Annotated in this window: 43 protein-coding genes; 8 read left to right on the top strand and 35 right to left on the bottom strand. The window is 32.7% G+C overall.

The window, feature by feature from the left end:
• The 14 genes from rpmB to ANASTE_RS03290 all read right to left on the bottom strand — a co-directional run.
• Positions 1–138: 50S ribosomal protein L28 (gene rpmB, locus ANASTE_RS03355; protein ID WP_039944857.1), on the bottom strand; the 138-nt coding region annotated here is incomplete at its 3' end.
• Between the two features lie 117 nt (positions 139–255).
• Positions 256–888, bottom strand: a complete 633-nt coding sequence (locus ANASTE_RS03350; RefSeq protein WP_007049523.1) for a thiamine diphosphokinase — start codon at positions 886–888, stop codon at positions 256–258.
• Complete coding sequence (gene rsgA, locus ANASTE_RS03345) at positions 888–1766, bottom strand: ribosome small subunit-dependent GTPase A (protein ID WP_007049522.1); 879 nt, start codon at positions 1764–1766, stop codon at positions 888–890. The genes ANASTE_RS03350 and rsgA overlap by 1 nt, the downstream gene beginning before the upstream one ends.
• A 1-nt stretch (position 1767) precedes the next feature.
• A complete protein-coding gene (gene pknB, locus ANASTE_RS03340; RefSeq protein ID WP_007049521.1) occupies positions 1768–3714 on the bottom strand; it encodes a Stk1 family PASTA domain-containing Ser/Thr kinase in 1947 nt (648 codons plus the stop codon).
• Positions 3714–4445 carry a Stp1/IreP family PP2C-type Ser/Thr phosphatase gene (locus ANASTE_RS03335; protein ID WP_007049520.1) on the bottom strand — a complete coding sequence of 244 codons (732 nt, stop codon included), beginning with the start codon at positions 4443–4445 and terminating at the stop codon, positions 3714–3716. The genes pknB and ANASTE_RS03335 overlap by 1 nt, the downstream gene beginning before the upstream one ends.
• Positions 4446–4447: 2 nt before the next feature.
• Positions 4448–5476 (bottom strand): dual-specificity RNA methyltransferase RlmN, encoded by a 1029-nt coding sequence (gene rlmN, locus ANASTE_RS03330; RefSeq protein WP_007049519.1) that lies wholly within the window; start codon positions 5474–5476, stop codon positions 4448–4450.
• Between the two features lie 28 nt (positions 5477–5504).
• Positions 5505–6857: a 16S rRNA (cytosine(967)-C(5))-methyltransferase RsmB gene (gene rsmB, locus ANASTE_RS03325; RefSeq protein WP_007049518.1), complete on the bottom strand. Its 1353-nt coding sequence runs from the start codon at positions 6855–6857 to the stop codon at positions 5505–5507.
• 36 nt (positions 6858–6893) lie between these two features.
• Positions 6894–7574 (bottom strand): zinc metallopeptidase, encoded by a 681-nt coding sequence (locus ANASTE_RS03320; RefSeq protein ID WP_007049517.1) that lies wholly within the window; start codon positions 7572–7574, stop codon positions 6894–6896.
• Between the two features lie 12 nt (positions 7575–7586).
• Entirely contained in the window at positions 7587–8525 is a 939-nt protein-coding gene (fmt, locus tag ANASTE_RS03315) for a methionyl-tRNA formyltransferase (protein WP_007049516.1), read from the bottom strand.
• Positions 8525–9049: a peptide deformylase gene (gene def / locus ANASTE_RS03310; RefSeq protein WP_007049515.1), complete on the bottom strand. Its 525-nt coding sequence runs from the start codon at positions 9047–9049 to the stop codon at positions 8525–8527. Before def ends, fmt begins: the two co-directional genes overlap by 1 nt.
• A 9-nt stretch (positions 9050–9058) precedes the next feature.
• Positions 9059–11488, bottom strand: coding sequence for a primosomal protein N' (gene priA, locus ANASTE_RS03305; protein WP_007049514.1), 2430 nt, complete (start codon positions 11486–11488; stop codon positions 9059–9061).
• A gap of 19 nt (positions 11489–11507) precedes the next feature.
• Positions 11508–11777, bottom strand: a complete 270-nt coding sequence (rpoZ, locus tag ANASTE_RS03300; RefSeq protein WP_007049513.1) for a DNA-directed RNA polymerase subunit omega — start codon at positions 11775–11777, stop codon at positions 11508–11510.
• 70 nt (positions 11778–11847) lie between these two features.
• Entirely contained in the window at positions 11848–12993 is a 1146-nt protein-coding gene (locus ANASTE_RS03295; protein WP_007049512.1) for an AI-2E family transporter, read from the bottom strand.
• Between the two features lie 539 nt (positions 12994–13532).
• Positions 13533–14732, bottom strand: coding sequence for an ATP-binding protein (locus ANASTE_RS03290; protein WP_007049511.1), 1200 nt, complete (start codon positions 14730–14732; stop codon positions 13533–13535).
• A 155-nt stretch (positions 14733–14887) separates the two neighbouring features.
• Here ANASTE_RS03290 and ilvA point away from each other — a divergent pair, with 155 nt between their 5' ends.
• Positions 14888–16093: a threonine ammonia-lyase gene (gene ilvA / locus ANASTE_RS03285; RefSeq protein WP_007049510.1), complete on the top strand. Its 1206-nt coding sequence runs from the start codon at positions 14888–14890 to the stop codon at positions 16091–16093.
• Positions 16094–16114: 21 nt separating this feature from the next.
• Here ilvA and ANASTE_RS03280 read toward each other — a convergent pair whose 3' ends face one another.
• The gene (locus ANASTE_RS03280) at positions 16115–16486 is read right to left on the bottom strand and encodes a hypothetical protein (protein ID WP_007049509.1); all 372 of its coding nucleotides are present in this window, start codon (positions 16484–16486) and stop codon (positions 16115–16117) included.
• 400 nt (positions 16487–16886) lie between these two features.
• Complete coding sequence (locus ANASTE_RS03275) at positions 16887–18218, bottom strand: RuBisCO large subunit C-terminal-like domain-containing protein (protein WP_007049508.1); 1332 nt, start codon at positions 18216–18218, stop codon at positions 16887–16889.
• Between the two features lie 304 nt (positions 18219–18522).
• Here ANASTE_RS03275 and ANASTE_RS03270 point away from each other — a divergent pair, with 304 nt between their 5' ends.
• Positions 18523–19494, top strand: coding sequence for a sugar-binding transcriptional regulator (locus tag ANASTE_RS03270; protein WP_007049507.1), 972 nt, complete (start codon positions 18523–18525; stop codon positions 19492–19494).
• A 147-nt stretch (positions 19495–19641) separates the two neighbouring features.
• Here the strand turns inward: ANASTE_RS03270 and ANASTE_RS03265 are convergent, their stop codons facing one another.
• The 7 genes from ANASTE_RS03265 to ANASTE_RS03235 form a co-directional block, all read right to left on the bottom strand.
• Positions 19642–20415 (bottom strand): phosphatase, encoded by a 774-nt coding sequence (locus tag ANASTE_RS03265; RefSeq protein ID WP_007049506.1) that lies wholly within the window; start codon positions 20413–20415, stop codon positions 19642–19644.
• Positions 20416–20744: 329 nt separating this feature from the next.
• Positions 20745–23150 carry a leucine--tRNA ligase gene (gene leuS / locus ANASTE_RS03260; RefSeq protein ID WP_007049505.1) on the bottom strand — a complete coding sequence of 802 codons (2406 nt, stop codon included), beginning with the start codon at positions 23148–23150 and terminating at the stop codon, positions 20745–20747.
• 584 nt (positions 23151–23734) lie between these two features.
• The gene (locus ANASTE_RS03255; protein WP_007049504.1) at positions 23735–23956 is read right to left on the bottom strand and encodes a PspC domain-containing protein; all 222 of its coding nucleotides are present in this window, start codon (positions 23954–23956) and stop codon (positions 23735–23737) included.
• A gap of 14 nt (positions 23957–23970) precedes the next feature.
• Entirely contained in the window at positions 23971–24192 is a 222-nt protein-coding gene (locus tag ANASTE_RS03250) for a PspC domain-containing protein (protein WP_117532478.1), read from the bottom strand.
• A 153-nt stretch (positions 24193–24345) separates the two neighbouring features.
• A complete protein-coding gene (locus ANASTE_RS03245) occupies positions 24346–24975 on the bottom strand; it encodes a CatA-like O-acetyltransferase (RefSeq protein WP_007049502.1) in 630 nt (209 codons plus the stop codon).
• A 100-nt stretch (positions 24976–25075) separates the two neighbouring features.
• The gene (locus tag ANASTE_RS03240) at positions 25076–26266 is read right to left on the bottom strand and encodes a M24 family metallopeptidase (protein ID WP_007049501.1); all 1191 of its coding nucleotides are present in this window, start codon (positions 26264–26266) and stop codon (positions 25076–25078) included.
• Between the two features lie 150 nt (positions 26267–26416).
• Positions 26417–26644, bottom strand: a complete 228-nt coding sequence (locus tag ANASTE_RS03235) for an Asp-tRNA(Asn)/Glu-tRNA(Gln) amidotransferase subunit GatB (RefSeq protein WP_007049500.1) — start codon at positions 26642–26644, stop codon at positions 26417–26419.
• Positions 26645–26852: 208 nt separating this feature from the next.
• On the opposite strand from ANASTE_RS03235, the gene ANASTE_RS03230 reads away from it, so the two are divergent.
• A complete protein-coding gene (locus ANASTE_RS03230; protein ID WP_007049499.1) occupies positions 26853–27242 on the top strand; it encodes a helix-turn-helix domain-containing protein in 390 nt (129 codons plus the stop codon).
• A 192-nt stretch (positions 27243–27434) separates the two neighbouring features.
• On the opposite strand, the gene hydF is transcribed toward ANASTE_RS03230, so the two are convergent.
• The 10 genes from hydF to ANASTE_RS03180 form a co-directional block, all read right to left on the bottom strand.
• Entirely contained in the window at positions 27435–28619 is a 1185-nt protein-coding gene (hydF, locus tag ANASTE_RS03225; RefSeq protein ID WP_007049498.1) for a [FeFe] hydrogenase H-cluster maturation GTPase HydF, read from the bottom strand.
• Between the two features lie 9 nt (positions 28620–28628).
• On the bottom strand, positions 28629–30056 hold the full coding sequence (gene hydG / locus ANASTE_RS03220; protein ID WP_007049497.1) for a [FeFe] hydrogenase H-cluster radical SAM maturase HydG: 1428 nt from the start codon (positions 30054–30056) through the stop codon (positions 28629–28631).
• A gap of 233 nt (positions 30057–30289) precedes the next feature.
• Positions 30290–31336: a [FeFe] hydrogenase H-cluster radical SAM maturase HydE gene (gene hydE, locus ANASTE_RS03215; protein WP_007049496.1), complete on the bottom strand. Its 1047-nt coding sequence runs from the start codon at positions 31334–31336 to the stop codon at positions 30290–30292.
• Between the two features lie 273 nt (positions 31337–31609).
• Complete coding sequence (locus ANASTE_RS03210) at positions 31610–32137, bottom strand: hypothetical protein (RefSeq protein WP_007049495.1); 528 nt, start codon at positions 32135–32137, stop codon at positions 31610–31612.
• A gap of 2 nt (positions 32138–32139) precedes the next feature.
• Positions 32140–33051, bottom strand: a complete 912-nt coding sequence (locus tag ANASTE_RS03205; RefSeq protein WP_007049494.1) for a glycyl-radical enzyme activating protein — start codon at positions 33049–33051, stop codon at positions 32140–32142.
• Between the two features lie 5 nt (positions 33052–33056).
• A complete protein-coding gene (locus tag ANASTE_RS03200; protein WP_007049493.1) occupies positions 33057–34292 on the bottom strand; it encodes a DUF362 domain-containing protein in 1236 nt (411 codons plus the stop codon).
• A gap of 123 nt (positions 34293–34415) precedes the next feature.
• Positions 34416–35717 (bottom strand): PTS ascorbate transporter subunit IIC, encoded by a 1302-nt coding sequence (locus tag ANASTE_RS03195; RefSeq protein WP_007049492.1) that lies wholly within the window; start codon positions 35715–35717, stop codon positions 34416–34418.
• Between the two features lie 20 nt (positions 35718–35737).
• Positions 35738–36028, bottom strand: a complete 291-nt coding sequence (locus tag ANASTE_RS03190; RefSeq protein ID WP_007049491.1) for a PTS sugar transporter subunit IIB — start codon at positions 36026–36028, stop codon at positions 35738–35740.
• A 12-nt stretch (positions 36029–36040) separates the two neighbouring features.
• Positions 36041–38425: a glycyl radical protein gene (locus ANASTE_RS03185; protein ID WP_039944849.1), complete on the bottom strand. Its 2385-nt coding sequence runs from the start codon at positions 38423–38425 to the stop codon at positions 36041–36043.
• A complete protein-coding gene (locus ANASTE_RS03180; RefSeq protein WP_007049489.1) occupies positions 38418–40580 on the bottom strand; it encodes a BglG family transcription antiterminator in 2163 nt (720 codons plus the stop codon). The genes ANASTE_RS03185 and ANASTE_RS03180 overlap by 8 nt, the downstream gene beginning before the upstream one ends.
• A 310-nt stretch (positions 40581–40890) precedes the next feature.
• Here ANASTE_RS03180 and ANASTE_RS03175 point away from each other — a divergent pair, with 310 nt between their 5' ends.
• From ANASTE_RS03175 to ANASTE_RS03160, 4 genes are all read left to right on the top strand, one after another.
• Positions 40891–42186, top strand: coding sequence for a lactate racemase domain-containing protein (locus tag ANASTE_RS03175; protein WP_007049488.1), 1296 nt, complete (start codon positions 40891–40893; stop codon positions 42184–42186).
• A 117-nt stretch (positions 42187–42303) separates the two neighbouring features.
• Positions 42304–42777, top strand: coding sequence for a GNAT family N-acetyltransferase (locus ANASTE_RS03170; RefSeq protein WP_007049487.1), 474 nt, complete (start codon positions 42304–42306; stop codon positions 42775–42777).
• An 18-nt stretch (positions 42778–42795) separates the two neighbouring features.
• Positions 42796–43281, top strand: coding sequence for a prolyl-tRNA synthetase associated domain-containing protein (locus ANASTE_RS03165; protein ID WP_007049486.1), 486 nt, complete (start codon positions 42796–42798; stop codon positions 43279–43281).
• Positions 43266–44063, top strand: a complete 798-nt coding sequence (locus ANASTE_RS03160) for an EFR1 family ferrodoxin (RefSeq protein ID WP_007049485.1) — start codon at positions 43266–43268, stop codon at positions 44061–44063. Before ANASTE_RS03165 ends, ANASTE_RS03160 begins: the two co-directional genes overlap by 16 nt.
• 31 nt (positions 44064–44094) lie before the next feature.
• Here the strand turns inward: ANASTE_RS03160 and ANASTE_RS11255 are convergent, their stop codons facing one another.
• Together ANASTE_RS11255 and ANASTE_RS03150 are read right to left on the bottom strand one after the other, a co-directional pair.
• Entirely contained in the window at positions 44095–44475 is a 381-nt protein-coding gene (locus ANASTE_RS11255; protein ID WP_007049484.1) for a helix-turn-helix domain-containing protein, read from the bottom strand.
• A 103-nt stretch (positions 44476–44578) separates the two neighbouring features.
• Positions 44579–44941, bottom strand: coding sequence for a hypothetical protein (locus ANASTE_RS03150; RefSeq protein ID WP_007049483.1), 363 nt, complete (start codon positions 44939–44941; stop codon positions 44579–44581).
• Between the two features lie 190 nt (positions 44942–45131).
• On the opposite strand from ANASTE_RS03150, the gene deoC reads away from it, so the two are divergent.
• Positions 45132–45824 (top strand): deoxyribose-phosphate aldolase, encoded by a 693-nt coding sequence (deoC, locus tag ANASTE_RS03145; protein ID WP_007049482.1) that lies wholly within the window; start codon positions 45132–45134, stop codon positions 45822–45824.
• The last annotated feature ends 90 nt before the right edge of the window (positions 45825–45914 follow it).

The following is a 45914-nucleotide window of genomic DNA, read 5'->3' as shown; positions in this document are numbered from 1 at the left end:
ATTTTTTGCTGTATTATTTTCAACGATTCTAACCTTTTTTAAGTTAGGTTTCCAAGTTCTTTTTGTGTGAATATTTGAATGACTAACTTGGTGACCGCTAGTTATTTTCTTTCCACATACATAACATTCTTTAGGCATTTCGATTCCTCCTATATCTAAAACATTATTTCTTACTTCTTCACAGTACACATTATTATAGCAAAGTTTTATATCAATTGCAAACTTATTTACATATTTTTTAAAAAATTTACCTATTTATTTATCCTTTGCTATTACAGAAAGCACATTTCCACCTCTGAATAATACCTCTGCTCTTTCTTTTTCCACTTTATTGCTTATGGCAATAGGGTCATATTTATTTAATCTATATTCATTTAAAGGATAATGAAATCCTTTTAAAGTAATAATAACATCTTCATCCATAGCGAAAAAAGATGTGGTTGAGCCTATCATATTTTCAAAAATAAAACTTTTAGAATGAAGTTCTATCTCATTTTGCTCATTTATCAATTTACATTTTATGTTACTATTCAATGCTCTTTTTAGAATGAGAACATTTCCGAGAGTATGGTCAAACCTTGAACCTACAGAAGCATAAATCCTTATTTCATCAGCATTATTCTTTATTGCATAATCCAAAGCAACCGCAGTATCGGTATCGTCTTTTTCGACTTTTAATTTAAGTATCTTATCTTTATACATTGCCTTTAAATCATCGCTTATACTATCGAGGTCGCCTATCAATAAATCTGCTTTTATGCCTATTTTATTTAAATGATCAGCACCCCTGTCTACAGCGATAATAAAGTCCGGCTCATATTTTTCAACTTCACTTTTTAAAAACTTATAATCCTCTACTTCCGCTCCGCTTATAAGTAAATATTTCATCAATACTTATTTTCCTTTGATTTTATTTCTTCGTATATTTGTTTATATGTATCATATCTCAGTTTGCTAATGTTACCTTCTTTGACAGCGTCTTTAACACCGCATACAGGTTCGTTTATATGTACACAGTTTGGAAATTTGCAGTTTATATAAGGAATAAACTCATTATAATAATGATATAGATCTTCCTTTTCAACATCAAAAACTTCCAAAGACGAAAATCCCGGTGTATCTGCAATAAAAGTATTCTCATCTTCCATGAACAGCTCACTGTGTCTGGTCGTATGTCTTCCTCTTTTGATTTTCCTGCTTACATGAGAAGTTTCTAAATTATACCCTTCAAACAAAGAATTGATAAGTGAAGATTTACCCGCACCGGATACGCCCATAAATACACTGCTTTTATCTTTTAATAAAGACTTGACTTCATCTATCCCCTCTCCGGTAACATTGCTTGTAAAAATCAAATTGAAACCGGAATTTTTATATTCTTCCTTTAAATAATCTTTAAAAGTATCATCAGCCAAATCGCATTTATTAAAACATATAGTCAAATCTGCATTTTTTATACCGGCATTGATTATCATCTTATCCAATAAAAAAAAGCTTATATCAGGTTCCTTAACTGCACAGACAATAATTATATTATCCACATTCGATATGCTCGGTCTGATCAAAAGGCTCTTTCTTTCAATTATCTCTTCTATGCTTCCCTCATCGGTATTTACCGCAGTAAATAAAACCTCATCGCCGACAGTGGGTGTTATCTTTTGCTTTCTGAAAATCCCTCTTGCTTTAAGAGTATATTCCTTTTTATCTTCATAGGAGTAGACAGTATAAAAACTGCCTACCCCTTTTAATATTTTTCCCTTTAACATATTAGAAAGTAACTATTCCTCCATTACCTTTTTCAGAACCGTCTATATAAACCTTATAGTAACCTACTCCGTAACCTTCAAAGGTCACATTTACTATATCTGTATCCTTGACCCTTCCGCTGTATGCAGTAGAGGTTCCTCCGTCAGGGTCAACGTATACTATTTCAACTTTAACTCTTTTTCCTGTACTGTTGGAATAATCGCCTATATCTATAGACATACTTTTCTTTTGAAGTTTACCTTTGCTTACGGTTAAATCTACGCTGGAACCGACTGTCACTTCTTCATATTGTTCCGGTGAAGAACTTATAACGACATCTTTTGAATATCTGCTGCTTGTTTCATATGATATTTCACCGACGCTTAGACCAAGCTTTTTGATCCTAGCCTTAGCATCGCTCAAAGACATACCCGTCAAACTTTCCATGGTAACTTTATTTTCGCCTTTGCTTACATATATCGTTACAGTATTTCCTTGTTTGACTTCTTCTCCGGCACTTGGTTCCTGTTTGAAAACTTCACCTTTTTTAACGTCGTCTCTGTATTCACTGACAACTTTAACTACAAGCTCTGTATTTGTGATCTTACTTTCCGCTTCTACCTGCTGTAAACCTATAACATCCGGCACTTTTACATCTGCGGGACCGCTGGAAACAACTATTTCTACTTTCTGATAAGTTTTTATCTTTATTCCTTGTTTTGGTGACTGAGAAATTATCTTTCCTTCATCGACATCAACGGAATTCTTCATCTTAGGACTTGCCGCTTTTAAACCTACCTTTGCCAGTTCTGCGGTGGCCTGTTCCACAGTCATATTTGTTATATTAGGCACTGTAACTTCTTTTGCAAATATCCTCGTTCCCGCAAATACTCCGCCTGCTACAAGCATTACGGCAAGGACAACTGCTAAGATTTTCATCTTTAAAGGTAAATTTTTAAATCCTTTTTTCTTACCTTTGTCTTTATTTTTTTTCTTTTTGTCTTTTTCTCTTAACTCATCGTAATTATCGTTATTTTCCAAAGGAACTCTTTTTGGTACCTGTTCTATTTCTTCATCCCTTATAATTGGGATTTTTTCCGTAGGAGAAGTATCTTCCGCCCCTATCCTATTTATATGTGCATTAAAATCAGCTCTTACTTTTTTCAAGTCTTCAATCAACTCCAAAGTATCCTGATATCTGTCATTCGGAGACTTCGCAGTAAGATTTTGAATAATGACTTCAAGACCTCTCGGAGCATCCGGGTCTATTTCACGAAGAGGTACTATATCTTCCTGTATCTGCATCAAAGCAACGGCAACGGGAGAATCGGAATCGAAAGGAAGTTTTCCCGTAACCATTTCGTATAGAAGTATACCGAGAGAATATAAATCAGACCTTGCATCAAGATATCCGCCTCTTGCCTGTTCGGGTGATAAGTAATGTACACTTCCCATGGTTTCGTCTACCATTGTCATAGTAGAAGATGTAATAGCTCTGGCAATACCGAAATCCGCTACTTTAGGAAGCCTTTTCGCTCTTGTAAGTAAAATATTCTGAGGCTTAACATCTCTGTGGATTATATTATTTTTATGTGCCTGACCGAGCGCGGACGCAATAGCCAAAGCATAATTTATACTTTCTCTGTAACTTAATTTACCTTTTGCGTTTATATAATCTTTAAGTGTACCGCCGTCAACATATTCCATTACGATATAATATATATCATGGTCATTTCCCGTATCATAAATATTTACGATATGAGGGTGAGAAAGTTTTCCGGCAGCCTGAGCTTCTCTTTTAAATTTATTTAGAAACTGTTCATTATCGTTAAATTCTTCCTGAAGAATTTTTATGGCAACATCTCTGTTTAAAACTTTATCAAAGCCTAAATAAACTTTTGCCATACCGCCTTGACCGACAAACTGAACAACTTCATACCTGTCGTTTAAAACTCTTCCGATCATCATTATTCTATTCCTCCGTCGAACAATACTACCGTTACATTATCTGTTCCGCCGTTTTCATTGGCTTTATCTATAAGTAAATGTTTAGCTTCATCTAAATCATTGTTGTTTACTATTTCCATGATTTCTTCATTAGTAACATGTTCACTGAGTCCGTCCGAACATATAAGGACTATATCCCCTTTTTCAAGTTCAAGATCATAAGTATCAATAAAGAATTCTTCCTGAGTACCGAGAGCATTAGTGATTATATTTCTGTTTGGATGATGTTCGGCTTCTTCTTTTGTTATTTCTCCGCTTGCAACCATATGCGAAACCAAAGAATGATCAACCGTTATCTGCTTGATTTCTTCTTTATTTATTTTATAACATCTTGAGTCGCCTATATGAACGACATAACCTATACCGTCATGATATATACATAAAGTAAGGGTCGTACCCATTCCCTGAGCTTCTTCGTTTTCATTTGCAAAATCAAGAATCCTCTTATTTGCATACTCTATGATACCTTTTACTTCATTTTTCATATCCTGGTATTCTTTATTTGATATATTAAAATATTCTCTTAATATATCCATACAAAGAGCACTGGCAAGTTCTCCGGCATTATGACCGCCCAGTCCGTCCGCAACACCGAAAGCTATTATATTTTTCTCTTTATTCTCAAGCATTAAGAAACTATCCTGATTGATATCTCTAACCATACCAACATCACTGGTTCCAACTAATTTCATATTTATACCTCTTCGTTTAAATATCTGCTTTTTAATTGTCCGCAGGCGGCATTTATACTGCTGCCGAGTCTGCGTCTTATTGTAACATTTATTCCCTTATTTCTAAGTTTATCCACAAAAGCATGTATATATTTATCATTTACTCTTTTTTTGGAGCTATCGTTCACTCCTATGACATTTATAAGAGAATCCGTCCCCTTAAATAAGTCATAAAGTTTATCTATACATTCTATTGTATCATTTTTTCCCTCTATTAAGCAATATTCATACGTAATTCTTCTGCCTGTCTTACTTCGATAATAAAAAGTCGCATCCAAAACTTCTTCAATATTATTAGCCTTTTCTATAGGCATCATACTTTCCCGCATTTCATGGAAAGGTGCATGCAAAGATAATGCTAAATTTATGTCGAGTCCGCTGTCTGCCAGAGAATATATCTTATCTTTTATACCGCATGTAGAAAGAGTTATGCTTCTTTTAGACATATTCAGTGTATTTACATCAGTTACTAACTTCAAAAAACCGACAACTTCGTCATAATTATCCAAAGGCTCTCCGCTTCCCATTAACACAATGTTGGAAATCCTTATATCCTCTATCTCGCTTACAAGGTAGATTTCATTTAAAATTTCTCCCTTTGTGAGGTTTCTTATAAGTCCGCACTTTCCCGATTCACAGAACACGCATCCCATCCTGCATCCCGCCTGTGTGGAAACGCAAAGGGTTGCCCCCGCTTCGTATCTTAAAAGGACACATTCAATCAATATATCATCTTCGGTCTTTAGAAGAAATTTTGTTGTGCTGCTCTTTTCTTCTTTAAACTTTTTTTCAAGTTTTAAGTGGTTTATATAGTACTCTTCCTTTAATTTTTCCCTTAAGCTCAAAGAAAGGTTTGTCATCTCATCTATACTTTTTACATAAGAATCATATAACCATTTAAATATCTGTTTAGCTCTGAATTTCGGTTCTTTATATTCTTCGACTATTATTTTTTCTATTTCTTCTAAATTTAATCCAAATAAGTTAGTCATACGACCTCCGTATAATTATATAATACCTTTAAATTTTAGTCAATTTTGCTATAAAGAAGCTATCTATATTGTTCTTATCTCCGCTAATATTAAGTATACCCTCTTTTGCTTTAGCTTTATCATAATCAAATTCAAAAGGAAGATTTATTTCATTCAACTTAATATCTTCATGCTCTTTTAATATGCTGTAAACTATATCTTCGTTTTCTTCTTTATTTATGGTACAAGTGGAATAAATAAGCACTCCGCCTTTTTTAAGATACCTTATTCCATTTTCTAAAATTTGACGCTGAACCTTCTTTAATTCTTCAATCTTTTCATTTGAATAATAAATAAGTATTTCAGGTTTTCTTCTTATAACACCTAAACCCGAACATGGAACGTCACATATTATCCTGTCAAATGTATTCATATAGCATTCATTAAAAATCGTTCCGTCCAATTTTTTAGTCATGATATTATTTATACCAAGCTGTTTCATTCTAAAATTCATTATTTCAAGCTTTTTAGTATATATATCACAGGAGACGATATCCCCGCTGTTATTCATAAGTTCCGAAGTATGCATACTTTTTCCTCCCGGAGCCGCACACATATCGAGGACTTTCATATCTTCCTTAACATCTAAAGAATGGGCTACCACCATTCCCGCACAGTCCTGAATAGAGAATAAACCTTTTTTATATTCTTCGAGTAATGTTACATTCAAATGAGATAACACTTCTATCCCCTCGGGAACAAAGGTGTCCCTAACTTCAAAACCTTTTTCTTTAAATCTATTTTTAAGCTCTTCTCGGTTAGTCTTGAGTTTATTTACCCTTAGAGTAACGTTTGGAGGAAGGATCGAATATTTGGCATATTCAATCAATTCTTCTTTACTATATGACAATAAGAGCTTTTCACTCAAAGCTCTTTTAAATCCATATTCATAATACATTATATCAAAGAAATCACTGAACTCTATTTCTTTCAGTTCATGTTTCTTCCTAAGTGCATTTCTAAGAATGCCGTTCACAAATCCCGAAGCCTTCTTTCCGACAAACATTTTTACCAAATTTACACTGTCATTTACAATAGCATATTCCGGGATCTTATTAAGATATATTATTTGATAAAGTCCAATATATAGACTTATCTTCACTCTTTCATCCAATTCGTTAACAGGAGTATTTGAAAGAGTAGATAAAACATATTCAAGCTTATTTATCTTCTTTATAACTCCGTGAACTATGTTGGTACAAAGGCGTCTGTCCGCCTCTATTTTTATGGAAGCAAGATGTTTCGTTAGAGCGATATTGCTGTAAGCTCCGGTCATCAATACTTCACTGAGTACTTTATAAGCACTTACTCTCGATGGAGAGATTTTAATGTTCTTCGCCATTTAATCAGTTCCTCGTTTACTTTGTTTTATATTAAATTAATTGTCTCTTGATATCAGTATAAGTCTTAATAATTGTAAAATACTCGTAAGAGCTGCTGCCACATAAGTAAGAGCTGCCGCACTTAATACTTTTTTAGCCGCTTTCTCTTCTCCTCCGTAAACTATTCCCATATCGGAAATAATCCTAAGAGCCCTGCTGCTTGCATTGAACTCTACGGGAAGAGTGATAAGCTGGAATACTACCGTTGCGGCAAAGAATATTATACCTACCGTTATAAGGTTTGAAAAACTAAAGAATAATCCAAGTAAAATCAATACCCAAGAAAAGCTTGAAGCCAAGCTTACAGCAGGTACGATCGTATTTCTGATTATAAGAGGTTTATAACTCTGCTGGTGCTGTATAGCATGACCGCATTCATGAGCCGCAACGCTTACAGCCGCAATGGAATCCACATTAAAAACAGTATCAGATAATCTGAGAACCCTGCTTCTCGGATCGTAATGATCTGTCATACTTCCTTCGACCCTTTGAATTTCAACATCGCTGAGTCCGTTGGAATCAAGGATTTTTCTTGCACAGTCATAACCTGTCATCCCTCTTGAATTTTCTACTTTGGAATATTTTCTGAATGTAGAATTTACTTTAAAACTGGCATAAAGTGTCAGTAAGATAGCCGGAAGTAAAATCCAGTATTCACCGTAATAATAATAAAACATTTTTTTCTCCTTTTAATTAAATACTTTTCCTATGATATCCCTGTTTCCGTTATAGAAACTGGCTGCATCCATTTTTTTCTTACCCTGCATTTTCAGTTCTTTTATCCCTATAATTCCGTCTTTAGCGGCTACGAGCAGGGCTTTATCTTTCTTATTATATGAGAGAATTGTACCACATTTCTCATTTGATAATTCATTTTTAATGATACTTTCATAAATTTTAATGTTTTTTTCATCTAAGTTCACATAACTCAAAGGAAATGGGTTTAATCCTCTTATCTTGTTATATATATCTTTTACATTTTCACTGAAATCTATGTGACAATCTTCTTTTGTTATTTTATTTGCATAAGTAGATAAATTATCATCCTGCTTCTTTGGATTTATTTCACCTTTTTCAAGCTTATTCAAAGTTTCGACTATAAGCTTGCTTCCTATGATCTCCATTTTATCATGAAGTTCACCTACAGTCATATCATCACCGATTTCAATTTCTTCTTTTAAAAGCATATCCCCGGTATCGAGCCCTTCATTCATCTGCATTGTCGTGACACCGGTCACTTTATCACCGTTTATAATGGACCTGTGTATCGGGGCAGCTCCCCTTAAATGAGGAAGAAGTGACGCATGTATATTGATACATCCGAACTTCACTAAATTGAGTATATTTGATTTGACGATTTGTCCGTAAGCACAAACAACGATAACATCGGGCTTCAACGATTTTATATATTCATAACTTTCATCATCACTTACTCTGTTTGGCTGAAAAACCTCTATTTCATTATCCAAAGCACATTGTTTAACGGGAGAGTATACTATTTTATTTCCTCTTCTGGAATTTTTTTTGTCAGGCTGTGACACTACAAGTTTTACTTCATGTCCGCTTTCAATGATAGATTTTAAAGGTCCTACCGCAAAATCGGGTGTTCCCATGTAAACGACTTTCATTATAATTCCTCATCCTCTTCCATTTGTTTTTGTTCGAGTTCTCTTTGTTTAATTATTTCATCTATTTGTTCTTTTGTAGGTGTTACGGTTTTGTCCGTATATAAAATCCCATCTAAATGTTCAAGTTCATGACAAATAGCCTTTGAAAAGAATCTGTCCTTACTTTCGATTATTCTCTCATTTCCATCTCTGTCCAAAGCTTTAACACGTACCTCTTCGGGTCTATAAGTATATCCCTGTTCTCCCGGAACACTTAAACACCCTTCAGCTTCCAAATATTCCTCTTCACTTTTATAAATTATTTCTGGGTTTATTAAAACGACGGGACCGTCTCCTACATCTATAGTTACTATCCTTCTGAGCACACCGACTTGTACAGCGGCTAAACCGACACCTTGAGCATCATACATTGTTTCAAACATATCATCAATGAGTTCCAAAGTCCTTGGTGTGATTTTTTTTACCTCTTTACTTGTTTTTCTTAGTATTTCATCTCCTGTAATCCTAATTGTTCTAAGTGCCATTTATTCCTCCTATAATAGAGTAACCGGATTAACTTCCGCAAAAACGTTAGAATCCACTTCTCTTTTTATATCATTAAAAATATTTCTTATTTCTTTTTTTATTTCATCATCTTTATTATACCTTAAAAGTATATGCATAATATATTTATTTTTAAGTTTATGTATAAAAGCGTCCATCGGCTGATATAATTTTACATCTTCTCTGTTTTTTTCTTTTAAAAGCTCTTCTATTCTTTTGTATACATGATTTATATGCTCCACACTTTTATTTTCATCTTCATTTGCAACAAATATCCCAAGAATTTCCGTAAAAGGCGGATAGTTCATCTTCATTCTATACTCTATGTCATAAGCATAGAAGCTTTTATAATCGTGCATAGATGAATATACCAGTGTCTTGTTATTCGGCATATAAGTCTGCATTACGACTTCTCCCTCTTTGCTGGCTCTTCCCGCTCTTCCCGAAGCCTGAGTACAAAGCTGAAAAGTTCGCTGAGGAGAGTTTATATCCGGAAAATTCAGTGCGGTATCCGCAAGAAGTATACCTACCAGAGTTACATTCGCAAAGTCATGACCTTTTACCACCATTTGTGTTCCAATCAGTATATCCGCCTTTTCTTCTCTGAAATCGGAAAGTATCTTTTCCATACTCCCCGCTTTTCTTGTCGTATCAAAATCCATCCTCAGTATTTTAGCATCTGGGAAAAGTTCTCTTACCGCAGCTTCGACTTTCTGAGTCCCCGTTCCCGCTCTTTTTATTTTGTCACTCCCGCAGCTCGGACATACTTCTGGAGCCCTCTTTTCATACCCGCAGTAATGACACCTCAGTGAATTTGTATTTGCATGATAGGTAAGGGAAACATCACAGTTGGGACATTCCTCTATATATCCGCATTTTCTGCAGAATACATAAGTGGAAAATCCTCTTCTGTTCATAAAGAGAATTATCTGCTCTTTTCTATCGAGTCTTTCCCTTATTTTCTTTGAAAGAGTCCTGCTAATCGAACTTCTGTTACCGCTTCTCATTTCATCGGTCATATCTACAATTTGAACTTCGGGGAAATCTTTCCCGTTAGCTCTGTTTTCCATTTCAAGCAGCCTATATTCACCCTTAAAGGCTTTATAATAACTCTCTACGCTCGGAGTCGCACTGCCTAAAACTAATTTTGCACCTATTCCGTCACAAATAAAATTGGCGAGTTCTATCGTTTCATACCTGGGTGTTTGAGAAGATTTGTAAGTATTTTCATGTTCTTCATCTATTACAATAAGACCTAAATCTTTAAAAGGCATAAATAAAGCGCTTCTTGCCCCAAGTACTATTTTAGCCTTACCGCTCCTCACCTTGTCCCATTCCTTGATCCTCTTCGCCATGGTAAGTTTAGAATGCATTATGGCAACGTCCCCGTCAAATTTATAATATATATTTCTCATCATCTGAGGAGTAAGAGCGATTTCAGGAACGAGAAATAAGCACTGCTTACCTTTATTTATCTGTTCTTTAAACATTTTTATATATACTTCTGTCTTTCCGCTTCCGGTAACTCCGTGAAGCAGAAATTTATTGGTGTTTTCTTCATTTAAATAAATGTTTAATACTTTCTTTTGTTCATCATTTAATTCAACTTCTTTATCTTCTTCGGGGATACTTAAATCAAGTTCATCATTTTTTTCTCTGAATTCGGATTTGATTAACTCCAGATCCTCAAGCTTCGTTATGATACCTCTGTTTGCTTCGGTTTTATGAATAAGTGTTTCATATAACAAAGGTCCCTTTTCCAGTGATTTAATAACTGAAACTTGCTTCGTAGCATTTTTTCTGATACAAGACAAATACTCCTCTATGGTTTCATATTTACCGCTTAAAGAAATGATTTCATTCATTTTTTCTTCTTTTACATGATAAATAACTTCTTTTTTTATGATATTTCTTTTACTTAGATAATAAATATGCTCTTTCAACTCTTCTTTTGAAATTTTAAGCTTGGTTTTTATATAATCAAAACTTGCTTCGCCTTTTCTTTTTATTATCAAATCAAGTATATATTTATATTCATCCTTTATTTCTTTATCATTTTCTATATAAGTATATATTTCTTTTCTCTTTACCTGTTCAAGAGAGGGGATTACACATCTTAAAGCGTCGACATATGTACAAAAATAATTGTCCCTCATATATTTGATCATATCTATCAAATAACTTTGAACAATCACTTCATCGTCTAAAATTTCATTTATTTCTTTTAATTTATCATTATCGTAATCGCTTGTTTCGCTTAAACCTATAACAAGTGCAGGAACTAAATTACTTCCTCTACCAAAATAGACAAGAACCCTCTTGCCTATTTCTGTTTCGTCTATTAAGTTTTCCGGTATTTTATAATCGTATATTTTATCGCCTATAGCACCTAATGTATCTATTAAAACATTTGCTATCATTATTTTATAACAGAAAAAATTATAAAGAACTGTTTAACATTTCATTTAAATCTACGCTCTTATGAACTTTATATTTTCTGTCTCCTTCTTCAATTAAATAATAACCTATTCTGTCTTCGTATACTTCTTCAACCGCTGTAGTTATAAGATTAACGAAATATTCATCAACCATAGGTTCATCACCGTCAAATAACTCTCTGGAACGCTTTGCGACTAACATTGCAAGTACATATTTATTATCAACCTTTTCAAGTAATTCATTAATAGGGGGATTAATCATAGTAAACATATTAAGTATCTCCTTTGTCTTTATCTAAATAAATATTTTATAACTTTTAACACACCTTTGTCAAGGTATATTATATTTTTGTAATATTCTTTTTCTTTAAATTCTTGTATGCTTTTTCTTTTAGTAAGGTATAACATACCGCAAAAGTCGGAACTCCCAAAATCATTCCGAGAAGACCGAAGAGACCTCCGCCAACGATAATCGAAAAAGTAACAAATAATGCACCGAGACCAACTGAATTACCTACTACATGAGGATATATGATATTTCCATCCACTTGCTGAAGAACAATAACAAAAACTATAAATATCAAAGCATAAAAAGGTCTTACCATAAATAATATCAAAACCGAAGGTATCGAACCTATCCACGGACCAAAATACGGAATGATATTCGTAAATCCTACTATCGTACCTATTAATAAAGCATAAGGTATCTTAAGCACCGCCAAACCGATTGAACATAAAACCCCTATTATTATAGCATCTATGATCTGTCCGCCTATAAAATCCGAAAATGTTTTTGCTGTCAAATCAGAAACTTCAAGTATCCTTTTAGCTTTCTTTTCACTGAAGAATGCTTTTATAATAAGTCTGTACTGATAAATCAAATGGTCTTTATCAATAAGAAGATAAATAGATACGATAACGGCAATAGCAATATTTATTACGTTTGATGCAAAGTTAGATACAAATGATACTATTGCTGGTACGGCTCCGGAAAGGACGGTTTTCATAGTGGATATAATTGTCGTACTTGCCTTTTGTATCGTATCAAGCATTGTTTCGTTGATTATAAATTTATCCACCACATTATCTATCATATCAAACAAATTCTTGGAATACTGAGGTATATAATCCACAAGTCCGGATATACTCGTTACAAGCTGAGGGATAACAAAAGATGAAAGTATTACAAGTAAAAGTGCAACGAGGACATATACTATGAGTATTGCAAGTCCCGACCTAAGACCTACTCTTTCTTTCTTCTTTTTCTTATCTATAAGTACTTTAAGGGCTTTATCCCTAAAAAATACAAAAGGTTTATTTAATATAAAAGCAAGTGCAAAACCTATAATGAAAGGAGATAAAATCCCGAAAGCCGTTCCGACGACTCCAAGCACTTTATTTAAATTTGTTACTACATAATAAAATACGATTGCATAACTTATCAGCAGTATATATTTTTTAAATTCTTTTTTCTCTAAATTATCCATATTAACCTCTTTGATGATTGTTAACTAATACTAATATATAAAAGTTTAAAAGTCAATATTTGCCTTTTTAGATTATACCCGTAAAAGTCAATTTTAATCTTATTTTAATAATAAAAAACGATGCTAATGCATCGTTTTATTTATTAACTCAATCTTTAGCATTAATCCAATTTTCGTATGGATTCATATGTTTATGGTTATTGATAATAGGATAAAATGTAAGCATTTTGACCTTTTTAGCAAGTTTGGAATTATCAATTTTCTTTTCATTATTAAAAGGTAATTCATACTTTCTAAAGTATTGTCCAAAATAATAAAGAGAATTTTCTTTTGGATTTATACTTTCATAAATATTAGTAACAATTGAACTGGTCCATCTATGATGTTTATGATGATTTTCTTCTCCTTTAGGACTATGTGTTACTATTTTATTTCATTTTTTGAGTATAAATTTATATAAATATATTTTTTATAATATTAAATTATACTAATAATATTTTTTAATAAAAATAACATGTAAACTATAATTTACTTTAAATTCATATACCTATTTTTAATAGCTCAACAAACTGCTTTGCAGTCCTTGCACTTCTTCCGTTGTTTCTTATGGCAAAAGCTTCTGCCTTTGTAAATAAGTCTTTTTCATCGATTTCTACTTCATATTGTTTTGCGAGATTTTTTACTATATTTAAATATTCATCTTTGCTCGGTTTTTGGAATGTGATAGTAAGCCCAAACCTTGCAGCCAGACTCATTGTTTCCTGAAGCGTATCATTTAAATGAAGCTCATCACCCGTTCTTTCCGACATGGTTTCCTTGACCAAATGACGTCTATTACTCGTAGCGTAAATAACCACATTACTTCCGAGAGCGGCTACACCGCCCTCCAAGATCGCCTTTAACGCGGAGAAATTATCATCATTTCCCGTAAAACTCAAATCATCTATAAAAATTACAAATTTAAGAGGATTTGCGGATAGTTCATCTACAATGTTAGGTATCTTATATAATTGATTTTTCTTTATCTCCAAAAGTCTTAATCCGTCATTTTTAAAATGATTACAAACAGCCTTTACGCTTGAACTCTTTCCTGTTCCCGCGTCTCCGTATAAAAGCATATTGCTTGCACCGCTTCCGTCAATCAAAGCTTTCGTATTCCTTATGATCAAGTTTCTCTCTCTTTCATATCCGTATAAATCATCAAGACTTTGTCTGTCCGGATACTTAACGGGAACGATTTTATCATTTTTTAGTACAAAGGCATTATATTTCGCATATATACCATATCCCGTAACGGAAAGAGAATTTATTTTCCTTTGATATTCCTCTTTTAAGTTGAGCATGGTATTTTCCCACGCGGGAAGAAATCCGTCATAATCCATATATTCATTTATTTCAAGAGGTGTAAGTTTGCTTAAATCATCAAGTATATTTAATTCTTCATCTACACATTTTTCAATCAAATCCGGTATATCTCTGCCTGCGGCTTTTGCCTTAACGTAAAAATTTTCATCATTTAAAATGAAATTATATATGTATCTCGAAAAGTCAAAATCATGTTTATATAAACATGAAACGAATTCGCCGTAAGTGTATACTGCTTTATCCTCCGAGAGTTCGTCCTTTAACAGTAAATCGAGTAAGCGTCGTAAGCTTTTTATAATATCGGTATTTAGGATATTTCTAAATACTGCAAGTGAATCTAATTTTTCATTTAATCCTTTTAATGTATGTTGCATTTTAATTTCTCCTTATATTTGGATTTAATAAAAAGTATATCACTACTAATGTTCATTTTCAATTATCACCAATAAAATTAACAATAATTATTTGCAATATTCAGAAAATAGGAATATAATAAAATTTAATAAGTTTCAACTATAAGGAGGGCAATATGTTAACATTAGACAAAGTATATCACGCAGCGTTTACGCTTAAAGACGCAATAAGGAAGACGGATTTGATTGTGGCTCCGCCTCTTAGTAATAAGAACAAGATATATTTAAAAACAGAAAATCTGCAAACCACCGGTAGTTTCAAAATCAGAGGTGCGTATTATAAAATAAGTCAATTAAATGACGAAGAAAAAAAGAAAGGTATCATTGCCTGCAGTGCCGGTAATCATGCACAGGGTGTGGCATTAGCCAGCGAAAAAAATAAAATTCCCTGCATTATCTGTATGCCTGACGGTGCCCCTATAAGTAAGGTAGAAGCCACCAAAAGTTACGGTGCGGAAGTATGCTTGGTAAGTGATACTTACGACGATGCATATGATAAAGCAATAGAACTGCAAAAGGAAGAAGGATACACTTTCATTCATCCTTTCAATGACGAAGATGTAATCGCAGGTCAAGGAACGATAGGTCTTGAAATATTGGATCAACTATCCGATGTCGACGCTGTTGTGGTACCAATCGGCGGAGGCGGGCTCATAAGCGGAGTTGCATATGCAATCAAACATTTAAAACCAACATGCAAGGTTTATGGAGTTCAGGCAGCAGGCGCACCAAGTATGTATAAATCCATGAAGGAACATAACAGAGTTGCTACCGAAACGGTAAATACATTTGCAGACGGTATCGCAGTAAAAGAGCCGGGAGATTTGACATATGAACTAGTGAAAGAATATGTAGACGAAGTAATTACGGTTACTGAAGACGAAATAGCTGCGGCTATACTAATACTTATGGAAAAACAAAAACTTGTTGCAGAAGGTGCGGGAGCGGTTTCTGTTGCAGCGGCAATGTTTGATAAAATACCTCTTAAAAATAAAAACATCGTATGTATAGTTAGCGGCGGGAATATAGATGTTAACATTTTAAACAGAGTAATAGACAGAGGTCTGGTTATGAGCGGAAGAAAAACCTCACTTACGATAGCTCTAACCGATAAACCGGGACAGCTCGTAGCCGTAAGTTCCGTAATAAGCAAATGCGGAGCAAATGTCGTAGAGGTACAATACGATAACGGAGACCCGGAAATGCCTATAAACAGCTGTTTCATAAAGATTACAATGGAAACAAAAGACAGCAAGCAAGCTAAAGAAATAGAACGAACCCTCATTGAAAACGGATTTAGCATAGTAAGCGAAAGAGTTTAAAAAAACGCCATAAGGCGTTTTTTATTTTATATACTTCTTTAATTCTTCTTCGTTTTTAAATTCATATTCCATCCCTACGGAATAATCCTTTATTATACCTTTTATCTCTTTGTTATCATCAAAAACCATAACTCTTATTAAATACGACAAATTAATTGTCATATTTATAATCTCGGATATAGAATAATATTTGTTTTTTATATTATAATTTAATTCATTATATAATCTTTTTAGCTTTGATATCAAATCATCCACACCGTTGAATTCTATGTAATTTGCTATATAACAATTAAAGATCCTGCCTCTGTTAGTATCTTCAACAATATCTATGTACATTAAATTTTTATCCCATGTATCATAAGAAAATCCGGTTCCAACCGTTTTAATATCCATACATTTACCTCTTTCATTAAAATCAAGTTAAAATATATATACATATATCCAGTTACGATAATTACACTTTTTGTGACAATTATGATATTATAAAATATAAATAAAATGTTACATATTTATACACAATAATATATTTTTCTGTGTTTTTTCTTACATAAAGTGACAGATTACAAATTATATTATAATGTTACAAAAAGTGTACTTTTTTTGACAAATTAATATATATATAAAAATTAAAATACTATTCTTTATCATACTTTTTAAGTCATTGTAACTCTTCCTTGACAATATATAAATTTATAAAAATAAACTTATATAAAATTAAGTTAAAAAAAGAAGATAATAAAAAGAACCTCACAAATGTGAGGTTCTTTAGGTAAACATTATAAGTCAATGATTTTTATTCTTTTAAATCAAAAATACCATGTTTTTCTTCTTCATATAATCCAAATGCATCAAGTGCAGCTTTAAGTTCAGGATATTGTTTTACGGTTTCTTCATCATTTAAGTGTCCACCGTTCAGAACTATATCGATACCTTGTCTGAATGCTTTACCGCCTGCAACTGCTCCGTCAGGATGACCGATTACAGCTCCGCCTGCTGCGATTACTACATCCGTACCGAATTTAGTCATAACTTCTTCGATGTGACCTTGAGTCGTTCCGCCGCCAGGCATTGGAAGTGAACGTTTGATGTTATGATATGGAGCCAAGTGAGTCATACAAACTTGTTGGAATTTATCTTCTATCATTGGGAATTTTCCGTATGGGCTAAGTACAATACCCATATCGAAACCTGCAAGTCTAGGTAATTTAGCTTGAATCAATTCTGTAGATAAACCATAATCATGAGATACATACAATGAACCTGTCAAGTCCGGATGGAATAAGAACGGTACATCGAATTCTTTAATGATGTCTCTGCAAGCATCAAGTCCTAATGTCCAGCAGTTGAGCATTAAACCGTTAGCTCCCGCTTTTATTGCTTTTTCTGCATTTCTCTTAGCTTGGTCAGGTGTATCTGTGATATTGAATGTATAGATAGTTTTTTCACCTTTTTTATCATCAGCTCTTTTTAATGCGTCCATTACTGCACTTACTCTGTCTTCGATCTTTGAATATGCAGCGTTTGCGATAAGTTCATCGTCTTTAATTAAGTCAACACCGCCAAGAGCAACTTCATAAGCGATATCAGCTGTTACTTCCGGAGTAAGACCACAGCAAGGTTTGATCATGTTGTTAACTAAAGGTCTTTCTTTTACGCCAAGGAGTTCTCTTACACCTTCAACACCGTATTTAGGTCCGTCAAATGCTTCAAGCCAGCATTTAGGGAATGAAATGTCTACAAGTTTAAGTTTACCGCCCCCGGAAATGTTACCTACAGTTGCTGTAAGCAACATAGCGAATTGAACTGAGAAGTTTGCAACAGGGAATCCGATTTGGATTATCCATGCTCTTTCCTTTGTATCATCAGGTATACACCAAGAATGATTAGGAACTTCATATATTCCGCAAACTCTGGCTACGTGTTCTTTTCTTACTTCCGGAGTTTCTTCGGGTACAGGAAGCCATGTTCCGGTTGATTGCTCTACTGCAAGAGCGAATGATTGTTTAAGTGCGTTTGTTGTTGTTTTTCCTTGATAAGCATATGTAGCGATAATAAAGTTATCTCTATCGATGTTATCAGATAATTCGAACATTGTTGGGTCATAAGTCATTTTTACATTTGACATAATTTTGTTCCTCCTAAAATTACATATCTTTTCTATGACTATAGTATATTATCCTTTTTTTAATATCACAATATAGAAAATTTTTGCAGTAGAGTGAAAATTTTTGCACTAAGAAAGTAAGTATGATAAGGTACATATTATTAGTAATTATGCTTTATTTACAGGATTTTTAAATACTTTTGATAAAATACGTTATTTACAGATTTTTTCAAAATAATAAAAAGAATATTTTTGCACTTGCTTTATTGAAATATTATTTAATAGATTTATAATAATATATATAAAGATTATTTAAGGAGCGTATATGGATCCAAAAGTATACAGACAGTCAAATTCTCTTATGATGAGGACTACATATTTATATTATGAAATGGGTTACTCTCAAAGTAAAATAGCAAAAAAGTTCAATATTTCCGTTTCAACGGTTTCAAGGCTTTTAAACAATGCAAAGAAAGAAAAAATGGTTTCATTTGTAGTTGATGAAAGAGTACTGGAAGTTTCTGACCTTGAAGATATTATTAAAGAAAAATACAAACTCAAAGAAGTAATAATAGCAAGGTGGATGGAAGAAAGGTACGAACCGAATAAGGACGATATAAAACAGCTCGTAGCCTTTGAAGGTGCTCAGTACATACAAAGGGTGATTAAAGATAACGATATACTTGGTATCACATTCGGAAGGACAATGTATCATATGATCAATTTTTTCAATCCCTGCAAAAAAACAGATACTCAGTTTGTAACTCTTCACGGAAGCCTTTCACAGATACATAGAGACTTTAACGTTGACACTCTTACAAGAAGGATGGCAATGTCTTTCGGAGGCAAAAACTATTGCATTAAGGCTCCGGGACACGCAAAGACAGAATATGAGGCGGATATGCTGATACACAGAGTCGACAACAGCGAAGTATTCGATAAATTCAAGCACGTGAATATTGCAGTTTCGGGAATAGGTTCATTCTATCCAAATAAAGACTCTTACCTATGCAGTGAAAATTATTTTACAGAAGATGAACTTAAAGAATTTGATGAGCATGAAGTATATGCGGATGTCGGGCTAAGACTTATAAATAAAAAAGGAGAAGAATGCAGTACGAGTCTTAAAAACAGGACAATAGGGATATCTTATGAAGATTTTAAAAATATACCAACCAAAGTCATAATGGTAAGCGGTGAATATAAAAAATACAGTGTAAAAGCTGCACTTGACGGAAATTTGGCTGATGTCCTTGTTATTGACTATGAACTCGCAAAAGGACTGTTAAATATTTAAAGTAAATAAAATACGGGGCACTACGCCTCACTGCGTGAGATTCCGCGCCCATCATTAATATCACATATTAAATTACAAAAAAAGAACCTTATTAAAAGGTTCTTTTTTACCTCATTTTTATATACCACCTAATTTATCATACTTTATTTAATCCAAAGCATTAAATTCTCCGCTTTCCTTGGCTTTTTCTATTTCACCCAAAATATCGAGACCTTTTTTCCTCATGAAATATTTTTGAAGATTTTCAGGACTTGCATTAATTATAAGTTCTTCAGGAAAATCCGATGCTTCAATAATTCCTTTAGCCCTATCTATTTTACCAACACCAAGACAGAAATGTGCATCGGAATTAACTGAAATAGGTACATCATACTTTTTACAAAGTTTAGCTATTTCGAGACAGTTTTCTTTACTTCCTTTTCTTGCATAGAAAGAATTATTGTTTACTTCGACTACTTTATCGTATTCGTTACATTTTGAAATCAAAGTTTCATAATCAAATTTAAATATAGGAGCCCCCAAATGTCCCAAAATATCTATTCTTGGATTTTCTAGAACCTTTAACATTATTTCAGTTATCCTATCAGGATCTCTTTCAAGGAATGTTTCATTATGAATAGAAGCTACAACATAATCCAAAGTATCTAAAACATGATCGGGAATATCAAGCCTTCCGTCAGGCTGTAAAATATTAGCTTCGGCACCTCTTAAAACATATACCCCTTCCAAAATCCTTGGGATAAACATTTCCAAAGACTGGAAGTGCCACTGATGAGCACCGTCCTGAAGAGCCGGACCGTGGTCTGTCGTTCCCAAAGCTATATGCCCCGCTTTTTTTGCACCTTTACACATTTCAACGATGGTAGAATAAGCATGATGAGATACGCTTGTATGTGTATGTAAATCCGCTACTATATTCATTTTTATCACCCTACTTTCTTAACGTTTATTTATATGTTAATTATAATACTAATTCATATTTTTCTCAATAAAAGAATTATTCTATTAATGTAAAATATAAAATCAGCCTTATACATTTATAAGTATAATAATTTTATTGTGTAAATTTTATATTATAATTTTATTACATTATTTTAAAAAGGAGGGGTAGCTTCTATTTCACGAAACGAGGGTAACGTTTCGTAGAAAATTTAGAAGCGTAAAAAGCCCCGCGCTTAGCGGAGCCCTTTATTTCCAATATTTGGGCGAGCAAATATTGGGTGGGTTATAGGGTAAAGCCCTATATGATATTATTTAACAACAATATTATAAATTCTTCCTTTAACGTAAATTTCTTTTAATATTTTCTTATCTTCAGGAATATTTAATACCGCATTTTGTTTATGAACGATATCCTTAACTTCTTCTTCGCTTGCTTCCTTACCTACAGAAACTTTTCCTTTAAATTTGCCGTTGATTTGAATAGGGATTTCTATTTCATCAGCAACGGTTTTCGCTTCATCGTATTTTGGCCAATCTGCATCGTGAAGATATCCTTCAAAACCGGCTCTTTGCCATAACTCTTCTGTCAAATGAGGAGCTACAGGGTTTAGTAAAATAAGGAAAGTTCTAAATTCAGCTCTGTTTATTTTGCCGTTATCGTAAACTTGGTTTGTAAGTTTCATCAACTGTGCTATGGCTGTATTAAATTTAAGAGTTTCAAAATCTTCGCTTACTTTCTTTATTGTTTGGTGCATTAAGGTAGTAAGTTCTTTTGAATACTCTACACCGTCAACAATCATATCTTCCATTTTGGAAACTCTGTCTAAAAATCTCTTGCAGCCTTTAACTCCGTTTTCACTCCATGGAGCAACTTTTTCAAAGTCTCCTATAAACATTTCATAAGTCCTTAAGGTATCTGCGCCAAATTCATCTATGACTTCATCCGGATTTACAACATTACCTTTTGACTTAGACATTTTTTCATGATTTTCACCTAAAATCATACCATGACTTGTTCTCTTTTGATAAGGTTCTTTGGTATTTACTACACCTATATCATATAAGAATTTATGCCAGAAACGTGAATAAAGCAAATGAAGTGTGGTATGTTCCATACCTCCGTTATACCAATCAACATTCATCCAGTAATCGATAGCTTCTTTGCTTGCAAGCTCTTTATCATTATCAGGATCGGTATATCTTAAATAATACCAGCTTGAACCTGCCCACTGAGGCATAGTATCAGTTTCTCTCTGTGCATCAGCACCGCATTTAGGACATTTAATATTATACCACTCAGGCATATTTTTAAGAGGACTTTCACCGTCATCTGTCGGTTTATAATCTTTAACATCAGGAAGTGTTAAAGGAAGTTCACTTTCATCCAATGGAACAAAACCGCAGTGAGGACAATTTATAATGGGAATAGGTTCTCCCCAATAACGCTGACGAGAGAATACCCAGTCACGAAGTTTAAAGTTCGTCTTTCTTTTACCTATACCTTTTTCCTCTACGATTTCAGTCATTTTTTCTTTTGCTTCTTTGATCCCAAGTCCGTCAATCAAAGGAGAGTTTACAATTTTACCGTCTCCGGTATAAGCTTCTTTTGTAATGTCACCGCCGCTTACCACTTCGATTATAGGCAAATCAAATACTTTGGCGAATTCGTAGTCTCTCGTATCATGAGCAGGAACCGCCATAATCGCCCCTGTGCCGTAAGTCATTAAGACATAATCGGAGGCGAAAATACTTATTTCTTTTCCGGTTATAGGATTGACAGCTGAGATACCTTCCAATTTAACGCCTGTCTTTTCCTTATTAAGTTCTGTTCTTTCAAAATCGGATTTCTTTGCTGCTTCTTCTTTATACTCAAGAACTTTATCTAAATTAGAAATTTTATCTTTTAATGTTTCTATTACAGGATGTTCAGGAGAAATAACCATATATGTCGCACCGTAAATAGTATCCGGTCTTGTAGTATAAACGGTTAATTTTTCACTTGTATCTTTGATATCAAAGTTGATTTCAGCACCGTAACTTCTTCCGATCCAATTTATCTGGCTAGTCTTGACTCTGTCAATAAAATTAACATCTTCAAGATCATCGATTAATCTATCAGCATACTCCGTGATTTTTAACATCCATTGATTTTTTACTTTTCTTACTACTTCTCCCCCACATCTTTCACAAACGCCGTTGACCACTTCTTCGTTTGCAAGACCTACTTTACAGCTTGTACAAAAGTTTATGGGAAATTCCTTTTTATAAGCTAACCCTTTTTTGAATAATTGAAGGAATATCCACTGAGTCCACTTATAATACTTAGGGTCTGTAGTATCGACTTCTCTTTGCCAGTCAAAAGAATACCCCAAAGATTTAAGCTGTCTTTTGAAATTATCAATGTTGTTCTTTGTAACTATTGCAGGATGTACACCTGTCTTTATTGCATAGTTTTCTGTAGGAAGCCCGAACGCATCAAACCCCATTGGGAAAAGTACATTATATCCTTCCATCCTTTTCTTTCTCGAAACGATATCAAGAGCGGTATAAGGTCTCGGATGACCTACATGAAGGCCTTGTCCCGAAGGATAAGGAAACTCTACCAATGCATAATATTTAGGCTTGTCTTCCCCTGTTACGGCATGAAAACACTGTTCCTTGTCCCAGATTTCCTGCCATTTTTTTTCTATGTCTTTAAAGTTATAATTTTCCATTTATATCTCCTCATTTATAACTATTTCGAATTTAAATTAACATTTTTATTATAGTTAATTTTAGGTAGTTAAGTCAACCAATAAATAAAAAAAGACAGTTATTTCTGCCTTTTTTATCCTATTTATCTATAAACTTAATATATTTAAAACTATTTACTAAAGTAAAATGATTATCAACCACTACTTTTACTTTTTTAAACCCGATATACTTCTTATCAAACGTATCGTAAACTATGATTTTAACATTTTTCTGTCATTATTTTTACTTCGCAAAAATTGAATATAAAATATTTACAAAACTTATTCAAAGCATTCCCTAAAACTTTATTCTCTTTTTTCCTTGGTTTATTGAATGTATTAAATATAATCTCTTTTCCTTAAATTAATAAAGATAAAAACAATAATTTATAAAATAAAAACACCTTTAAAAGGTGCTTTTATAAGTAAACACATAAATTTTAACTACTATTATCTTTTAAAGAATGAGACCGTTTTAAAATTTTAATTTTAAAAATCCGGTCGAATATTTGCCACCACGGCTAGTGGCGATTTTTGGTGCTTTTAATCGTTTAAAAGCACGGTATTTACTTGATTTCATAATCATCATAACCCAAAGTACTCTTATCAGGCATGATACAAGCAAGTATTATATAAAGCAGTAAAAATGGAAATCCCGTAGTTACTACAGCCAGGAAAACATAAATCACCCTTACCAAAGTAACATCAACTTCCAAATATTCACTGATCCCCTTAAGCACACCGCTTATCATAGCTCCGTCTTTTGTTTTATAAAGTTTTTTATTCATTTCTACCCTCTTTTTTACATTATATCATAATCAGTATATCCAGTTTCATTTGAGCTTGGCATAATAACAGCTAAAAGGATATACAAAATAATCGCCGGGAAACTATGAACGAACAATCCAAGAATTATATAAACAAGTCTAACAACTGACGCATCTACACCTAAAAAATCCGCAAAGCCGTTTAAGACCCCGCATATCATAGCTCCGTTTTTCTTTTTGTAAAGCTTTTTCTTCATTGACTCCTTCATCCTTATTTATCTTATACTGTCATAATATATAATATTCATTATTTGGTGATTATTATATCATTAAAATTTTATTAAAACAAGCATATATCTTGATGTTCAAAATAATAAGGCATTAAAGATAAAATATTTTATAAAATAAGGTTAAAACGAATTTAAATATGCAGTCAGTAAATCATAAAATTTACCTATATGTATACCGTCGACAAAGGAATGGTGAGCATGAACAGATAGGGGTATGATGATTCTATCCCCTTTTAATTGATACTTCCCAAAATCAAAAATAGGTACGGCATTATTTTTATTTCCGGAATTTGTATGAGAAATATTTAAAAATGATATCCAAGGGAAAGGAGAAAACTGAAATATATCATTCCCCGGAGGAGATACAAAATATTCTTTTTGTTCATTTGCTTTCTCATATGCTTTTTTAATGTATTCATCCATTGTGTCGGTAAGTTCCATATCTACCATTTTAAATAACTCGGTTTCTTTATTCAAATATGTAAAAGAAGTATTTATTTTATCGTATATAACTACCTTTTCATCTAAAAATCTATACTTGAACTGTTCTATCTCATTCGCACATTTAGCCAAAGCATAAATAAAGGCTAAAGTAAATGAATATTTGTTCTTTTTTACCATATCTAAAAACTTTGTTATATCAACTTCAAAACTAACGCAGAAAAAAGGTTCTACACTATTTCTGAAAATATCGTGATGGATTTTTCTATCCCAAGTATTTAAATCAACTTCTCTGTAATTATTTGACATGACATTACCTCTGTAAAATATTATATATTTGATTTTACCATAAAAAACAGCTTATGATATAAATATATTTTTATCATAAGCTGTTTACCAAATCAATTTATCAAAAAATATCTATTATATCTCTCGCTCCGCCGGTCACACATTCTCCGCCTTTTGGAGTTACTATAAAGCTCTCTTCCACACCGACTACACCTCGGTTTTCCACTCCGTATTTAGGCTCTATTGCAATGACCATATTTTCTTTAAGGGGGTCGTCAAATCCATTTGCAATAACAGGATAGCCGTCAAGGAAAAGTCCAAGTCCATGACCTAAAAAAGATACTTTTCTATCTCTAAATCCCATAAAATTCTTCTTTAAATCATCGCTTATATTATTTATGACTTCATTATAAATATCACTTGGGATATTTCCTACAGTTAACATCTTACTTACTTTTTCGAGTATTTCCATACATTCGTGATGAAGATCTCTCTCTTCATTTGAAACATTTCCCTTAAAATTATAAATCTGAGCCTTATCTGTCTGGTATCCTTTATATATCGGAGAAGTATCAACAAAGACGATTTCTCCCGCTTTAAGCTTATCGTCTGAACCTGCGATCGGGATTACCGAACTTAGACCTTTCATTCCTCCCGGACCGTCATGATTTGTATTATAAAGAGAGTTTACTCCAAAGCCAAACTGTCCCATCAATCCCTCATTATATGGATTATAAAACCTTAAAAGTCCGTGAGAACCTGCCTTAATAAATTCATTGTATAACTCTCCCTGAAATTCTCTTTCGCTTATACCTTTCTTTAGAAGTTTTGGAACTATCTCATCTAAAACAAAACCATGGATCTCTCCGCATTTTCTTATACATTCAAGTTCATATTCACTCTTAACGCTCAGTAACCTTTCTAATATACTATCCGCGTCATAAAGCTTTTCTATATCAAAATACTTTTTTATCCTGTTCATGACAAGCATACTCATCTGAGACATCTCAATATAAGTTACACCTAAATCACTGCCAAAAAATTTAAGTATAGCTCCATATGATTTTATTTTATGAACCTCTTCTATGACCGCTTCATCTTTTGCCCTGTCATAATCTCTTCTGACAAATAAGTAAGGCTTTCTTGATTTTCTGTTAAATATTAATAGAGCGTCCTGCATCGTTCCCGTAAAGTAATATTGATGAACTCTGTTGATTATAATAACATTATCCCACTCCCCGTATTCATCCATCATATTTAAAAATTTATCTATTCTGTTTTTGCTTTCCTCTTTAGGTAATAATTCGTACATAAATAATCTCTCTTCGCTGTTTATAATGTTATATTATGAAAATTTTGTTTTATTATAACTATTCTTTTATTTAATTGCAATACCGAAAGTATATAAATAAAATAGTAAATAAAACATACTAATAAAAAAGAACCTCTCAGGTTCTTTAATTTATTTTCTTGTCCATTTAATCTCAAATCCGATAATATCAGCAATTTCTTTGACTTCTTTATATTTAATTGTACCTCTGGTAAGTTTATTTGAAATATTCTGAGGAGTTACATTAACATCAGGATTTTTCTTGTTCATTTCATCCGCTACATCTGTAAGAGTCCATCCACTTGCTGCAATATAAGATTTAATTTCATTTCTTATATTATTTACTTCTTCATTATTCATCTTAGCACCTCTACCAAACTATAATATATAATTTTAAACTTAAACGTATATTTTTATCTGTTTAAGTATTGACTTTTGTTTCGTTATAGTGTAAGATAAAACTATAAAAAAACAAATATTGCTATACCGTGTATTATAACATTTTTTTGATTAATATTACAAATATTAATTATATTTTATTACTTAATTTTAATATAGAGGTAAAACTATGGACATAAACTTAAAAAATATAGGAAATAGACTAAAAGAAATAAGGAAAAGAGAAAGATACACACAAGAAAATGTTGCAGAGTTTGCAGATATTTCCACAAGTCATTATAGCCATATAGAAAACGGAACAACAAAACCTTCATTAAATACACTTATTAGAATAGTCAATGTACTAAATGTAAGTATGGATGAAGTATTGGATATTGAATTAAATAAAAAGTCCTTATACATAACGCTGGAAGAAATAGATAAAATATTCAGAAACTGCAATATGAAACAAAGAAATCTATTAATAAATAATATGATTTATTTACAAAACAATAAATTTCCCGAATGCATTATAGAAGAAATACAAAATAGCAGAAAGCCTAAATGGCACAATAGGTAAATAAATACAAAAAGCATTATATAACCAGATTACATATTTGATAGATAGTCGCTTAAAAGTAAGTATATATAATAAATACTTAAAATAAAACTAATCAATAAACTTGTGAGACTTTAGTGGATGAAATTTATAGGATTTTTATTTAGTTAAAACTCTAAATATTAAGATAAAAAAGTCGCTTCTTTAAGCGACTTATAATTTTATCCCCAGCGGTTCAACAGCCCTTCCGAGTATCCCATTCAAATATGCAATCAAAATCCCGTAATTAACGATATTCACACCATTATCAACAGCGTATTTTATCCTATGCTTCATTTCCTTTTCATTTAGCATACACCCTCCGCAGTGAACGACGAGAGCATATTTGCTTAAATCTCTCGGGAATTCCGTTCCGCTTGAAAATTCAAACTTAAGGTCTTTACCTGTAAAATCTTTAAGCCATTTAGGTATCTTCTCACTTCCAATATCTCCGCACTGTCTGTGATGAGTACAACCTTCGCTAATCAAAATAGTATCTGAATTATCTAAATCTTTTATCTTTCTTACCCCGTCAATCAAAACATCTATCTCACCCTTAAACCTTGCAAAAAGGATTGAAAATGAAGTAAGAGGAATATCTTTGGGAGTATCTTTATCCACACTTTTAAAAGCCTGAGAGTCGGTTATTACAAGTGAGGGTTTTTCTTTCAGTGAATTTATAGTATTTTTAAGCTCGTCTTCCTTACACATGATAGAAACCGCTCCTTTATCGAGAATATCTCTTATGGTCTGCTGCTGAGGAAGAATAAGCCTTCCTTTCGGAGCTGCTTTATCTATGGGAATGACAAGAATGACCTTATCGCCTTTATTTATCAAATCCGATACGATTACTTTTTCGTTTCCCTTCGGAGCTTTCTTTGCAATCAACTCTTTAAGCTCTTTTATATTTTCCCCTGTCTTTGTACTTACATATATAAACTCATTATTTTTCTTATCATCACTTAAAATATCCGATTTATTCATTAGAATGATATATGGGATATTTTTTTCCTTTATAAGTTTCAAAAGTTCTTTATCTACATCCGTAAGTCCGTACTCAGCGTCCAAAATAAGTAGGGCTATATCCGTTTTATTCAAAACCTGATAAGCTTTTTCTATCCTCTTTTCTCCGAGGCTTCCAACATCATCAAGCCCGGGAGTATCGATTATAACAACAGGTCCCAAAGGAAAAAGCTCCATTGCTTTACTTACCGGATCTGTGGTAGTCCCCTTAACATCTGAAACAATAGCCAAATTTTGATTTGTTATCGCATTTATAATACTGGATTTCCCTGCATTCCTTCTTCCGAATATACCTATATAAATTCTCTCTCCCTTTGGTGTATCATTAAGTCCCATAAAACACTCCTATACCCTAAAGTCTCTTTTTCCTTCTTTTATGTTTTCTAAATTCTTTTTTACGAGCTCTCTCATTTTATCGCTTGGAATTTTTTCTATTTCTTTCGCTATGAGTTCATAACCGTCTTTTCTGGTCTTTTCGCTTGCATAATCTTCAAGATACTCAGCTAAAGTCATGATTGCATTGGGCTGACAGCAGTTTGCTATTTGTTTGCTTTTAACCAGCTGCATAAATCTATCCCCCGTTCTGCCTTCTCTGTAACAAGCGGTACAGAAACTTGGGATATAATCCATACCTATAAGCCAGTCTACAACTTCATCAAGAGGTCTGTTGTCGCTAAGTTCGAATTGAGCCGAGTTTTCTTCTTCCTCTTCGTCGTCCGCATAACCGCCGACACTTGTTTTGCTTCCTCCGCTTATTTGAGATATACCGAGGTTTAAAACTTTTTCCCTGCACTCTTTACTTTCTCTCGTGGAAATAATCATTCCTGTATAAGGAACGGCTATCCTAAGACAAGCCACGATTTTTGCGAAAGTATCGTCATCAATTCCGTTATCAAAATCATCAGGGTCTATATCATCAGCACTTCTAAGTCTAGGAACGGATATAGTATGAGGACCTACCCCTTTATAGGCTTCCAAATGCTCTGCATGCATAAGAATCCCCGTAAAGTCATATCTATATAGATTAAGTCCGAAAAGTACCCCTACGCCTACATCATCTATACCGCCGTCCATTGCTCTGTCCATTGCTTCGGTATGATATGCATAGTTATGTTTCGGACCTGTAGGATGAAGTTCTTCATAGGCTTCTTTATTGTAAGTTTCCTGAAAAAGAATATATGTTCCTATTCCCGCGTCTTTGAGCTTTCTGTAATTTTCCACAGTAGTAGCGGCAATATTTACATTTACTCTTCTGATAGAACCATTCTTATGCTTAATTGAATAAATAGTCTTTATACTTTCCAAAATATATTCAATAGGATTGTTCACAGGGTCTTCCCCCGCTTCAAGAGCGAGCCTTTTATGACCTAAATCCTGAAGTGCTACCACTTCTCTTTTTATCTCTTCCTGAGTAAGCTTCTTCCTACAGATATGTTTATTTTTATAATGATATGGACAATATGTACATCCGTTCACACAGTAATTAGACAGATATAAAGGTGCAAAGGTAACTATCCTGTTTCCGTAAAATTCTTCTTTTATTTCCTTTGCAAGCTTGAATATCTCTTCATTCTTTTCTTTGATATCACAGTCTAGCAATATCGTAGCCTCTCTGTGAGTAAGACCTTTTTTCTTCCTTGCTTTTTCAAGGATTTCATCTATCAATTTTTCATTATGTTTATTATCCTCAGCGTATTTAAGAGTTTCCATAATCTCTTCGTCATTTATAAACTCTTCCGCTTTTGATGACATAACATCATATTTTATACTCATAATTTTTCTCCTTTTATATGCAATTTACGCATTATTCTTTAAATTTTTTTATTTTAATCCTGTACATATATACTATTAAAACAAAATATCTATAAATATCTAATTAAATACTCTCTACAATTCATGCAAATGAAACATTAAAGTAAATGAAGATCTGTTTTTTAAGCCGCTTAGCCTCCGCGGCTTGAGCGGAGATTTTTGGTACTTTTAATCTTTTAAAAGTACACAAGACTTTAGATCGAAACCCTAACATTATCTCCCCTGTCAACAACGACTTCATACCCAATCTTTCTCATACTTTCCTTAAGATGATTTAAACTCTCCGCAGCTTCATCTCCTGTACTTACCTTACCGTCATATAGCATATATTTTTTTCTTACATTCATGGGAGATAAGTTCGGCATTACAACATTTGCTCCCGCTAAAATCCCCTTTTCTCTGCCCATTTTATCAATGGTCGCAAGAGAAGTCGTTGAGGGAAGAAGAACCGTAGGTACCATAAGTCTTATTATTCCGAGAAGAAACAAAGTAAGCTCAAAACTTCCGTTTTTCTTATCTTTGAATGGTGTATCCTTATGTGCAATAAAGGGACCTATACCTACCATTTCGGGATTTAACTCTTTTATAAACAACAAGTCATCTGCTAAATTCTCTGCACTTTGATAAGGCGAACCTACCATAAACCCGGTACCGACCTGATAACCTATATCCTTTAAGTCATAAAGACATTTTTTTCTGTTTTCCAAAGATAAGTTTTTTGGGTGTAATTTTCCGTAGTGTACCTCATCAGCCGTTTCATGGCGAAGAAGAAATCTGTTTGCTCCCGCATCATAATATTTTTTATAACTATCATAGCTCTTTTCTCCGATAGATAATGTTATTGCACAGTCGGGATATAAATTTCTTAGTGCAGATATTATATCTACCATTTTCTCATCTGTAAAACAAGGATCTTCCCCGCCTTGAAGTACGATAGTCCTAAAACCTAATTTATAACCTTCCTCAGCACAAAGAAGGATATCCTCCTTTGATAGCCTGTATCTATCCGCATTTTTATTTGAACACCTTATACCGCAGTAATAACAGTCATTTTTACAATAATTGGTGTATTCTATCAGTCCCCTTATGTAGACGTCTTTTTTATAGTATTCTTCCCGCCTTTTCCTTGCAAGCTTAAATAAATATTCATCTGCCTCTTCATTTCTGTTATTTATTAGATATATGAATTCATCTCTGCTTAAAGTTTGTTTATTATATAATTTGTCGATTATTTTTTTCAAAGATACCTCCGAATAAAAAATCTCATACCTAAAGCATGAGATAAATATACATAAATTATTTTATATAAATCTTATCTTTACCCTTAGAATTATGCTTTAGGTTTAGAACTTTATTTAAATGCTCATTATCAGAACACATCTTCTAACTCGCAAAAAGATTATACCATATCAAAATCCCATTTACAATGGATATAATTTGCCATAAAAAGAAGAAGCCTTTTATATAAGACTTCTTTAAACAATTTTAATTAAAGGATTTTACTATAAAACATATCAAATATGTTTTATTACACTTATTATTTTTTGAGTGTCCTCTTTTTCAAGACACTTTCCGAAACGTATCTTTCTAAGTTTATCTTTTCTGTTTAGTATATTTAAACTTATCCTACCTCTGTCATAATAAAAAATATATTTGTTATGTTCCAAAGCATTAAAAAGTATTAAGTCTTCAAAACTAGAAAACACCTTTTTTACTTTTTTCTTATCCACTTTGTAAGATGTAAAATTAGATTTGATAATTATTTCATCGTTAGATATCTTTATACATTCATTCTCGCATATCTGACTTATAAATCCTTTAAATAAAGGATAAAAAATCACCATAAGCCAGATAAAAGCAATAAATGTTCCGGGTGACACAGTCTTTTGATAATTAAAAGACCAGTAAAACAATATATAAATGAGTGAGATTATCAGTGACATACCGATAACAAATATAAATATCTTCTTTTTATTCCGTTCACTCGCTATATTTATATCCACTTCATTCCCTTTGGAAATGATATTTACTCTGCTTTCCATATTTATCCTCCAACCTGACACTCTATATCATTTTCTTTGAACATTTTTAAAATACTATTCATATAATCATCTTTAGGAGGAGTTATATCTTTTAATTCATAATCCCTTTTTAAAACTTCATATTTATACAAACCAAGTCTATGATATGGAAGTAAGTTAACTTGATGTTTATTTTTTAAGTTTTTAACAAAATTTATGATATTTAGCATATCATCTTTGCTGTCGTTTAAAGAAGGGATAACAGGAACCCTTATAATGATATTTTTATTATGTTCATCAAGATATCTTAGATTATCATGAATTATATGATTATCTACTCCGGTCAGCCTTTTATGTTTATCAATATTTACTGCTTTTATATCAAACAAAAACAAATCCACATAATCCATTATTTTTTTTATATTTTCATTACTGACATATCCCGTCGTTTCGATTGCTGTATGTATACCCTTGGATTTTAATCTACTTAAAATTTCATGAGCCGCTTCAAACTGAAATAAAGGTTCTCCTCCCGAAAGAGTTACGCCGCCGTTTGAGGTTTCATAGAAAAGTTTATCTTCCATACATTTAGATACGATTTCATCTATAGTTAAATTTTTACCATATACTTTCAGAGCAGTAGCATAGCAGTTATCCACACATAACATACACTTACTGCATTTATTCTCATTTATCTTTATCCCTTCTTTATCGAAGGTTATTGCATTATTAGGACAGACCTTTTTACAGTTTAAATCTGAGATACATTTATCTTTGAAATAAACAATATGAGGTTCTGATAATTGTGATTCCGGATTTGCACACCATAGACACTTCAATGGACATCCTTTTAAAAACACTACTGTCCTTATCCCCGGACCGTCATGTATACTATATTTTTGTATGTCAAATACAACAGCAGATTTATTACTCATAATATCTACCTGTCCGTATCCAGACCTTCGTCCTGTTTATATATATCCAAAGCCCCTATAGATTGAATAAACTGTCTTCTGGACCTTGGAGGACATCCGGGAACAAAACCTCCTCCGTAAATATGACTTCCCGCACAATTACCGTAATAAATATGCATCCTTCTGTCAGACGGAAGTTTTTTATCTTCAAAATATTTACCTACATATACATTTATATGAATATTCATTTTTTCTATTTCATCTTTATGTCTGCTTAAAACATAAGTCATGGTCGATAAACAGGCTTTGCAGTTTTTACATCCGTTTATAACAGTAACATTACTTGGAATGCCATTAAGCGAAGTATTATAAGACTGATTTATATCAAATTTAAAATCCGATATTTTATCTCCGACTACCTCGATTTTATCTAAGTCAATTTCTCCCATACCTCTATTATAAGAATTTCTTATATGATGAACTTCCATAGCGTCATGACCTAAAATTTTACTGCCGACACTGTCAATACTTACTCTGTCATCAGAAGCCATGATTAGATTAGTATTGATTTTATCCCCAAAAAGAGGGGCTCCTTTTCCATGAAGACCATATATACCGTCAACCACGGTTAGTGTCGTATTTGTATTCGAATTTATATCACATATGGCTTGATCGAGCCAAGAACCGTTTTTCTCCATTTCATCGCTTAATGGTGGATAGAGCCCTATTCTGTGAAGTGAATGCTGCTTATCTTCGTCGGAAGAAATCCCCACAGATAGATTTTTTATACCTATAGTTACTTTAGTCATGGTGTGTGCTTTAAGTACAGGACAGTTTATAACGACATCCGCATCACATAATACCTTTGGTATATTGATACTTTTAAGGACCAAACCATCAATATCCTTTTTAACGAATTCACCTTTTTTTAAATCCATTAAGACTATTTTTTCTCCGTCGGCAATTTTATCATATCCGCATTCTTTCATTGCCTCCATCGAGTCTATTCCCCAGTTGGAACTCTCCGCAACTATTACCTTTTCAGCTCCGGCGTTAAGACACATATCCGCAACTGCTTTTACCAAAACGGGAGATGTCGTCGCTCCCGTTTCGTGATCCTGAGCACAAAGAACATTAGGTTTTATAACTACCATATCATCTTTTTTTACATATTCAGAAATACCCCCGAGTAAATCTAATGCTTTATGTACTTTTTCTTTGATTTGATTCGGTTTACACTTTAATAATGCTACTTTTCCCATAATTTACCTCTTAATGATTGTTTTTTAGATAGAAAATTAGTATAATTTATTATATTTCTTTCAATATTCTTATATTGATTGACCTAAAGGAAATGTTACGCATTTTAACATTTCCTTTTTTATTTAAAAGATACTTGATATACCTTTGAATATGTATCCAAGCAATGTACCCCATACACCAAAGTCACTTTCACCCCATGTAAGTCCGGTACCGATACATACGCTTCCCGTTAGCGGAATAAGCAACTGTATACCAAAGCTTAAGATAAGAGAAGAAACTATTGATGCAATGACTGCGCCTTTTACACCGCCTGTTGCATTACCGTAAACAGCAGCAGGACCTGAACCGAAGAAGTGAGGGATAACCCCCGCAATAAGCACATACTGAACGCTTAGAGGTCCCGCAGAAATCAATGTACATATAATACCTATCGGAAAACTTATTAAGAAACCCAAAAGCCAAGCAGTCGGAGCATAAGGCATAACTATCGGACAGTCAAGACCCGGTTTAGCATTAGGTACGATTTTATCTGCAAAACCTTTGAATGCAGGTACGATCTCTGCAATAAGCATTCTAACACCGGATAACAAAATGGTTATTCCGGCACCAAAGTTAAGACCGTTCATTACAGCCCACATAAACCTACCTTGTTCGCCTACCTGCTCTAATATATAATCTTTCGGAGCTATAAAAGCTACGACCAAGAATACTAAAAACATCGTTATCCCGGTAGCAAGCGTCGCATCTCTGAAAATACTCGCCCATTTAGGTAGTTTTAAATCTTCCGTAGATTTACTTGGATCACCAAATCTCTCGCCGATCCAACCACCTATAAATGCTTGCAGACATGATGAATGAGCAAGTCCCACTCCTGCATTGTTTGTAACTTTATCGGTATACTTTTGACATAGCGCAATGGCTAACGGACAATATATACCGCTTATCAAACCGCTTAAGAGAACAATCTGCCATGTGCTGGTAATACCTAACTGTACTTCTATAAGTACACAGACCAACATATTGATGAATAGTAACATATGTCCCGTTAAATATACATATTTAAACTTTGTAAACCTTGCTACTATTAAATTTACTATAAAACATACAACCATTGACAAAACTGCCACTTTTCCGTAAGTCCCCATTACCGCAGCTATTATTGATTCATCATTAGGGAAAAATCCTTGAAAACCAAAAACTTCATTCATTATTCCCCCAAGGGGTACCATACAGCTTACAAGTATGCCTGCTCCCGTACTTAATATCAAATAACCCATAGCCGATTTCATTGTTCCCGACAATATATCAGGCAAAGATTTTTTTTGAGCAATAAGTCCTATCATAGAAACAAGAGCAATCATAATAGCCGGAACGCCTAGGACATAGTTTGCCATATAATCTACAAAATTGATTAAATAATTCATTTTAACCTCCTATTTAAATTTTATTTTTCATTTTCTTCTAAAAATTTTTTCACAACAGGTAAAACTGTCTCTCTTACGCCGTTTTCGTCAAATACACTTTGTACAGCAACATAATTTTTGCCGGACTCTCCAAATGCATTTACCATATCTACCGAAATCGCAAATAAATCAGCATTTTGAGCTTTAGCCGAACCTAAATCCGAATGAACTACTTCTGCACTTAAACCTTCTTTTTTAAGTACAGATTCGATAGTCATCTTTAAAATTAAAGACGTACCCATCCCCATTCCGCAAACTGTAATAATTTTCATCTTTCCATCCTCCTATAATTCATATTCCATCCTGCTTATTATGTCGTCCTGAGTAATTTTGTCCAAAGAAGTAAATAAAGCACTATATCCTGCAACCCTTACAACTAAATCTTGATATTTCTCGGGTTCTTTCTGGGCTTTGATTAAAGTATCCGTAGATATCATGTTAAACTGAACATGCCATCCGTTCTTCTTGAAAAATGCTTCTATCAATGCATAAAATTTTTCTTCATCTTTTTTGGTCTTTACCGTAGTCGGATTAAATCTCATATTAAGCAATTGTCCGCCTGTCATCTTTCTCGTCTCCAATTTTGAAACAGAATTTATAACACTTGTCGGACCGTTCTTCTCTGTTCCGTGCATAGGAGATACCCCTTCCGCAGTCGGTTCCTCATCTTTTCTACCGTCTGGTGTTGCTCCTACTTTTGCTCCGTCGGGAACATTTGAAGAAATCGTAACGGTGGAAGGAATGAACATACCGCCGATCGGACCTCTGCCAAATCTTGTATTTTTATAAGAAGCTATATTATCAATGTATGGTTTATAAATCTTCACAACCATATCATCCGCTTCATCATTATCGTTTCCGTATTTGTCTATTTTGTTTTGAAGAAGCAGTCTTATTTTTTCTCCTTCAATACCTTCATAATTGCTTCTTACAGCATTTTGAACATCTTCCAAGGTCAGTAACTTATCTTCAAACACAGCCTTCTTTAAGGCATACAGTGAATTACCGACATTAGGACCGCCTACCAATGCTCCGCTTATCATATCGTAAACGGCTCCGCCTTCTTTTATAGTCTTACCTCTTCCTATACAGTCCTCTACAAGCCCTGAACAAAATGCATCGGGAACAAGTTCTTCCATGGCAATATCATTGATATTATCCGCAGTGACTTGAAGACGCATATAATATATCATTGCTTTACAGTAAGCTTTATACACTTCATCAAAATCAGTAAACTTTGTAAATTCGGGAATCCCTTCTATAGTTTTAATACCGCTTTTGGGATCTACTCCTCCGTTTAAAGCAATTTCCATTATTTTTAATACATTTACTTTTGTCTTTCCGTTTGCCCTATATCCCCATTTACCGGGAACCTGAACTTCAAGACACCCCATTGTGGAATAGTCATAAGCGTCTTCTTTGCTCACACCTCTGTCGATCAAAGAATTTATGATAACATCATCATTTACAAGAGCAGGCATACCGAAACCCATCTTTATGACTTTTATCATTAAATCCACGAAATCCTTAGGCATATCTTCATGACACCTTATATAAAAATTAGGTTCTGACAATTTGATATCGCCCAGAGCTTCAAGAAGTATATACGACATTTCATTCAAATCACTTTTCCCGTCTATATTCTTCCCGCCTATAATAATATTTTGATATGTAGGGTATCCGGCAACAAATCTTGTATGAGACCAAGGTCTAATCTTTATTACCGTGAATAGTTTTAAATAAAAACACTCTATGTATTCTTTTGCTTCATCTCTATTTAAAATTCCTTTATCGATATCTCTCTTGTAAAACGGATAAATATATTTATCCACCCTGCCCATAGACATTGAATGTCCGTTGGCTTCTATCTGAGAAATCAGCTGAACAAACCAAAGGAGCTGAACCGCACTTTTGAAAGTTGTAGGAGGATTATATTCAATATTCTCACAGTTCTTCTTAATTTGTTTTAACTCCTTCTTTCTTTGTTCATCCTTTTCTATAATAATTTTTCCCTCAAGCAAATCTATATATCTTTCAACAAATTCACTTGAAGCGGAATATACAATTTTTACAGCCTTATAAAAAGAAACTTTTCTCAAATCATCAGGGTCGGTATAGTCGAGTTTTGAAAGTTTATCCTCTGCTTCATTTACAATACCTCTGAATCCAACTTTTAACACCTTTTCAAAGTTCATGATTATATGTCCTTCTCCGGCTGTTACATTTCCTTCCCATCCGAGAACACCGACTTTTTTATCTTCCAAAACTTCTTTTGTCTGCGTCTTAAGTACTCTGTCTTTTAATGTCTTTCCTTTCCATAAAGGTAATATTTCTCTCATTATCTTTTTATTTTCTTCATTTACATAAAAGACATCGCTGGGTCTTTTTTCAAATTCATCTATTTCTTTAAAAATCCAGTCCCATGAATATTCGGGAAACAACGGAGCTCTTCTTATTCCCGAAGCCTGATTGCCGATAACAAGCTGCTCATCTTCCAAATAAATACTCATATTTAAAAGAATATCTCTTAGTGACAATGCCCTTTTTACTATAATAGGTTCATCTTTGTACCTTTCATAAGACTCTGTTATTATCCTCAGCCTTTCGGTACATACTTCGGGTTTTACGCTGACCACACTTTTTTTAATTCTTTTGATTCTGTCATTCATTCTTATCACTCTCCTCACATATTTGTTTAATATATTTTGATATTTCTTTTTTAGACTTAAGTGAAACCAAGGTCGAAAAATTATCCTCATTAACGGCAAATTTACCAAGATCCGAAAGTGCCCTTAAATGAGTGTGATTATCAACCGCACAAAGTCCGAAAACCGCCTTTACCGGGTCATTATTCTTATTACCGAAATTTATGGGATTATTCAGTATTACAAGACTCATTGCAACTTTTAAAGCTCCGTCTTCCGGTCTTGCATGGGGTAAGGCGATACCCTTTGTTATTACTATATAAGAGCCAAGTTCCTTAACGGTATCCACCATTTTATCCACATATCCGTTTTTAGCACATTTGGTATTCACCAATAGTCTCCCGGCCTCCCTTACTGCGTCCTCCCAATTTTTTGCGTCATAAAATGAAATTCTCTTTTCGTCAATTAACTCCGAAAGCATAGGTAAAATCTCCTCTCCTGTATTGTTGTTATTAATCAATATTTTGTATAAATCATCTTTAAATTTAATTTCATCCAAATCAGTACTGTTATCTTTTGCTGCCTTTACGATTATGTCTATTTTATTATCTAAGTCACCAAGTATTTCATAGTTTGGAACTACCCTTTTTATATCAAGGAAATCTTCTATTTTTTTTATATCTTTATTATCAAGTAAAGGCGTTACCCTTATGATTGGGATCTCGGTTTTTATATAAGTATCTATGGTTGAAATTATCACATCTGCTTTTCTATATCTGGAAGCATCGAATATTGATATTTCTCCTATGATTTCTATCATTGGAAATTCCCTTTGTATCCTGCTGGAAAGCATTTTGGAAGTCCCGAGACCGCTTGCACACATTGTTATAGCTTTTATTTTTTTACTTTTGATAACTCTTGATTTTTCTAAACTTGCCCCGATATGCATCGTTATATAAGCTATCTCGTCATCAGGGATATTTTCTATATAATATTTTTCTTTAATGATAAAACAAGATTTTTCTACCGCAGAAAATATATCCATATATTTCCCTTTTATGGTACCCAGTATAGGATTTTCGATCATTAAAGAATTCTTAAGCCTTGATATTGCCGGTTTTAAATGAACAGTCAAATCTTTAATCAAATCATCGATATATTTATTATCAATACTTTTATTTAAAATCTTTTGAACATTATCAATGATTTTTATTACGACTTCTCTTAATTCTTTATCATCATTTGCAAGAATAAAAAATCTTCTTGCTCCCATCAAATGGATGGTTATATAACCTATTTCTTCATCAGGAATATCAATATCGAAAATGGTATTTAAATATTTAGCAAAACTTTTGGAAACAGAGTATTCATCTTCATTTTTAAGCTGTTCAAGCTGTTCATCCGACATTAAAATCTTGTTTCCCTTCTTGAGTCTCTTCATTGCTATTGCCAGATGTATCAATAAAGATACATAACTTGAATCATCAAATTTTGTTTCCAGTAAATCTTCCAAATATGAAATCGAATCTATAATTTTATATAAATCTTCTTCATCGAATAAAGCTTCTTTATATAGAGGAAGAATATAATTGGTAGGGTTTAAATAATTATCGTCACTGTCATTGGAGGCTTTGTGAAGAAGACTGTAAAAGTAACCGCGGTGTTCTTTGTTATTGCTTAATTTTATTACTGCTTTTCTCCACTTATTTTCCGAACAATTTAAAAGTATCCCGTAATTGGTCTTACTTATAACATCGATACCTTGTTCATCAAACCATTCATAGACCTTTTTCATCGTTTTATTTAACGAACTTCTGCTTACGTAAAGTTCCTCAGCTATAGATGAAATAGTTATTGGATTGTTTGCGGTTAAAAGTTTTATGATTATATAATTAAACCTATCTTCTTCCGTAAGATAAACATCAGTAACGGCAAAGTTATTTATCTCCTCTTTTAACTTTGCTATATCTTCCTCTTTTATATTTAAAATAAAATTTCCATTTCTATCTTTGTCTATAAAAGCATTGATACTTTTAAGAAAATAATTTATATTATCGATGTCATACCTTATCATTCTTTCCGATACCTTAAATTTATTTGTCAGATACGATATCCTGATACCTTTATCGGCTAACATTAAACTTTTGAGTATCAATAGTTCTCTTCTTTTTAGAAACATTTAAATCACCTTATTCATTGATTCTTCCTTAAATATATCTTAGCATATATTTCATGAAACGATTTCAACAATTTCTTTCAATTTTTTCCTGAAATAATTGTCTAATTAATTTATTATTTCCTTCCCTTTTATGATTTCCAAAATCAAAATACAAATCATAAAATAAATAAAAGGAACTTAAACGTATTAACATATAGTAAATATAAACATTTTGTGATAAAATGTGAGAAAAATATTTTATATAGACTTATTAAACTTTTAATAAGGATTAAATCTTTAATAAGCTTATATAAGTAAGGAGAATTAATAAATGAGTTATAAATTAAGATATGACAAAATAGAATTTGATGTAAAGTTAAAGGATGAAAATATTAAAGAGGTTCTTGAATCCAACGATTTGGGACTTACTAAAAAGACACCCAAAGAACATATAAAAGACGCCTTAGATAACCCTATCGGAAGCGATAAATTAAATAAAAAGATAGATAAAGACGATAAGGTCTGCATTATAATATCCGATATAACAAGAAAGTGGCAGTCATCGAAAATGTATCTTCCAATTTTAGTGGACGAATTAAACAAAGCGGGAGTAAAAGATGATGATATAACTATTTTAAGTGCAACGGGAACGCACAGAAAACAGACAGAAGAAGAACATAAAGAACTAATAGGAGAACTCTACGGAAGGATAGAAATAATAGACCACGTTTGTACTGACGATGAAAATATGGTTTACATGGGAACAACTTCCCACGGTACGCCTATTAAATTAAATAAAGTCGCCGTAAATGCAGATAAAGTGATTATAACCGGCGGAGTAGTATATCATTTCCTTGCAGGTTTCGGAGGAGGCAGAAAAAGTATAGTTCCCGGGATTGCAGCAAGAGAAACTATAATGAAACACCACTCACTATCTTTAAATGAAGGACTCGGAAGCGGTTCAAATCCGTTTGTCAGAAGTGCAAATATGAGCGAAACAAATCCTTTCCATACGGACTTAATGGAAGCTGCAGAAATGCTTAAGCCTGCGTTTTTATTAAATGTAGTAGTAGACGGAGATTTTAATATAATAAAAGCATTTGCCGGAGATTATGTTGAAGCTCATAAAGAAGCCTGTAAAATGGTCGATGAAATGGAAGGAGTATATATAGATAAAAAATATCCTTTCGTCATTGCAACCGCAGGAGGCTTCCCAAAAGATATAAATCTCTATCAAGGTTCAAAGACTCTTTGCAATGTTATGGAGATAATAGAGGACAATGGAACTGCTATAATATTATTTAAATGCGGAGAAAAATTCGGAGACGAAGACTGCGAAAAACAAATCAAAGGATATGATAACATGTATGACAGAGAAGTCGCACTCAGAAATGATTTCTCCATAGGCGCATATGTAGGATATTTATTTGCTGATTTTGCAGATAAATATAATTTGATACTCGTAACAAGCATACCAAAGGAAGAATTTAAAAACACAAAAGCATATGTAGCAACAACACTGGATGAAGCACTTGAAATAGCAAAAGACTTAAACGGAGGCAGTCTTGATATGGAAACTGCATTACTTCCTCACGGAGCAAATACACTTCCCAAAATAAGAAAATAATTTTATCCCTGATTGCTATCAGGGATTTTTTATACTAATATAAATTTGTTAATTGTCTTTTAGGATATTAAATACTATAATTAATATAATTTTATTGATTAAGTTAGGAGCATAATATTGATAATAAAAAAAGCAGATAAAAGCGATATAAAAGAACTTAAAGATATAAGAATTAAATTCCTTAAATATGAATTTAAAGAAACTATTAAAAATAATGAAAGCAATATAAAAAGAGAATTATTATCATATTTTAAAGAACACTTAAACAAAGACTTTTATGCTTATATAGCACTAGAAGGAAATAAAATAATTTCATCTGCATTTATTTCCATTTCAAATATGCCATCAGGAGTAAATTTTATAAACGGTAAAATAGGAACGGTACTCAATGTATTTACAGTAGAAGATTTTAGAAGACAGGGAATCGCAAAGAAACTTACGGAAAAATTAATAGAGGATGCAAGTTATATAAACCTTGATTATATCGAACTGAACTCAACAAAAGAAGGTTATGAATTATATAACAAACTTGGATTTAAAGAAATCAAAACAAACTATGTCCCCATGAAATACGATTTTAACAACAAATAAGAAAGGGAATGATTTAAAGTGAACAAACAGGAAACATATGAATATTTTAAAAATTCAAATATAGATTATGAAGTAGTTGAACATGAAAAAGTATTTACGATCGATGAAGTCGATGAACTTAATATACCGGGAAAAGAAAAAATCGCAAAGAATTTATTTTTAAGAGATGATAAAAAGTTAAATTATTACCTTGTTACACTTCCCGCACATAAAAAAGCCGATTTGAAGAGTTTAAGAAAAGAAATCGGAAGCAGAAGACTTAGTTTTGCCCAAAATAAAGATGTTGAAAATATATTAAATGTAACCGCAGGCAGCGTGACACCTATAGCGGTAATAAACGACGTGGGAAATAAAGTTATTTCCGTATTTGACGAAGAGCTTAAAAATAAAGCAATAGGTATTCATCCGATGGAAAACTCGGCTACCGTATTTATATCATTTGAAGATTTAATAAAGTCAATAAAAGATTATCAAAACAGAATTATAATATGCAAAATAAAATAAAGGAAGCAAAAAGTAATATGTTAGGGATTTATTTCAGCGGTACGGGAAACACAAAATATTGTATTGATAAATTTGTAAAAAATATTGAAAGTGATGCAAAGATATTATCAATAGAAAGCGAAAATATAAAAGAAGAATTATTAAATAATAAAGATATTGTATTTGCGTATCCCATATATTATAGTTCTCTTCCCAAAATAGTGAGAGATTTTATTTTAAATAATAAAGACTTATTTAAAAATAAAAATGTATTTATTATTGCAACTATGGGGTTATTCAGCGGAGACGGTGCGGGGTGTTCAGCCAGAATACTAAAAAAATACGGAGCCAATATCATGGGAGGTCTCCAGGTAAAAATGCCCGACTGCATTGCGGATGTAAAGGCCTTGAAAAGGAGTAAAGAAGAAAATAAACAAATAATATTAAAAGCAGAAAGCAAAATTATAAATGCGGCTCAAAAATATAAAAATAATGCTCCAACAAAAGAAGGACTCAGTATTATTTATCATATAGCCGGATTAGTCGGTCAAAGACTTTGGTTTTATAATAAAACCAAAGAATATTCCTCTAAACTTAAAGTTGATAATAATAAATGTACAAAATGCAATAGATGTATTTCTCTATGTCCTATGAACAATTTAAAAGTTATAGATAATAAAATAAATACAAAAAATAAATGCACCATGTGCTACAGATGTATAACAAATTGTCCGGCAAAAGCTATAACGCTTCTTGGGAAAAACGTTATTGAACAAAATAATATAAATAATTATATAAATTAAAAGGAGGATTTCTCCTTTTTTATGTACAGTTTTATTTGTTTTTTATTTCAATAATGACATAACCTATAATATACCCGATTATTCCAAACCCTATCCCCCATGCTCCCATATTATTTACGCCAAAATCTCGGAATAAAAATCCCAAGACTAACCCTATGCCGACTCCCGCTCCCGCAATCTTAAAACAAAACCCTTCTTCCGTCGTTTCTATTTCCTCTTCATCCCTGATAAGAGAATCGATAGTAACATCAAATATTGGAGCTATCATCTTTATATTCTCTAAATCCGGCATTCCCTTTGAACTTTCCCATTTTGCAATAGCCGAACGTGAAACATTTAAAAGTTCTGCTAAATTCTCCTGTGACATCTCATTATCAATTCTTAATTTTTTTAATTTTTCTGAAAACCCCATATCAAACCTCCTAAAATTATCATATCAAATTATTTCAATTAATGCTGTTACTAATCGTATCTATGTTGTTACTTACTATAAAAAAATATTACTTGATAAAAGTTCAAGTAATATTCTGATTTGTATCTATATCTTTATTTTTATTCTCGTCTTCAATATAGAGAATTTTCCCGTCCTCTATCCCTGCAATGTCTCTTCCTTCTATGATATGCTCAAGTTTTATTTCTTCTTTTATGTTTATATCCAACAACGGCACATTGAATATACTCTCCACCTTATACTTTCTTCTAGCCATATAGAAAAACAATTGCCCTATAAAAAAACAAGCCAAGGCATAAAAAATAATCAAAAATAATAAAAAGGGATGAGTCCCATTAAAAATCACTCTTTTGACCGTAAAAAACAAAGAGATGAATACTAAAACTGATTCAAATGAAAAACATATTCCAAGTACTAAACTTATCATTATATCCTCCTAACTATGTAATTTACATTATATCATATAATACGACAATATCTAAATTTTTTAAAAAAGTTAAACATCACCACCTTAACATATTTTTTATAAATTTTTAAAAAATACTTTACAAAAAGGTAATTACCTGTTATTATAAAACCATAAAAGATAATGATGTTTATTCATCGGAGGTTAAATAATGAAAAAAGAAGTAGATTTAAAGAACATTAGCAGAATGATTGATGTCAGTACGGTAAGAACTGATATCGTAATGGACGAAGTTGAGGAAATGATTGATACAGTTATTAAGTATAATTGTATCTGTGCATCACCAATGCCTTGGGTTACAAAGTATACTATTGACAGATTAAAAGATTATCCTGATATCGTAACAACAGGTGTTGTAAGTTTTCCAAGCGGTGCTGCAACAACAGCAAATAAGATAATCGAAGCTAAAGAAAATATTGCTATGGGATGTGAAGAACTTGATATGGTAAGTAACGTCAGTGCACTTAAATCAGGTAAATACGATTATTTCGTTGATGATATCAAAGCAGTAGTGGAAGCAGCTGACGGCGTTCCTGTAAAATCAATTATTGAAATTTGTTATCTAACAGATGACGAAATCAAAAAAGCAAGTGAACTATGCGTAAAAGCCGGTGTTACATATGTTAAAACAGGTACAGGCTGGGGTCCAAAACCAACTACAGTAGAAACAATCAAACTTATAAAAGAAACTATCGGTGATGATGCTTTAATCAAAGCTGCAGGCGGAGTAAGAGATTTGGATACTCTTATCGCAATGGCAGAAATTGGATGTAACAGATTTGGACTTGGCGTAAGATCAGCAGGTACAATTTTAGAAGAAGCCAAAAAAAGAGTTAATGGTTAATAATTAAATTATAATTCTAAGGAGAATATATTCGCTTTATTATTATAATACCCTTATGTAAAAAGAAGAGTATAATACATCCTTTTTACT

The sequence above is a fragment of the Anaerofustis stercorihominis DSM 17244 genome (genome assembly GCF_000154825.1).
Lineage (GTDB): Bacteria > Bacillota > Clostridia > Eubacteriales > Anaerofustaceae > Anaerofustis > Anaerofustis stercorihominis.
Note: the sequence above shows the minus strand (reverse complement) of the source record. Positions and strands in the feature narration are given on the sequence as shown.

What these genes read in the sequence shown, in the direction of transcription:
- ANASTE_RS03270 (WP_007049507.1), top strand. Translation starts at nt 18,523, where the DNA reads ATGGATCCAAAAGTATACAGACAGTCAAATTCTCTTATGATGAGGACT.
- ANASTE_RS03295 (WP_007049512.1), bottom strand. Translation starts at nt 12,993, where the DNA reads ATGGATAATTTAGAGAAAAAAGAATTTAAAAAATATATACTGCTGATA.
- ANASTE_RS03240 (WP_007049501.1), bottom strand. Translation starts at nt 26,266, where the DNA reads ATGTACGAATTATTACCTAAAGAGGAAAGCAAAAACAGAATAGATAAA.
- ANASTE_RS03265 (WP_007049506.1), bottom strand. Translation starts at nt 20,415, where the DNA reads ATGAATATAGTAGCGGATTTACATACACATACAAGCGTATCTCATCAT.
- ANASTE_RS03255 (WP_007049504.1), bottom strand. Translation starts at nt 23,956, where the DNA reads ATGAATAAAAAACTTTATAAAACAAAAGACGGAGCTATGATAAGCGGT.
- ANASTE_RS03335 (WP_007049520.1), bottom strand. Translation starts at nt 4,445, where the DNA reads ATGAAATTAGTTGGAACCAGTGATGTTGGTATGGTTAGAGATATCAAT.
- ANASTE_RS03195 (WP_007049492.1), bottom strand. Translation starts at nt 35,717, where the DNA reads ATGAATTATTTAATCAATTTTGTAGATTATATGGCAAACTATGTCCTA.
- ANASTE_RS03175 (WP_007049488.1), top strand. Translation starts at nt 40,891, where the DNA reads ATGAGTTATAAATTAAGATATGACAAAATAGAATTTGATGTAAAGTTA.
- ANASTE_RS03250 (WP_117532478.1), bottom strand. Translation starts at nt 24,192, where the DNA reads ATGAAGAAAAAGCTTTACAAAAAGAAAAACGGAGCTATGATATGCGGG.
- rpoZ (WP_007049513.1), bottom strand. Translation starts at nt 11,777, where the DNA reads ATGTTTACTATGATTAATCCCCCTATTAATGAATTACTTGAAAAGGTT.
- ANASTE_RS03350 (WP_007049523.1), bottom strand. Translation starts at nt 888, where the DNA reads ATGAAATATTTACTTATAAGCGGAGCGGAAGTAGAGGATTATAAGTTT.
- ANASTE_RS03205 (WP_007049494.1), bottom strand. Translation starts at nt 33,051, where the DNA reads ATGAGTAATAAATCTGCTGTTGTATTTGACATACAAAAATATAGTATA.
- ANASTE_RS11255 (WP_007049484.1), bottom strand. Translation starts at nt 44,475, where the DNA reads ATGGGGTTTTCAGAAAAATTAAAAAAATTAAGAATTGATAATGAGATG.
- ANASTE_RS03180 (WP_007049489.1), bottom strand. Translation starts at nt 40,580, where the DNA reads ATGTTTCTAAAAAGAAGAGAACTATTGATACTCAAAAGTTTAATGTTA.
- ANASTE_RS03150 (WP_007049483.1), bottom strand. Translation starts at nt 44,941, where the DNA reads ATGATAAGTTTAGTACTTGGAATATGTTTTTCATTTGAATCAGTTTTA.
- ilvA (WP_007049510.1), top strand. Translation starts at nt 14,888, where the DNA reads ATGTTAACATTAGACAAAGTATATCACGCAGCGTTTACGCTTAAAGAC.
- ANASTE_RS03245 (WP_007049502.1), bottom strand. Translation starts at nt 24,975, where the DNA reads ATGTCAAATAATTACAGAGAAGTTGATTTAAATACTTGGGATAGAAAA.
- fmt (WP_007049516.1), bottom strand. Translation starts at nt 8,525, where the DNA reads ATGAAAGTCGTTTACATGGGAACACCCGATTTTGCGGTAGGACCTTTA.
- ANASTE_RS03190 (WP_007049491.1), bottom strand. Translation starts at nt 36,028, where the DNA reads ATGAAAATTATTACAGTTTGCGGAATGGGGATGGGTACGTCTTTAATT.
- ANASTE_RS03210 (WP_007049495.1), bottom strand. Translation starts at nt 32,137, where the DNA reads ATGGAAAGCAGAGTAAATATCATTTCCAAAGGGAATGAAGTGGATATA.
- leuS (WP_007049505.1), bottom strand. Translation starts at nt 23,150, where the DNA reads ATGGAAAATTATAACTTTAAAGACATAGAAAAAAAATGGCAGGAAATC.
- rlmN (WP_007049519.1), bottom strand. Translation starts at nt 5,476, where the DNA reads ATGACTAACTTATTTGGATTAAATTTAGAAGAAATAGAAAAAATAATA.
- hydG (WP_007049497.1), bottom strand. Translation starts at nt 30,056, where the DNA reads ATGAGTATAAAATATGATGTTATGTCATCAAAAGCGGAAGAGTTTATA.
- ANASTE_RS03200 (WP_007049493.1), bottom strand. Translation starts at nt 34,292, where the DNA reads ATGGGAAAAGTAGCATTATTAAAGTGTAAACCGAATCAAATCAAAGAA.
- ANASTE_RS03320 (WP_007049517.1), bottom strand. Translation starts at nt 7,574, where the DNA reads ATGTTTTATTATTATTACGGTGAATACTGGATTTTACTTCCGGCTATC.
- def (WP_007049515.1), bottom strand. Translation starts at nt 9,049, where the DNA reads ATGGCACTTAGAACAATTAGGATTACAGGAGATGAAATACTAAGAAAA.
- rsmB (WP_007049518.1), bottom strand. Translation starts at nt 6,857, where the DNA reads ATGGCGAAGAACATTAAAATCTCTCCATCGAGAGTAAGTGCTTATAAA.
- ANASTE_RS03275 (WP_007049508.1), bottom strand. Translation starts at nt 18,218, where the DNA reads ATGTCAAATGTAAAAATGACTTATGACCCAACAATGTTCGAATTATCT.
- ANASTE_RS03280 (WP_007049509.1), bottom strand. Translation starts at nt 16,486, where the DNA reads ATGGATATTAAAACGGTTGGAACCGGATTTTCTTATGATACATGGGAT.
- ANASTE_RS03160 (WP_007049485.1), top strand. Translation starts at nt 43,266, where the DNA reads ATGCAAAATAAAATAAAGGAAGCAAAAAGTAATATGTTAGGGATTTAT.
- ANASTE_RS03185 (WP_039944849.1), bottom strand. Translation starts at nt 38,425, where the DNA reads ATGAATGACAGAATCAAAAGAATTAAAAAAAGTGTGGTCAGCGTAAAA.
- ANASTE_RS03230 (WP_007049499.1), top strand. Translation starts at nt 26,853, where the DNA reads ATGGACATAAACTTAAAAAATATAGGAAATAGACTAAAAGAAATAAGG.
- priA (WP_007049514.1), bottom strand. Translation starts at nt 11,488, where the DNA reads ATGATAGCAAATGTTTTAATAGATACATTAGGTGCTATAGGCGATAAA.
- rsgA (WP_007049522.1), bottom strand. Translation starts at nt 1,766, where the DNA reads ATGTTAAAGGGAAAAATATTAAAAGGGGTAGGCAGTTTTTATACTGTC.
- pknB (WP_007049521.1), bottom strand. Translation starts at nt 3,714, where the DNA reads ATGATGATCGGAAGAGTTTTAAACGACAGGTATGAAGTTGTTCAGTTT.
- deoC (WP_007049482.1), top strand. Translation starts at nt 45,132, where the DNA reads ATGAAAAAAGAAGTAGATTTAAAGAACATTAGCAGAATGATTGATGTC.
- ANASTE_RS03235 (WP_007049500.1), bottom strand. Translation starts at nt 26,644, where the DNA reads ATGAATAATGAAGAAGTAAATAATATAAGAAATGAAATTAAATCTTAT.
- hydF (WP_007049498.1), bottom strand. Translation starts at nt 28,619, where the DNA reads ATGGGACTTAATGATACACCAAAGGGAGAGAGAATTTATATAGGTATA.
- ANASTE_RS03290 (WP_007049511.1), bottom strand. Translation starts at nt 14,732, where the DNA reads ATGCAACATACATTAAAAGGATTAAATGAAAAATTAGATTCACTTGCA.